Raw genomic sequence first — 53269 nt, 5'->3', positions numbered from 1 at the left:
CGGTGAACGTCGCCCTCGCGCGGGACGGCTCGGTGCAGCGCCAGCGTGGGTTCGTCCAGGTCGAGGCCGTCGGGTGCGGCTGAGCGTGTGGGTGGCTCTGGCGGATTCCTGCATGGGCGACGTCGCGGTTCCGCCGTGGCAGGGCCCTGTCGGCGGGGTCGGCCACGGCGGCCGGTCTGCGCAGCGGATCCTGTCTGAAGGCAAGTGTAGCGTCCTGCTTACATTGAGGCGCGTGGGAGGGTGCATGGGCTGGGTGGCGGCGGCGACTGACGGCTACGAGGTGGCCGTCGAGGACGCGAAGGTGGTGTGTCGCAACGTCTCCGGGAAACGGCTGCGGGCGATACCGAAGCAGCTCAAAGAGGATCCGGTGATCGCGGAGCTGCGGCAGCTCGTCGACTGGCTGGAGCGGCACACGGCGCAGTGCCTTGAGACCGCGGAGCGCTGGCTGCTGCGGGCGCTGCCGGTGCCGGCGGTGCTGATCGTGAAGGTGTGGCCGGACGAGGCTTGGCGCGAGGTGCTGCGCGACCTGGTGATCGTGCCGGTGGACGAGCACGGGGCCTGGGATCTGGCCCGGGCGGGGTTCCTGCGCGCGGCGGACGAGCGGGGGCTTGGCGTGGTCGATCTAGACGGCGAGAGCGTTCGGCTGACGGCCGCACGGGTGGCGATTCCGCACCCGGTGCTGCTCGGCGACCTGGCCGAGTTGCGCGAGTTCGGGGTGGAGTTGGAGGTGCGCCAATCGCTGGAGCAGCTGTACCGGGAGACCTGGGAGATCCCTGCGGATCTGGACCTGAAGGCGACCGTGTCCACGCGCTACTCCGATGCGTGGTACGAGCAGCTGCGGCAGCTGACGCAGCGCACGGTGAAGCTCGGCTACCAGGTGAGCGGCGGGTACGCGATCTGCCGCGTGCACGACCGGGGTGATCTGATCACGGCGCGGGTGTGGGTGGGGTCGGACGACCCGTCGTGCGAGACCGAGACGGGCGGCCTTGAGTTCGTCGACGGCGAGGGCAGGCAGCTGACGCTGGGACAGGTCGGGCCGGTGGCCTGGTCCGAGGGCAATCGCATGGCCGCCGCGCTGTACGCGGGCCGGAAGACGACGGAGGAGGAGCAGTGAGCCAGAGGTATGACTCCGACGCGCTGCCGGCCACCGGCGAGGTGGCGCTTGTGGACGGCGGGATTCCGGATCGCGCGGACACGCTCTCGGCGCGCGCCTACGCGCATCCCTTGCTGGACGGCCGCGTGGTGGTGCGGTTGACGCCCGAGGCCTTGGGCGGCGCCGAGGACCTGACGATGGACTTCCTCGGATTCGACGCCCCGTCGGCGATCGACGCGGTGGGCGTGGTGCGCCAGCAGGCGCTGGGGTTCCCGGCCTGGGCGCTGGTGAACGACCCGGCGAACGCGCAGCACGCGCTGAGCCTGGTCAAGGACATCGAGCGCTGCTCCCGGGTGGCGAAGTCCAAGCCGGGTCACGCCAAGGACGGGTTCGACGCGCTGGCCGAGCGGCTGGCCGGCTCGGTGCCGCGTTATCTGCCGCCCTTCTCCGAGCAGGTGGCGCGGATCTTCCTGGGTCTCGACAACACGTTCTGGGCGGCGCTGTACTTCGACAAGGCGCGCGGCGCCGAGCACGCCTACGGACTGCCGATCGACGAAGACGTGCAGGCCGCGTCCTTCCTCGAGTTCGCCCTGGCCGGGGCGCTGACGGCGAAGGCGCTGACCGCGTACGCGAGGGATCTCGCGCTGCGCCGCACCCCGGCCGAGGCGTACGCGCGGTACCGGCAGGTCTGCGTCGAACGGGTGAAGGGCGGCCTTCCCCCCTTCGCGGCGATGCCCGCCGACCTTCGCCGGCTCGCCAAGGCCGCCAAGCTCGACCCGTCCGCCGCGGAGCAGGACCTGCTGCGCGAACTGCTCGTCTGCCCGGCGATCACGAGGTCGAGCGGGAACTTCTGGAGCACCTACCGGGACGCGATCGGCGCCCTCGGCCGGGCGGAACCGGCGGTTCGCGGCCTGCTGCTGAACATGACGCCGGTGCTCGCCGGGACGACGGAGCTGCGCGGCGACCTTCTGTGGCTCTCGATCCTCGCGGCCGCGGGCGCGACCGAGGACCTCACCGCGCCGGCCGCGTCGGTACCGGCCGAGGCGTCGGTCCGGGACGGCGCCGCGGGCTGGCTCGGCCGGTTCGTGCGCACCTTCGAGTCCTCCTGCGGCTACTTCAGGGCGGCGCCGCCCGCCGAACTGCTCGACCTGGTCGAGCGGATGGCGGACCGGCTGCGCGACGAGGGCGTCGCGGTCGCGCTCGGCGCCAGGCCGCATCTGAGCCTGGAGCTGATCGATCTCTGCTTGGCCAGGCAGATCCCGGTCGCCGATCCCCCGCCGGAACTCGAGCTGAACGCCGGGCACCTGTCGGCTCAGTGCTCGAACTGCGGGCGCGACCTGAACGCGCTCGTGGCGGACGAGCGCTTCCGTCCCATGCTCGACGTGGCAGTGGGCTCGGTCCTGCGGGCCAGTCAGCAGTACTCGACGCAGTGGACGCAACCGGCCGGCATCCGCGCACTCCTCGCGGAGCGGCTGGACGACCTGGCCCGCTCGATCCTGGAGGGAGGGCTCCCGGACGCGGAGAGGGGGCTCGGCCTGCTCAGCAGACTGCGACCGGAGCTCGGGCCCGTACTGTGCTCGATCAACCCGCAGGCGTGGGAGCGGATCACGGCCTTCGACGCGGCCGTGCCCCTCGCGGACGTGCTGCGGCGCGGCATCTTCGACGAGCTCGGCTGGCCGGCGCTCGAAGAGGCCGCTGCCCTGTTGGCCCCGCCGATCAAGACCGGCAACTCGATGCCCAGACTCCGCGTCCTCGATCAGTGGCCTTATCTGATCGTCTCCGACGACCAACGCGTGGTCGTGGTCGGCCACGATCGGATCCTGCACACCCAGGACGTGTCGCCGCTTGCGCAGGGCCGGTTCGGCTCGTTCCAGTTCGGGTGGGCGAACGGGCAGCTGTCCATCACCGTGTCCGCCTTCGACAACCCGACCGTCACCTGGAGCGGATCGCCCCACGCACCGCTGGCTACCGATATCTCCCGGGGCGGGAGCATATCCGGCTCGATCGAGCTCGCGGACGGCGCCCGCTCCTTCGGCGCGCGCCCGTACCGGGCCGGCGATACCGCCTGCAAGTGGCGCGGACCGGTGGCGACGGACGGCGAACGCCACTGGGTACTCAAGCGGGGCACCGACGAGAACAAGTGGATCAGCGCCCTCGACGAACAGTGGCGGGAGTTCGACCCCTTCAACGGCCGCGTCGGCGCGCCCGGCACGCCGGAGTTCTTGGCCGAGGTCGACACACCTGCTGCGGCGCAGCTCAACCACGAGGCCTGCTCGCTGCTGAAGCTGCCCGAGGGCGTCGAGGACAGTCCGCTCGGATCGGCGGGCGGACTGGTCGGCTGGCGCGCGACGCTCGCCGAGGACGGCACACAGCGCGGCACGGGCATCGACGGACGCAGCGTGTCCAGTGAGCGGCGGCTGGCCACGCTCGAGGACGAGGGCCGGCCCGCGATCGTCGGTGCGATCCGCTTTCCCGGCGCGGCGCAGGATCTCGCGATCGTCTGGCACTTCGCCCGGTTCCACCAGACCAGCCACAAGATCACGCTGCTCGCGCCCGGGGACGGCTCGGTCGCCCGGTTCGCCATCGGCGAGCGCTCGCCGGTGCTGGCGCGCGGCACCGCCTGCCTGCCGCCCTGGAAGTTCTGGCACTATTTCAGGCCGCGTGACCCGGCCGGCTCGGCCGCCCTGCGCGGGATCGAGGTCTCGACCGCTCGTGCACTGATAGCCGCGGGCGCCGAGGCCGACTTGGACAAGCGGGTCGCTCTGATCGCACAGGCGATCCCGGAGATCACCTCTGACCAGCTGCTCGCCGGGATCGTCGGTTACGCGACGAACGCCCGGTACTGTGCGGGGCTCGTGGCGAAGATCAAGGAGGCCGCCACGGCCGAGCCCGCACAGAGTGCTCTGGCGACTCATGCTGCCGCGATGCGGGCCAAGGCCGATGAGACGGTGGCGATCCTGTCCTGGGTGCGGGACCCCGAGGCGAGTGCGCTCCCCGAAGGCGCGATCGCCGCGGGCTCCGTCTTCGGGCGAAGCCGCCCCAACTTCCCCTCGGCCGTCCTGAGCCGGCTCGGCGGCGACTCCGAGGAACTGAGCGGATGGGAGCACTTCGCGGACTGGACCGGCATGCGCGGCGATCTCTACCTCGCCGCGGTCGCGCCCTGGTTCGGTCGCAAGCACAGCCAGGTCTTCGACCGAGCCGAGGAACTGCGCGCGAGCGGACTGCTCGAGCTGGCCGAGCGCATCAGAGTCCTCAACATCACCCCGCCGGCGCCGCAGTCCACGGTCGAGGTGATCGCGAGCGAGGCGGGCCACGTGGTCGCCTTCAAGCGGCGCTCCTACAACGAGACAGCGGCGGCGCTGACGGACTGGGAGGCCGTCGAGATCCGCCGCGCGGACCGCGGATTCGGCGCGATCCCGGGCTGGGGCATCAAGCGGTGGTGGCGGGTGTCCGCGTGGCCCTGGTCCGAGACCCCGCCCGCCGAGGCCGCCCGGATGCTCGCGGAACGCGGCGAGATTCCCTGGGATCCGCAGTACGCCGAGCGGCTCGCCGAAGCCGCGGGGATCAGCCGGGGCGAGGCGGCCGTGTGGCTGCTCGGAGTGCCCGGCCTCTCGTATCGGGGCGTCGAAACCCTGGCGCCCGAGCTGCTCAAGCGGTTCGGCTTCGCCACGGCCACCGCGTGGCAGGTGGCCGTGCGCAGGTTCCTCAGGCTGTTCGGCCAGACCAGCGACATCCTCGGCGTGCTGGTGCCCGAACGCGCGGAGGATCTGTGGAGCACCGGTCCCGACATCCAGCGGGCCGCCGCGTACTGGGTGGCCCGGTTCGGCCACCAGGCGAGCGCGCCGCCGGCCCTGCTGGAGGCCGCCGACAAGGAGCTGCGACACGAGCGGAGCTACAACTCGGCCGAACCGGTCGTCGTGCTGCGCGACCTGCTCGATTCCGCCGGACAGGCCCGGATCCGCGACAACAAGCAGGCGTACACCAGGGACTGGGAGGTCATCGCCCGCACCCTGCTGTGGCTGGCGTACCGGCTGCCCGTCGGCGATCCCCTGCGCGCCCAGCTGCCGCAGGCCGTCACGACGGTGCGCACGGTGCTGCTGGAACCCGGACGCGACTACCCCGTCTGGTACGCGGGCGGCGCGGACGCGGCGGCAACGGTCCTGGGGCTCCCGGTCCGGCAGGAGGGTGTTCGCAAGGCCGTCGGGCCGCTGTCGTTCGGCGACAAGGGCCTGCCGGTGCTGCGGCCGAACCTGCTCTCCAGCCTGGACGATCCGGCCCTGGACCTCGTCTCCGGTGCGATCCCCTACGGGACCCAGGTGAACCCGGCCCACGTGTTGCGCCTACTCCTCGGCGAAGGTCTGCCGAGACTCTTCGCCGAGGATCCCGCGGCCGTCGAGGCGGCCGGAGCCCAGGCCTATCAGGCCCAGGACCCCACCCGTTCGGTGCCGGAGCTGGTCGCGCAGGTGGCCGCCGAACGGAACCTGTCCGCGGACGCGGCGGCGCTGTATCTCATGCTGCTGGCACTGCCGGATCCGACGGAACGGAATCAGGCCGCGTGGACCGGCTGGAAGCCCCCGCGGCTCAAGGCGGCCCGCGCGGAGCTGGCCGAGCGCGCGGACCTGCTCGTCTCGGGCACTCGGCCCCGGGCCGGCCGTTCCCTGTTCCTGCCCGGGCCCTGGATCGCGCTCAAGGTTCCGTACCTTCCGGTCGAGGCCTGGAAGGCCGCCTCACTCGGCATCGAGGCGGACGGCACGGTGCCGCTCGGCGTCGTCCTGCCGCAGGTTCCCGTCCCGGAGCTGTTCCACGCGGCCTGGCAACGCGTCAGCGCCGGTGACGCGCCCTCGTTCGAGTACCTGACGAGCGGGACGGCGCGATGACAGCTCCTTGACGAGGACGGCGGTGTGGGCGGGCGGTTCGGCGCGCACTATGCCCCGCCCACACCGTCCTCGCCCTCGCCCTCGTCCACGATCAGCGTCACGTCGCGGAAGGCGCGCTCTGACTCGTCCCTCGACTTCCAGGCGTGCAGCAGGGAGAACAGGGTCGCCTCGGGCGCGGCCAGGTAGAAGAGCTGGCCGTGGGCGGCGTGGGCTGCGGCGTGCTGCTGCTCGACGTCGCCGGTGCTGCAGCAGGCACAGATCGGCTTCATGCTGCTGGCGGGCTCGGCGCCGAGTTCGTGCTGCTCGAAGGTCTCCACCAGGTCGGCGGCGCCGGGTTCGTCGGCGTCCACGATCACGGTCCAGGTCGGGATGTCCGAAGGCTGCCAGACGTGGATCTCGTCGAAGACCGAGTAGGTGGCCTCGCCGACGATCCGCTGGCCGTTGGGGGCGCCATCGTGCAGGATGACGTCGCCGAAGTGCCGGTCGGCGCGCATCGGGACCGAGCGGACGATGGCGCGGGTCGGGCAGATGCGCTGCGCCCACACCACCTCGGCGCGCCCGTCCGGGTCCAGGCGGATCGGCGTCATCCCGAAGTCCTCGCGTACCTCCCCGGTGGTACTGGTCAGCCGGATCCCGTAGCCGAGCCAGGCATCGCGCGCCACGTCCCAGTCGTGCAGCACGGTCGCGGCGATCCCGAGGTTCCAGAACGCCGGATCCTGCGCGTCACGCTCGGCCGTGCTCGCGGCGGTGCGGCCGAGCTCCAACGCCCGCGGCCAGTCGCGCAGGAACTTGGCGGCCAACGCGGCGTCGAACCAGAGCCGCTGGGCTTCCTCACCTTCCCCGCCCGCCTCGGCAGCGCGCGCCGCCTCGATCAGCAGCGGGCTGGCGCTCGCGTAGTCCTGCGCATCCCACGCGCGGTACGCCAGCTCGAAGACCTCGGATTGAGCGACAGCCACGGAAACAGACCCCTCACCGGTCGGGAACGAAGCCCCGATCGTAACGTCCGCCCCCGACAGGCTGCCGGTATATCTGCCGACAGATCGGCCCGCGCCGCCTCAGGCCACGTCGCGCGCCGGGTCGGCGGTCCACTCCTCGAGTGAGCCGTCGTAGATGCGCACGTCGTCCCGGCCCGCCCGGACCAGGCCGAGGGCGAGCAGCGTGGCGCTGATTCCGCCGCCGCAGTAGGCGACGATCGGGCCGGGCGCGTCCAGCAGCGGGCCGACGGCGGCGCGTAGGTTCGCGTCGGCGGCGAGCAGGCCGGTGGCGGGCTCGACGATGGAGCGCGCTGGGACGTTCAGCGAGCCCGGGATGTGGCCGCGGCGGGTGTAGCGGGTCGGCGCGGTGCCGTCGAACTGGTCCGGGCCGAGCGCGCAGACCAGGGTCCCGGGCGCGTCGCCGGATCCGATCGCGGCCACCTCGCCGATGTCGGCCCACGCGTCGTCCCGCGGCCTGAGCGTAAGCGTGAGCGCGAGGGCGGGCGCGGGCGCGGCGTCAGAGTCCTCACCCAGATCGTCGCCCGAGGCCACCGGGAACCCGGCCTCGCGCCAGGCGGCCAGGCCGCCGTCGAGTACCGCCGCCGGCACGCCTACGGCGCGCAACTGCCACCACAGCCGCGTCGCCCAGACTCCGCCGCCGTTGTCGTAGAGGACGATGTCGGTCTCCGCCCCGATACCGTGCTCCCCGAGCACGTCCGCCAGTGCCTGCGGGTCGAGGTGGGTGAAGTGGCGCGGCGCCGCGTGGTCGCTGAAGGCGTGGACGAGGTCGGCGTGGCGGGAGCCGGGGATGTGCGCCTCGCGCCAGGCCTCGAAGCCTGATGCGAGGCGGTAGTCGCCGTCGAAGCCGGGCGCGGGAAGCAGTGCCGTGGCGTCGAGGACGGCCGGCGCGGGTGCGGCGTCGGCGGCGGCCTCGCGCTGTCGGGCGGCCAGCCAGTGCGCGTCGACCAGGGACTCTTGCAGCGTCATCGGGCCAGTTCCTCACGGATGGTTGCGAGCAGGGCCGAGCCGTCCGGGCCGGCGAACCACGCGGTGTGGTCCACCAGGTAGCGGTAGGCCAGTTCGGTGTTCGAGGCCGAGCCGGTGACGCCGTGGAAGTAGTCGATCTCGCTGAGCGCGTAGTCGACGTGGCACAGCGGCAGCAGTTCGGGCAGTGCGGCGCGCTCGGCCGGACTCAGTTCACGGACATGACGGTATCCCGCGATCAGCGCGCGGGCCGTGTCGAGGTGTACGGCCGCCGCGCCCTTCGCGTCGAGCTCGATCCATTCGACGGCGTTGCGCTCGATCGCGGTCGCCAGATCGTGCACGGCGTACGCGCGGTCGCACAGGCTGAAGTCGATCACGCTCGAGACCCGGCCGTCGCGCCAGAGCAGGTTGGAGGCGTGGAAGTCGCCGTGCACCCAGGAGCTCTCGAGGTCGGCCAGCCAGGGTCGCAGCCGCTGATGGAACGGCAGGTGCCATCGCGTCAGGTCCTCGCGCCAGCCGGGACGCCCGTCGAGTTCGGCGGCCACGGCCGGGCGCTCGGCCGCGTACGCCTCGACGGCGGCGAGCGGGTCGGCCGCGGCGAACACGCTGAACCCGGCGATCAGCGGGGCCGGCTCACGGTGCGGCGCGTGGAATCCGGCGGCGGCCTGGTGCAGTCGGGCGAGCGCCTCGCCGGCGGCGTAGGCGTGGTCCGGCTGCGCGAACGGAGACCAGGAGATCGCGTCCCGGTACAGGTCGTGCCCGACGCCCACGGTGTGGACCTCGTAGTTCCACACGTCACGCTGGACCACGGTGCGCCCGTCGCCGTCCGCGAGCACGTGCACGACGGGGGCGCCGCGCGATTTCAGGTGCCTGAGAAACCGGTGTTCCTCACGCAGGCTCGCGGCGGTACGCACCGATGCGTGGTGCCGCTTGACGAAGAACTCCGCCGCGCCGCCACCGCCGCCGCAGGAGACGAGGGCGGCGGCGGACAGCGGGCGCGGGGAGAGCCAGGCCAGGCGCACGTCCCGGCCGCTCGCCTCGGGGTAGGCGCGCAGTACGGCCGCGACCTCCTCGGCGGTCAGGGCGGGCCAGTCCGGCGCGACCTCCTCGGTGCCCATCCCGTGGACCAGGTGCGGTGCCGTCACGGTCACGATCGCGACTCCGCCTGCAGTTCGCGCTCCGAGGACAGCGCCGACTCAGGCTCCGACGACAAGGCCGACTCCAGATCCGCGTCGGGCTCCGGCAGCAGCGCGTTCGTCGCGGCGCCGCGCCAGGCGTCCGCGTCGCGCAGCACGCCGTGCTCGGTGAGCCAGGCGGCGTAACCGCGCATCAGTTCCTCGCTGTGCCGGCCCCAGCGGCCCACGCTGTCGAACCAGGTCGGGGCGATCAGCCGCAGCGAGTCGCGCAACGCCTCGCGTTCGAAGTACGGGATCACCGTGTCGAGCACGGACAGCGCGTACGCCTGCTCGGTGGCGGCCTGGTGGAAGCCGAGTTCGGTCGCGGCGAGGAAGGCCTGGACCACCTCGGGTTCGAAGTCGACGAGGTCGTTCGAGGTGCCGAGCAGGTAGCTGTGATAGCCCGGCGCGCCGATGGTGTCGACCGGCCAGACCACGCGGCGCTGCCGGGGGAAGCGGTCGCGCACCATCTCCCAGGCCCAGTACGAGCCGAAGCTCGCGTCCGCGATCGAGCCGTCGTCGAGGTCGGCGAAGGTCAGCTCGCGGGTCCCGGCGTCCACGATGTCGACCGCGTCCGGGTCTCCGCCGTCCGCGGCCACCAGGTGCCGGACCATGGCCAGGCCGCGCGGGGTCGGGTTCATCGCCAGGCGGCGTCCGGCCAGGTCGCGCGGCCGCTCGATGCCGCGCCCGGTGACCGAGGCGATCGTCTCCATGGCCCGGTGGTTGATCGCGGCGACGCTCAGCAGCGGCTCGCCCGCCTCGCGCCGCACCAGCAGCCGGTTCGCCGGGAACACCGCGAAGTCGGCCTCGCCGCGGGCGAGGTAGGACAGGCTGTCGCCGCGGCCCGGGTCGTAGGTGGCCAGTTCCACGTCCAGCCCGGAGCGCGCGTACCAGCCGCGTTCCCGCGCGACGTAGAACCCGGCCGAGTTGGGCCACGGGTGGAAGTACTCGAGGACGACCTTGATCTTGCGTGCGCTCTGATTCATCCGAGGGTCCCCAAAGCCACGAGTAGTTCCCGCTCCAGCCGGGCGAACTCCGGCAGCGCGAAGGTGTCGGCGGTGCGCGGCAGCGGCAGGTCGATCTCGAGCCGGTGGGTCACCCGGGCCGGGCGGGGGCTGAGCACGTGCACGCTGTCGGCCAGGATCACCGCCTCCCGGATGTCGTGCGTGACCAGCACGATCGTCCAGCCGTGGCGCTGGCGGGTCTCGGCCAGCCACAGGTGCAGCTGCGTGCGGGTCAGCGCGTCGAGCGCGCCGAAGGGTTCGTCCAGCAGCAGCACGGGCCGGTTCATCGCGACGGTGCGCAGCAGGGCCGCGCGTTGCCGCATGCCGCCGGACAGCTGCGCCGGGTAGGAGTGCTCGAAGCCGGCCAGGCCGAATTCCTCGAACAGCGGCGCCACCTGTTCGCGGGCCGCCTTCTTCTTCACTCCGGCGACCTCGAGGCCGAGGATCGCGTTGTCCTCGACGGTGCGCCAGGGGAAGAGCAGGTCCTTCTGCGGCATGTACGCCACCGACCCGCTGCCCCCGACGCGCACCGCGCCGCTGCCCGGCCGGTCGAGGCCGGCCAGGATGTTGAGCAGGGTGGACTTGCCGCTGCCGCTCGGGCCGAGCACGGCGGCGAACTCGCCCTCGCGCACCCGCAGGTCGAGGCCGTCGAGCACGTGCAGGGGCTCGCGGCCGGGCCGGGCGAAGTGCTGGACCAGCCCGTCCGCCTCCAGTGCGTATTCCAGCGTGGTGCTCGTCATGCCGCGTTCGCTCCCTGCGTCCGTGCGGACCGTTCGAACCTGCGCCACGGGGTCAGCCAGCGCTCGAGCAGATACGTCGCCGCGAACAGCGCGACGCTCAGCGCGGCGACCACGATGACCGTGGCGAAGACCAGATCGAGCCGGAAGACCTGTTGCATCTGGTTGAGGTAGAGCCCGAGCCCGCGCTCGGCCCCCGCGTACTCGGCGAAGATCGCGCCGCCGATCGCGTAGGTGATGGACACGCGCAGGCCGGTGAAGAAGAACGGCAGGGCGCCGGGCACCCGCACCGTCCAGAACTCGCGCCACCGGCCCGCGCCCATCGAGCGCAGCAGCCGGGAGGCCTCGCCGTCCGCGGTGGCGAAGCCCTCGGCCAGCGACGCGGTCAGCGGGAAGAACGTGGCCAGCGCGACCAGCAGCACCTTCGGCAGCAGCGTGAAGCCGAAGACGACCACGAACATCGGGGCCAGCGCCACCACCGGCACCGTCTGCGAGGTGACCAGCAGCGGGTAGACCGCACGGCGCACCGTGGCGGAGAAGTCCATCGCCCCGGCGATCAGCCAGGACAGCGCGAAGGAGAGGGCGAATCCGAGTTCGGTCTCGCGCAGGGTCGGCAGCGCCTCGCTCCAGATCGTCGAGCGCTGATCCCAGCCCGCCGACACCACCCGGGTCGGGGACGGGAGCACCTGCGGGTTCTTGATCCCGTCCTGGGCCAGCAGCTGCCAGCCGACCACGAGGACGGCCGCGAGCAGCAGCGGCGGCCAGGCCGCGCGCAGCACCTTCCCGGCCCTCGGGGATATGGAGGTCGACCTCGATCCGCTCATGAGACGCTCACCGCGGCCGGAAGGTAGGCGTTGGTGTAGAGCCCGGAGATCGACGGCGCGGTCTTGAGCGGCTGGCCGGCCGAGTCGGTCAGGATCGCGTTGGTGTACATGAAGTCGGTCAGTGCCTTCCAGTTCTGATACGTCTGGACGCCGACCTGGTTGTCCGCGTTCAGGTAGTACTGCGCGGCCTCCAGCTGCGCGCTCTGCAGCACCAGCGCGCGGGAACCGCCGAGGGCCGACTCGTTGGCCTGGATCAGCAGGTTCGCCGCGTCCACCGGGCGCTGCACCGCGTAGACGTAGCCGCGGGTGACGGCCTCGAGGAAGCGCTTGGCCAGCGGGCCGTTGGCCTTCAGGAAGCGCTGCGAGGAGGAGATGATCGCCGAGTAGATGTTCGGGAAGCCGTAGTCGCCGAAGGAGAACACCCGCAGCGGCTCGCCCACCTGCTGGGCCTGGAGCACCTCCCAGGTCGGCTCGGGCATCGCGAAGTCGGCCTGCCCGCTGTAGACGGCCTGGTAGGCGCTGGTGTTGAGGGTGACGTCCTTGAACTGCCCGGTGCCGCCCGCCGCCTTGATGACGTACTGCAGCATCGGCACCTCGAGCGGCGAGCCGTAGCCCGCGTAGGTCTTCCCGTCGAGCTGCGCGGGCGAGGTGATGCCGGACTTCGCGCTCACACCGATCGCCACGTCGGTCTTCTGCAGGATCGCGTAGACCGAGACGATGTCGCTGCCCGCGGCGTACGCCTCGGTGGTGCCGTCCTGGTAGGAGATGCCGAAGTCCGTCTTGTAGCTCGAGATCAGCGTCTCGGGCGCGGTCGAGCCGTACGGCAGGATCTTCAGGTCGATGCCCAGCTCGCGGAAGTAGCCGAGCTGTTGGGCGACGAAGATGCCGGTGTGGTTCGTGTTGGGCGTCCAGTCCAGCGCGAGCGTGACCGGGGTGAGCGACGCGGCCGCGGCCGAGGCACGGGAGGAGGTCCCGGAGGTCCACGGGACGGCGGCCGCGGTCACTCCGGCGCCGAGGGCCAGGGCCACCAGGGATCTGCGGCTGAGATTGGGCGGCTGCTTCGTCTTCCGGGACGGCTCGGGCGCCACGGTGTCAGGGGTCGACATCGTCAGGGTATTCCTTCGGGTGATTCAGACGCGTCACGACATGCGCGCCGGGATGCGCGACAAGGAGGGTGTGTACTGCGTGAACGCGGGCTGTGCGCCGAGGACCCCGACGGGGCGGGGGTCAGCGGATCAGCGGGCCGCGGGAAGGGCGGCCGGACACAGCGAGGCGGCGACCCGCATCAGATCGATGCTGGGCCGCGTGGTGAGCCTGCTCCACTGGTCCATGGCGCGAGATCATACAGGCGCATTATTTGAACGCCAACGGCCGTCCATGAATCTCACCATGTGGTCAGCCCGGCCGGGCCGCCGGGCGCACGTGCGGCGCGGCGGGTGCGGCGCGGGCGGCGTCCACGCCGCGGAACACAGACGTAACAGACGCCGGGCCCGAGCGGGGTTGACACGGGAGCGCGGGCGAACTCAGACTCAGATCATGTTCCGGGTTCCGCTGACCAGCCGCGACCACATCGACTTCGGTCGCGTGTGGTCCTGTTCCTGTCGCTGACCAGACCCGTCCGCGCCTGACCGCACCCCGTGCGGTGCCTTCAGACGCCACCTTCTTCGCCCGCGGCCCGGCCTCCCGCGCCCCGGCATCCGGCTTCCGCGCGGCCGGGGTCCACGGCGCCCGTGCCGCCCGCCCGACCCAGACCGATCCGTACCGCCCCGCCTCACGCCGGGGCGCCGAGGCGTCCCCGGAGTCCGCCATGAGCGCCAAGCGACCCAGAACCCTGCGAACCGTGACCGGAGCCGGCGGCCGCCCCGGCGTCTACGAACTCGCCCTCGACCCGGGCCGCTCCACCCTGGACACCGCGATCCGGGTGGCGGCGCTGGCCGAGGACGCCGGGTTCGACGCGCTGTTCGTGCCCGACCTGCTGCGCTTCGGCGCCCAGGGCACGATCGGGGCACAGGAGCCGCTGCTCTACGTCGCCGCGCTGAGCCAGGTCACCCGGGACATCGGGCTGATCGCCACCGTCTCCACCACCTTCCACCATCCGTTCAACCTGGCCCGGATGTTCGGCACGCTGGACCACATCAGCAACGGCCGGGCCGCCTGGAACCTGGTCACCTCCTCGATCGGCGAGGAGAACTTCTCGGCCGAGCCGCTGCCCAGCCCGGAGGAGCGCTACGCCCGGGCCGCCGAGACCCTCGAGGTCGTGCACGCGCTCTGGGACAGCTGGCAGCCCGGCGCGCTCACCCTCGACCCGGACGGCCGGGCCGTGCTCGACCGCACCCGCGTCACCCCGATCGACCACGCCGGCCGGTACTTCTCGGTGGCCGGGCCGCTCAACATCCCGCCGCTGCCGCAGCGTCGTCCGGTGCTGATCCAGGCCGGGCAGTCCGCGGCCGGGATCGAACTCGGCGCCCGGTACGCCGAGATCGTCTTCACCTCGCTGCCGACGCTGCAGATCGCCCGGGAGCACACGACGCGCATCCAGGCCCGCGCCGCCGCACTCGGCCGCCCCGGTGGCGTACCACTGATATTCAGTTCCTTCCACGCGACGTACGGCGCGACGGAGGAGGAGGCTCGCCGGCTGGTGCACGAGCGGATCGAGGCGATCGACTACGAGCAGGGCCGCGCGCTGGTCGCCGACATGCTGGGCGGCGCGCTCGACCTGTCGGACGCGCCCTTGGACAAGCCGCTGCCGGAGAGCGCGCTGCCCGAGATCGCCGCGATCAACGCGCGCCGCGGCCGGGCGGAGATCTTCTCCCGGTACGCCCGCCAGGGCCTGACGCTGCGTGAGCTGATCATCGAGGCGCAGGACACCGGGCACTGGAGCGAGGTGGGCACCCCCGAGCAGCTGGCGGACGCCATCGAGGAGCGGTTCCGGGCGGGCGTGCTGGACGTGATCGCCCTCAACGGGCTCGACGATCCGCGCCTGCACGACCTGATCGTCAACGGTCTGCTGCACGAGCTGCGCAAGCGCGGCATCGTCGCCCCGGCCGACTTCCAGGGCGGCACGCTGCGGGCCAACCTGGGCCTCGAGCTCGAGCCGTGACCCCCGCCGCCGTGACGCCCGTTCCGACCGGTACCTCCCACGACTTGGAGCACTGAGCAGATGAACGATCCCTCCGTAGCCGCGCTGCATCTCGCGCTCGACGTGCACGGCCGCGACGTGCACTCCCTGCGCGCGGCGATCTCGGCGGCCGAGCAGGCCGGATTCGCCCTGGCCACCTTCTCCGACGGGCCGCTGGCCCAAGGAGTGCCGGAGGCCGGCACCCGCGCCGCCTTCGTCTCGCGCCTGACCGACCGGATCGGCCTGGCCCCCACGCTGCACGCGACCGTGACAGAGCCCTTCCACCTGGCCACCCAGCTGGCCGCGCTGGACCACGCCAGCCACGGCCGCGCGGGCTGGATCGTCGGCGCGGCCAACGGCGTGGACGAGCGCGCCACGATCGGCGCCGCCCCGCTCACGCCCGAGCAGCTGCGCGAGGAGCTGGCCGACGTCACCGCGGTCGCCCGTGCGCTGTGGGACTCGTGGGAGGACGACGCGGTGATCAAGGACGCCGCCACCGGCCGCTACCTGGACCCGGACAAGGTCCATCACATCGACTTCGTCGGCGAGTCGTTCACCGTCAAGGGCCCGCTGATCACGCCGCGGCCGTTGCAGGGCCAGATCGTCGTGCTCGCCCCGGACGCGTTGGAGCTGGACGAGCTGGCCGACGTGGTGCTGATCGAGCGCGCCGACGCGGCCGCGATCGGCGAACGCGCGCGGGCGGCCAAGGAGGCCGGGGCCCCGCTGGCCTTCGCAGAGGTCTCTTTCGGATTCGCAGAGCCGGACGCCGTCGCAAAGCTCGTCGATCTGCTTCGCTCGCTGGCCGCGGTGGTCGACGGCGTGCGGCTGCGCCCGGCCGACCCCGCCACCGACGTGCCGGTCCTGATCGAGCAGGTGCTTCCCGTGCTCGCCGCCGAAGGGCTGCTGCGCCCGGCCCCGCGCCCCGGAGACACCCTGCGCGCCACGCTGGGCCTGCCCCGCCCGGCCAACCGTTTCGCCCGCGAAGGAGCAGTTCAGCGATGACCGAGCCGGACACCGGACTCTACGATCCACACGCCCGGATCCACCTGGGGGTCTTCCTCACCGGCGTCGGCCCGCAGCTGATCTGGACCGACCCCTCCGCCGCGCCGCACACGGCGATCGAGAGCTTCGTCGAGGTCGCGCAGCTGCTCGAACGCGGCCTTTTCGACGCGTTCTTCCTCGGCGAGGGGCTGCGGGTGCGGGAGAACCGGGGGCGCGTGTTCGACCTCGACGTCGCCGGGCGGCCCGACGCGATCACCCAGCTGTCCGCGCTCGCCGCGGTCACCTCCCACATCGGCCTGGTGGCCACCCAGAACACCACCTACAACTATCCGGCCGACCTGGCCCGGCGCCTGGCCAGCCTCGACCTGCTCTCCGACGGCCGGGCCGGCTGGAACATCGTGACCACCGACAACGCCTGGACCGGGGAGAACTTCCGGCACGGCGGCTGGCTCGCGCACGAGCGCCGGTACGAGCGGGCCGGGCAGTTCGTCCAGGCCGCGAAGCAGCTGTGGGCGGCCGGCGACTCCGGCACGGCGGTGGAGTACCGGACCGACCTCGTCCGGCTGCGCACCGAGCCGGGCGTGGCGCCGAGCCGACAGGGCCGGCCGGTGCTGTTCCAGGCCGGCGACTCGGAGGGCGGGCGCGACCTCGCCGCCCGGCACGCCGACGTGGTCTTCTCCGCGAACACGCAGTACCCGAAGGCCGTCGCGTACAAGCTCGACCTGGTCTCCCGGCTGGCCCGCTACGGCCGCTCACCCGACTCGCTGCGCATCCTGCCGGGCGCGTCGGTCGTGCTCGGCGACACGCCCGAGCAGGCGCGGGAACGCGCCGCCTGGGTGCGCCGGGAGCAGGTGACCGGGCCGCGCGCGATCGCGTTCTTCGAGCAGTACTGGGGCACCGACCTGTCCGCGTACGACCCGGACGGCCCGCTGCCGGACATCGAGCCGAGCGAGGGCGAGCTCGACCCGTCCCGCGGCACCATCTCGATCGAGCAGCGCACCGGAAAGGCGGCGCAGATCCAGAAGTGGCGCGCACTGGCCGACGAACGCGGCCTGTCGATCCGCGAACTCGCGCTGGAGGTCTCCCCCGGCCACCCGGCCTTCGTCGGCACCCCCGCCCAGATCGCCGACGAGTGGACCCGCTACGTGCGCACCCGCGCGGTGGACGGGTTCAACATCACCCCGTACCTCGTCCCGTCCTCGCTGGCCGACATCGTGGACAAGCTGGTGCCGGAACTCCAGGACCGCGGCGTGTACCGGACCGAATATCAGGGCACCACATTGCGCGAACACCTGGAGCTGCCGCCGGTCTCCGAGCAGGAGGGCATCGGCTAGTCAGGCCGGATGGATTTCAATCTCCTGGGAGGCTCGACCAGGCGATGCCGTCCCAGGGGTCGGTCATGGGTGTGATCGTTGCACGCGGCGATCGGGCCCACCAGGCCCGAGCTACTGGCATCGATCAGTAGGGCCACTCCGGCTCCACCACCGTGGCCCGGAGCGCGTCGAGGAGCATCTGAGCGGGCTGAGACGCCGGTGGGCGGCCGTAGACGGCGGCCACCACCTGGCGGCGCAGCCCGGCGATCCGGTCCAGCCGCACGCCCGGGTTCCGGCTCGCCACGAGCGTGAGCCCGGGCAGCAGGCTGACTCCGAGGCCGGCCGCGACCAGTGCCTGCACCGCGACGTAGTCGTCGGTCTCGAACTCGATGTGCGGCGCGAAGCCGGCCTGGTCGCAGGCGGCGACCAGGTGCTCCCGGCAGCGCTGGCAGCCGGCGATCCAGCGCGCCCCGGCGTAGGTGGACAGCTGCGAGGCGGGATCGTCCCAGGAGCCGTCGGGCGGGGTGACCATGTAGAGCGGCTCATCCAGCAGCGGGGTCATCGTGGTGTCGCGCCGGTCGGCTTGCGGCGGTTCTCCGTGCTCGAACACGAGGGCGACGTCGACCTCGTTGTTGCGCAGGGCGCTGAGCGCCTCCGGGGGCTCGGCCTCGATCAGCGCGAGCTCGACGGCGGGATGCCGGGCGGCGACGTGCGCGGCCACCCGCGGTACGAGCGTGGCCAGCGCCGAGGGGAACGCGGCCAGCCGGGCCCGGCCGGTCCGCAGCCCGGCCAGCTCCTCCATCTCCGCGTGCACGGACTCGACCTGGGCCAGGATCGCCTCGGCCCGCTGCACGAGCAGCCGTCCGGCGTCGGTGAGCCGGATGCCGCGGCCCATCCGCTGCAGCAGCGGAACGCCGACCTCTGCTTCGAGCTTGGCCAACTGGTGGCTGATCGAGGGCTGGGCATAGTGCAGGGCCTCCGCGGCGGCGGTGATCGAACCCTCGCGGGAGACCGCGACCAGGACCCGCAGGCGGCTCAGATCGAGCATGCCCGAATCATAGTCCGCATCGATGACGGCCTCGAAATCGTGCATTAGACCCCTGCGACGTCGGCTGACAGTCTGGGAAACGGCACCCGGCCCGGCCGTACGGCGTGAATGATCTCTGATACTCACCGCCGAATGATCATGCGACGATCCGGTCGAGCCCCCCTACGGACATGGAGGTATGTCACGTGGCCACGGCTGCGCATCAGTCCTCACACTCGATGTCGGTCAGCGACGACGCGGCACGGACGCTGGCGACCGTCACCAAGAGCGTCCCGCAGATGGACACGCTCACCCCGCGCTGGCTGGTACACCTGCTGGCCTGGGTGCCGGTGGAGGCCGGTATCTATCGGGTGAACCAGGTCGTGCACCCGGAGTCGGTGCAGATCAAGTGCGACAACTACGACGAGTCCCCGCTGGCCGACACGTTCATCGACTACGAGCGCGACCCGCGCGAGTACCGGCTCAAGGCGGTCCAGACCGTCCTGGACGTGCACACCCGCGTCTCCGACCTCTACTCCAGCCCGCACGACCAGGTCGCCCAGCAGTTGCGGCTGACCATCGAGGCGGTCAAGGAGCACCAGGAGGGCGAGCTGATCAACAGCCCGGAGTACGGGCTGCTCGCCAGCGCGGCGCCGCGCCAGCGGATCGCCACCATGACCGGGCCGCCCACCCCGGACGATCTCGACGCGCTGATCGCCAAGGTGTGGAAGCAGCCCGCGTTCTTCCTGACCCACCCCGAGGCCATCGCCGCGTTCGGCCGCGAATGTACCCGGCGCGGCGTGCCGCCGGCGACGGTCAGCCTGTTCGGCTCGCAGTTCCTGACCTGGCGCGGCCTGCCGATCATCCCCTCGGACAAGGTGCCGCTGGAGCACGGCAAGACCAAGATCCTGCTGATGCGCACCGGCGAGTCGCGCCAGGGCGTGATCGGCCTGTTCCAGCCGGCGCTGGAAGGCGAGCAGGGCCTCGGCCTCTCGGTGCGGTTCATGCAGATCGACCGCAGCGCCATCGCCTCGTACCTGGTCTCGCTCTACTGCTCGCTCGCGGTGCTCACGCCGGACGCGCTCGCCGTACTCGACGACGTCGAAGTGGACAAGTTCCATGACTACTCCCCCACCTACCGCTGACCGCGCGGCCCCGTCCTGGCTCCCGGACGAGGCCACGCTCAGCCGCCTGGCCGGAGAGTTCTTCCGCGCCGTCCCGGGACAGCCGATGACGCCGCCGGTGGCCGCGGCTCCGGTCGCGCCGCCGGTCGCGCCCCCGGCCGCCGCTCCGGTCGCAGCCCCCTTCCTACCTCCGGCCACGCCTCCGTCGCCGCCGCGGACCACGCTTCCGTTCGCGCCGGTCCGCCCCACCGCGGCCCGGCTTCCGCTCGCGCCGATCCCGGCGGCCGCGCCCCCCGCGGCCCCCGGCACCGGTACCTACTACTTCCTCACCGAGTCCGGCCCGCCCGCCGGATCTCCGGTTCCGCCCGCGGCGCCGAGCAGCCCGTACTACTTCGTGCACGAGCCGCCGCGACAGCAGTCCGTCGCACCCGACCCGCATCCGCCGTTCGACGTGCTCGCGGTCCGGCGGGACTTCCCGATCCTGACCGAGCGGGTCAACGGCAGACCCCTGATCTGGCTCGACAACGCCGCCACCACGCAGAAGCCGCACGCGGTGATCGACCGGCTGGTGGAGTTCTACTCGCACGAGAACTCCAACATCCACCGCGCCGCGCACGAACTGGCGGCGCGGGCCACCGACGCCTACGAGCACGCGCGGCGCACGGTCGCCCGGTTCCTCGGAGCCGGCGGCGCCGAGGAGATCGTGTTCGTGCGCGGCACCACCGAGGCGATCAACCTGGTGGCCAACGCCTGGGGCAACGGGCACGTCCGGGCCGGCGACGAGATCGTCATCTCCCACCTCGAACACCACGCCAACATCGTGCCCTGGCAGCTGCTGGCCGAGCGGACCGGCGCCGTGATCAAGGTGATCCCGGTGGACGAGAGCGGCCAGATCCTGCTCGAGGAGTACGCCGCGCTGCTCTCCGAGCGCACCAGGCTGGTCTCCGTCACGCAGGTGTCCAACGCCCTCGGCACCGTGGTGCCGGTCAAGCAGGTGATCGAGCTCGGACACCGGGCCGGTGCCAGGGTCCTGATCGACGCGGCCCAGTCGGCGCCGCACATGCCCACGAACGTGACGGCGCTGGACGCGGACTTCCTGGCGTTCTCCGGCCACAAGCTGTTCGGGCCGACCGGCATCGGGGTGCTCTACGGCAAGCGGGAGGCGCTCGAGGAGATGGCTCCGTGGGAGGGCGGCGGCAACATGATCGTCGACGTCACCCTGGAGCGTTCCGTCTTCCAGCCGCCGCCCGGGCGGTTCGAGGCGGGCACCGGGAACATCGCCGACGCGGTGGGCCTGGCCGCGGCCATCGAGTACGTCGAGCGGATCGGCCTGCCGGGCATCGCAGCCTACGAGCACACGCTGGTCGAGCACGCGACCGAGGGGCTGCGCCGCATCCCGGGCCTGCGGCTGATCGGCACGGCGCCGGAGAAGGCGGGCATCGTCTCCTTCGTCCTCGACGGCCACCAGCCCGCGGAGGTCGGCACCGAGCTCAACCGGCACGGGATCGCGGTGCGGGCGGGCCATCACTGCGCGCAGCCGATCCTGCGCCGCTTCGGCCTCGAGGCCACGGTCAGGCCGTCGTTCGCCTTCTACAACACGCACGACGAGGTGGACGCCCTGATCGCCGCCGTCCGACAGCTCTCGGCCGGCGGACGCAGGTCCTGACCTGCCCGGCGGGAAGCAGCAGGGGCGCCCGGTTGTTCCACCCGGAGTGAACGCACAGATGAGGGCGACCGACGTCGTAGTGATCGGCGCCGGTCAGGCCGGGCTCTCGAGTGCCTACTTCCTGCGGCGCGCCGGCTTCGAGCCCGAGGACGGCTACGTGGTCCTCGACGGCGACCGGGCGCCCGGCGGCGCGTAGCAGCACCGCTGGCCGACGCTGCGCATGGACACCGTGAACGGCATCTTCGACCTGCCCGGAATGGCCTTCGACCCGCCGTCCGGGCAGGAGCGGGCCGCGGTCGCGATCCCGCGCTACTTCGCCCGGTTCGAGCGGGAGTTCCAGCTCGCGGTGCACCGGCCGGTCGCGGTGCGGGCGGTGCGCCCCGGGCCGGCGGACCAGCTGCTGGTCGAGAGCGACGCGGGGACCTGGGCCGCACGCGCCGTGATCAACGCCACCGGCGCCTGGACGCGGCCCTTCTGGCCGTACTACCCCGGCCGCGAGCTCTTCCGCGGACACCAGCTGCACGCCGTGGACTATCCCGGCCCGCAGCCGTTCGTGGGAAAGCGCGTGGTCGTGGTCGGCGGCGGCATCACCGCGCTCCAACTGCTCACCGAACTCGCCAAGGCCGGCGCCGCGACGACCTGGGTGACGCGCAGGCCGCCGGCGTTCCGCGAGGAGCCGTTCACCCGTGAGTACGGACGCGAGGTGGTCGCGATGGTCGAGCGCCGAGTGCGCGCGGGGCTCACGCCGCAGAGCGTCGTGAGCGTCACCGGCCTGCCTGTCACCGACGCCGTGCGCGAAGCCCGGCGGGACGGGGTACTCGACCGGCTCCCGATGTTCGACCGGATCACCCCGGACGGCGTGGCCTGGGACGACGCCGGCGCACACAAGGGATCGCAGTCGTCCACGCCCCGCTTCGTCAAGGCGGACGTGATCCTCTGGTGCACCGGCTGGCGCGCCGCCCTGGACCACCTCGCCCCGCTCCACCTGCGCGCCCCCGGCGGCGGCATCGCCGTGGACGGCACCCGCGCCGTGCTCGAACCGCGCCTGCACCTGGTCGGCTACGGCCCCTCGGCCAGCACCGTCGGCGCCAACCGCGCCGGTCGCGAGGCCGTCCGCGAGATCCGCGAGCTGCTCTCGGCCCCGGCCGCGACGCGTACCGCGACGACCACTCCGACGATCGTCGCCCCGCTCGCCGCGTGACGGCCCACGGCGCCAGCACCGCAGCGCGGACCGTGCTGAAATGGCTGCATGTGCACGGTCGTCCTGAGCCTCGATCCGAACTCGCCGGTGCCCGTCCTGCTGATCGGAGTGCGGGACGAGTTTCTCGACCGGGCCTGGCTCGGCCCCCGGCGGCACTGGCCGCAGTGGCCCGACCTGGTCGGCGGCCGGGATCTGCTGGCCGGAGGCACCTGGCTCGCGGTGGACTCCGCCGCGCCCCGCGCCGCGTGCGTCCTCAACGGCCACGGCAAGCCGGCAGCCGCTGAGACCAGGCTGTCCCGCGGCGAGCTGCCCCTGACCCTCGCCGCCCGCGGCGCCGAGCCGGATCTCGACCTGGACCGCGTCGTGGACGTGGAGCGCCACGATCCGTTCCACCTCGTATACGCGACGTCTGATTCGGCCCGCCTGTGGAGCTGGGACGGCGTCGAACTCGTGGACCGCGCCCTCGACCCGGGGCTGCACCTCGTGGTGAACAGCGGCCTCGAAGGCGCGGACGACGGCCTCGAGGGACCGGGCGTGCAGCGGATGCGCGCACGGATCGACCACTTCCGCCCGCTGCTGGCCGCGGCCGACCGCCCGCGGCCGCGGTCCGGCCCGGCTCCGGCCGCCTGGGCCGGATGGCTGCCCCTCGCCGACGGCGACGGCCTCGACCCCGACGACTCCCGCGCCCTGCTGGTGCGCGCCGACTTCGAGGGCCGCGCCTGGGGCAGCTCGTCGATCAGCCTCGTCGCGCTGAGCCGCGGTCACGTCCGCTACGACTTCCGCGCCGTCCAGGGCGACGCCGGCGAATGGACCACCGTGCTGGACTCGACACCGTCGGCCGGCCGCTAGGAGCACGGCCGGCCGACGTCATTCATACCTGCGATCTGGACGCGTATGCAGACCACGTGGCAGACCGCGTATCAGTGAGCTGCGCAGACCGCGTAGATCCTGATGTGGTGCTCGCCGTTGTCGCCACCCCACTGACCGCCACCGGCGGTCTCGGTGCCCGACTGGTTCATACCGGCGGTCTCGGTGTTCGACTGGTTCATACCGGCGGTGTCGCTGCCCCACTCGTGGCCACCGGAGTTGTCGTCGCCGTGCTCCTGGTGCGCACTGACCACCCAGCCGGTGTGGCCGTCGGGCCGGGACTCGGTGACGTGGTCATCGTCCGACCCCTTCAGCAGTTCGTACCCGCCGCCGGTCAGCTCCCACCGGGTGGGGCAGTCCACCGTGTGGGTGCTGTCGTGGTCGCGGTCGATCACGAAGTCCTTGGAGAAGGATTCCGTCCGGGCGAAGCCGGCGGGACCCTGGGGTCCCTGGGGACCGCGCGGGCCCTCGGGTCCCCGCGGGCCCCGGGGACCGCGCGGGCCCCGGGGTCCGGGAGGCCCGGGCGGACCGGGGCGGCCCTGGCACACCACGATGGTGTGGCCGTGGCGGTAGTAGTGCATGCAATCGCCTCCACCGCCTCCACCGCCGGCGAACGCCAGCGGGATCCCCAGCACCAGCGGCGCCGGGATCGTGATGGCGACGATCGCGGCGCGCTTGAGCGCTCGAACCGACACTCTGTTCCTCGCTTCCCTTGGGTCGACGCACGGGACCCGCCCCGTGCATTGATCCATCATTCGCGCCGATGGGAAGCATAGTTAAGATAAACACGCTGACGAGACACTGATATCACCGGTTCGGCCTATCAGAACATCGTCTATCAGAGCATCGTCGAGGGCGGTGTCAGGTGCCGTGCCGGCGACCCGAGACGTACACCGGGTCGCCGACGCGCAGCAGACCCCAGAGCCGCCGGGCGTCGTCGAACGGGACGTTCACGCAGCCGTAGGAGCCCGACCCCTCGTGCACGTCGTCGTAGACCCCGTGGATCGCGTCGCCGCCGTAGAAGAACTGGCTGAACGGCATCGGCGAGTCGTACGAGGCCGACCAGTGGGCGTAGTCGCGCCACTGGATCGAGAACCAACCGTCCGGCGTGGCGTGGCCCGCGCGCCCGCTGCGGATCGGTACCGGCCCGAAGATCGTCCTGCCGTCCTGCCGCACCCACAGCCGCTGGTGCGAGAGGTCGACACAGACCTCCCGCGCCCTGCTCTCCGGGCAACGCGCGCGGGCGGAAGCGGCATGCGCCACGGCGGCCTGCGCCGGGACCGCGCCGATTCCACAGGTCGTCACCACCGACGCCACGAGCAGACTCACCCAGCTCTTCGTTCTCATGGACCGTGGTTACCCGCGACGAGTTCGGCGATCACGGGATTTCGACCCATGACACCCGTTTGTCCCGCCGAAACGCGACTGCCCGGCCGAGCGGGCTCGGCCGGGCAGTGGGGCTGGTGCGGGTCAGCTGCTACTGCAGGTGGCGGTCGGCCAGGTCCATGTGCCGTTCGCCGTGATGGTGACGGTGAAGTTGTTGCCCGAGCCGTTCGGTGTGGCCGTCATGACGTATTGACTGGGCCAGGTCGCGTTGACGTTCGTGGTGGACGCGACGACCGCGGGGGCCACCATGTTCATCGTGACGGTCCAGGTGCTCGAACCGGTGACCGCGACGTTGAGGGTGTAGGTGGTGCTCGTCTGCGACCCCGCGGACAACGTCGCGGTGCAGCTCCCGCTGCTGCCGCCGCCGCTGCTACCACCCGACGAGCTGCCGACGGTGATGTTGGAGTTGCCGCTGCCGCCGTTGAACGCCTCGGTGGCGAGGATCTGGTAGTTGAACGTGCCGAGCGGCATGCCGTCGTTGGCCCACGCGTTGAAGATGTTGCTGGTGGTGATGGTGCCGCCGACGCGCCCCGAGGTCCGGACCGCCCAGTACTGGTTGAAGGTCGCGGTGCCCTGGATCGAGGGCTCGTTGGTGCGCTGGTCCTCGTAGATGTCGTAGGTGCCGCCGTCGCTGTTCACGGTGCCCTTGTACGTCGCCCCGGACGAGGGGTTGTACCCGCTCCAGTCGTCGGTGATGTAGTACTCGACGAGCGGGCTGGTGGTCCACCCGTAGAGCGAGAGGTACGCGTCACCGGACGGGTTGAAGCTGCCGGAGTAGGTGACCGTGCGGGCGGCTCCGGTGCTCCAGCCCTCGCCGGCCACGAAGTCCCCGACGCCGCTCCAGGACGTGCTGTAGTTGGCGCCGGATCCCAGGGTCATGCAGGAGGATCCGGTGCCCGAGGTGTAGAACGAGTAGAAGTTGCCGTTGCTGGTGCCGGTCTGGTTCGAGCAGACCGAGGTGGCCGCCTCGGCGCTCGTCGGCATGATGGCCGAGACCGCGGCCAGCGCGACGGCGCAGACGATGCCCATCAGCCGCTTGATGGAGCGGCCGCGCCGCGTACGCGGTGGTGTGGGGGCAGGGTGCATGGTGGTGGTCCTCTTCGTTGAGGTGATCTGCACATGCGGGCAGCACGACAGGACGCGACGAAGCCGTGGGGCGAGGCCTGAGCGCCGGTGCCGGGCAGCCTGGCGAAACTTTCCGTACGTCAGCGAACTGACGGACGAATACCCAGGTCGCAGTGGGTGCGCTGGGTGGTCAGCGGTGATCTGACGTTGGTGTAAGTATTCTTGGAGCAACTCTGGAGTGTCAAGAGTTTCGAAGTCATTTCGAAAGCTGCCCGGCCCTCGGCGCCCGGGAGAGCACCACATCAGCGCCGCGCGGAAGGCGCCGCGGGGGCCGCACCTGGAAAACCGTCGTCCGAAAGTTTCGACGGCTCGTCATCCAGGCGGTACGCCTGCTCCTGCATCCGGTACAGGCGGGCGTAGCGGCCGTCCGACTCCATCAGCGCACTGTGGTCGCCCTGCTCGACGATGCGTCCGTCCTCCATCACGAGGATCAGGTCGGCCATCCGGACCGTGGAGAAGCGGTGCGAGACGACGATCGTGACGGTGCCGTGGGCCGCGCCGAGTTCGCGGGCGAGGGCGGCGTGGCGTTGGAAGACGGCGTGTTCGCTGGGCGGGTCGAGCGAGGCGGTCGGCTCGTCGAGCACCACGAGCAGCGGGTCGGTGCGCATGCAGGCGCGGGCGAGCGCCACCTTCTGCCATTGGCCCTCGGACAGTTCGCGTCCGGCCTCGAAGAGCGTGCCCAGCTGGGTGTCGAGCCCGTTCGACAGCATCCGGTAGACGCCCGTGCCGTCGGCCTGCTCGATCGCCGTGAGCAGCCGGGCGTCGTCGTCGCAGGCCTCGAGGTCGCCGAAGCCCACGGCGTGGCGCAGCGTGACCTGGTAGCGGTGGAAGTCCTGGAACGCGGCGGTGCTGCGCGCGTGCCAGGCCCGCAGGTCCAGGTCCCGCAGCGGCACGCCGTCGACCCGGATCTCCCCGGCGCTCGGCGGATAGAACCCGTGCAGGAGCTTGACCAGCGTCGTCTTGCCGCAGCCGTGCGTGCCGACGAGGGCGACCATGGCGCCGGCCGGCAACTCGACGCTGATCGGGCCGAGCACCCCGGCCCCGGAGCCGTATCCGAACTCGACGTCGGTCAGGGTGAGGCCGTGCACGAGGCGCTCGGGCAGCTGTGCGGCGGCGGCCGTGCGCGTCTGGCCGGCGCAGTATTCCCGCAGCCAGGCCAGCGGCTCGGCCAGGGCCAGACCGGCCTGCGTCTGCCGGTAGTCCCGGCCCGACTGCGCGATGCTGGCCTGGAGCTGCCCGGCCAGCGAGGCGACCAGGACGAAGTCGGCGACGGTGCGCCGACCGGTGGCCACCAGATGCGCGGTGAACACGAGGGCGGCGCCGAAGCCGACCAGGAAGACCAGGGATCCGGGGGCCGAGCGGACGGCCGCGGCCCAGCGGGCGCGCAACTGCACGGCGGTGGCGCGCTGCCACGCGCTGTCCGCCTTCGCCAGCAGGGACTCCTGCGCGCCGGTCACGCGTATCTCGCGGCCGCTGGAGGCGCGGGTGGTCACCGCGTGCAGGTGGCGCTCGAGGCGGTTGTCGCCGGCGGCGGCCATGGCCGCCCCGCTGATCCGGCCGGGGCTTCCGCGCCGCACGGCGGGCAGCGCGAACAGTCCCAGGAGCAGCAGCCACGGGCTGACCAGGGCGAGCAGGACGAGCGAGAGCACGGCCTGGCCCGTGATCGCGACGGTGGAGTTCACGCCCCAACAGGCGTCGGCCAGGACCTGCCCCTTGCCCACCACGAGGCTCAGCCGGTCGAGGTACTCCGGCCGTTCCAGGTGCTCGACGCCGCCCAGGCCGGCCGCGGCGGACTGGATCTCCGGGTCGAACTGCTGGTAGCCGATCCGGTCGGCCAGATCGCCGCGCAGCATCACCGTGGCGTACATGCCGATCCAGCGCATGGCCACGGCCGCGGCCACCACCGCGACCGATACCAGCAGCATGGTGCGCGAGTGCTCCACGACGCTCGAGATCACCTGGCGCAGCGCGAGGCTGATGGCCGCGGCCGCGATCATCTGGCCGAGCACGAGCAGCGCGACGCCCACCGTCATCCGGCGGTCCACCTGCCACGAACGGATCATCACCTCGCGCCACAGCGCGCGTGCCACACTCGTCACCGTCGTGCTCCCGCCTCGTCGAACACGTCTTCTCCCCTGTTCCCGGCCTCACCGGCGGTGTCCTCGAACTGCTCGGCCTGCAGCCGGAAAAGGCGCGCGTACTCGCCGTCGGCCGCGATCAGCTCCTGGTGCGAGCCGGCCTCGAGGACCTTGCCGCCCTCGATCAACACGATGCGGTCGGCCTCGCGCACGGTGGAGAGCCGATGCGAGATCAGCACCACCGACACCCCGCGCGCCGCCTCGATCAGCTGATGGAAGACCTCGAACTCGGTGTGCACGTCCAGGTGCGCGGTGGGCTCGTCCAGCACCAGCACCCGGGCGCCGGTGCGCACCGCGAGCAGCGCCCGGGCCAGGGCGATGCGCTGCCACTGCCCGCCGGACAGATCCACCCCGTCGCGCACTCCCGCCGACAGGGGCGTCTCCCAGCCGGCCGGCAGCGCCTTGATCAGCTCGTGCACGCCGGCCTGCTGCGCCGCGAGCGCCACGTCCTGCGGGCTCGCGTGCCGCGCGTTCCCGGCGGCGATGTTGTCGTGCGCGGAGAGCTCGTAGCGGATGAAGTCCTGGAACACCACGGACAGCTGCGCGCGCCAGCCGTCCACGCCGAGCTCGTACAGGTCCGTGCCGTCGATGGTGACCCGGCCCCCGTCCGGCGGGTACATGGCCGAGAGGACCTTGATCAACGTGCTCTTACCCGCGCCGTTGAGCCCGACCACGGCCAGCACCTCACCGGGCCTGATCTCCAGGTCGATCCCGTCGAGGACCTGCCGGGTGCTGCCCGGATAGGCGAAGGACACGCCTTCGAACCGCACCACCGGCGGTGCCGCGCGGACGAGGCCGGGCCCGGCCGCTCCCCACGGCTTCGCGCTCGCGGGGACGGCGCGGCGCAGCCGGTCCAGTGCCAGCAGCCGGGGCAGGCCGCCCTCCACCGCGACCATCATGTCGCTGACCGCGAAGAGCGGGAAGAGCAGCACGACGGCGGTCAGATCGGCGCTGAGCCGGCCGATCGGCATCCGGCCGTCCAGCGCGCGCAGGCCGACCGCGTAGCCGACGGCCGTCAGGACGGCGGTGCCGATCGCCCACCAGATCACCTGGCGGCGCATGTCGGCCATCTTCGCGCGGCGGGACGGGCCCAGATGCGCCTCGGCCTCCTCGGCGTGCCGCTCACCCACCCAGCCGCCCAGCCCGAAGATCCGGACCTCCTTGGCCGGCTGAGGCGTCGTCAGCAGGGAGGTCCAGTAATCCGCGCGCCGCCGGTGCACCATCTGCGCCGCCCAGACGCGCAGGACGCCCAGGAAGCCGCCGCGCTGGCCCTTGCGGAAGACCAGCAGCCCGGCCAGCAGCAGCACGCACACCAGCGGATCGTCCCGCCCGATCACCGCGAGGCCGGAGAGCCCGCCGACCCACCGGGTCAGCAGGACCGACTGGGCCCACGTCGCCTGGCCCACCGTGCCCTCGGTCCAGTTGTCCGGATCGGAGGCCGCCAGCAGCAGATCGTCCTGGCGCGCCGCGTCCTCCAGGTGCGCCACGCCGTCCGGCGCCCCGGCCCAGCGCGAGACCGCGCGGCGGTGGGCCCCGTCGACCGCGCGCACCACCAGATACCGCAGCGGCTCGTCGGCCAGGTTCAGCACCTGACCGAGCACCAGCACCGTCACATACACGGTCACCGCCCCGGTCACGTCGGCCGGCCGTTTCATCGCCGCCTGCACGACCTGGCCCACCAGGGCTCCGGTGACCAGTGCCGTGCCCGCGGTCATCGCGCTGCGCAGGACGAGCATCGCGGCGCACACCCACCGCGCCCACACCGGCACCGCCTGCCAACGCGAGGCCAGCAGCGCCTGCTCCCGCCATTTCGCCATGAAGCATCTCCGAACTCTCACGAACCCCGGGTGGGGAGGTCTCGGCCGGTCACCGCTCGGTCCGGGCCGCGGCCGCGACGGCGCCGCTGACCCTGCCGAACGCCTCCGGGTCGGCGAAATGCGGGACCAGCCGGTCCGGCCGCGCCGGAGCCGAGGCCCGGACGAGGGCGTCGACGGCGGCGAGCAGCATGGCCTGGGTGATGCGGCTCGCCCGAGCCTGCAGCGCTCCGTGGAAGATCCCGGGGACGGCGAGGAGGTTGCTGACGCAGTTGGGCGCGGTGGCGAGCCCCGAGCCGTAGAGCGCGCCGAGTGAGCGCGCCGCCTCGGAGTCGACCTCGGGCACGGGGTTGGCGAGCGCGAGGATGATCGGGTGGCGGCGCATCCGGGCGAGCGCGGCCGGCTCGATCGTGCCCGCGGACAGGCCCACCAGCGCGTCCGCGCCGTCCAACGCTTCCGGCAGGCCTCCGACGAGGCCGCACGGGTTGGTCGAGGTACTGATCGCGCGCTTGGCGTCGTTCAGGTCCGCGCGTTCCGCCGACAGGATGCCGCCCCGGTCGACCAGGACGAGCTCGCGCACGCCGCACGCGAGGAGCAGTCGCGCGGTGGCGATCCCCGCGGCGCCCGCTCCCACGACGGCGATGCGCATCTCGGCGAAGTGTCGGCCGGTCAGGGCCGCCGCGTTGCGCAGCGCCGCCGCCACGGCGACCGCCGTGCCGTGCTGGTCGTTGTGCATCACCGGACAGTCGAGGGATTCGGCAAGGCGGCGTTCGAGCTCGAAGCATCCGGGAGCCGCGACGTCCTCCAGGCTCACGGCGGCGAAGGACGGGGCCAGGCTGGAGAGGGTCTGGACGACGGTCTCCACGCCGCGGTCCGCGAGGACCAGCGGAATCGCGTCGAGGCCTGATATGCGACGGATGAAGGCGCACTTGGTCTCGAGCACGGGCAGTACGGCGCGCGGCCCGAGATCGCCGAGTCCGAGCACGGCGGAGCCGTCGCTCACGACGGCCACCAGCCGGCCCGTCCAGGTGTAGCGCGCGGCCAGGCCCGGATCCGCCGCGATGGCCCGGCTCACCATGGCGGTCGCGGTCGTCGAGGTCAGGCTCGGGGCGTCGTCTCCGAACACGTCCTTGGCCGTGGTGCCGAGCAGGCCCCGCCGATACATGTCGAACACCCGCTGTTCCAGCGACCGCGGGAGTGACGGGTTCACCTGAGTGCGCACAAGATGCCTCTCGTGTCTCGCCGCTGGAACGGATCACCGCCGGTCGGCGCGCTCGCGGGTCGGCGGTGCCGGCTGTCGTCGAGGGCGACGATGCGTCGCGGGCGGGCCGCTTCGGACGGATCCGCCGCAGGGGGGGGTGAGGGCGCGCCGAGGGGATGTCCACCTCGAAGATGCCCTGGGGCACGCACGCGACAGGTGCGGCCGATCGAGGGCAGAGCTCTGCCGTCTGATTAGTGTGACACGGATGATCCACACCGCGCAAGGAGCCGGCGCCGACGGCGCCACCGTGCCCTGATTTCGTCCGGGCGGCGATCTGCCGCGAGTCCATCCCCGACCTTGCCCGGGATTACACTCCCTGCTTTACTCTAGCGAAAGAACGAGACACGACGCGGAGGAATCCTGTGTTCGAACCCATATTCACATCGGAGACGGCCGGACCCGTGGACGTCGCTGACGGCGTGCCTCCGCTCGTGGCGCACGCGGTGGAGAAAACACTCAGGATTCCGGATTCCCACCGCGATTTCACCGTACCGGCGGCCGACGCCGCCCGGGTGCACCGCTTCGACTCAGGGCTCATGGAGCAGTTGCTCGATCTGGGCCTGGCGCATCGCGGCAGCGGCGCCGAGCGCCGGTTCGACCAGCTCGACCTGGAGAACATCGGGATCGACCTGCGGCTTCCCTGTCCGCGTTGGACGGCGATGCGGTGGTGGTCCAACGCCCTGCCGTCCCGGGTGGAGCCGAGCGCGATGGACTGGACCCTCACCCTCAAGGTGGCCTGCCCCACGCGGGAGTCCGCGCACGAATGCGATCTGCGCTACCATCCGGCCGCGGTTTCGGCCGGAGAACCGGAATTCGCCCTGCCCGACTCGGCAGGCGAATTCCGGATTGAATTGACGACACGGTGGACCGACCACCGATTCGGTGAAGCGTTCACAGGGCTCTTCGCATCGATTCTGCCGTTCGAATTCCATCTGATGCCGCAAGTCCTCGGCCACGACGCGCGCTTCGCCGCGGACACCGGCCTGGCGGACTGCCGTCAGGCCTCGATCCTGCTCGCCGAGACCGCGTCGCGGACGGGCATCACGGCACGCCGCGTTTCCGGGCTCTTCCTCGCCCGGCCCTTCGCGATCTGGCACTACTGGATCGAGGTCCTGGACGGCGGACGCTGGATCGCCGCGGACCCCTTCCTGCTCAACGCCTTCATCCGCTGGGACGTGGTGGACGCGGGCGCGTGGCCGGTGGACCGCTCGCCCTCCGGGGTGCTCTGGCGCCTCCCGGAGCCCCGGGGTCCCTTCGCCACCCACGGCGGCGCCGCGCTCAAGGCCGTCAGGGCCCTGTCGGCCCCGCGACCGCGGCCGGGCGCCTGAGCGGCGGCGTGGTCGGCAGCCGCACGGTGACCGCCTTGCTGCACTCGTACAGCAGGTCGTAGCCGTCCCAGACCCGTTCGAAGGCCAGCGCCTCGCCCACCGGGACCAGCCGGTCCACGCCCCGGCCGGCCAGCCGCCGGGCGAAGGCGAGCAGCGTGTCCCGCTCGAATCCGAAATGGCCGATCGTCTGGTGTCTGCGGGTGATCAGGGGTGCCAGCGCGTCCAGGTCGGGGAAGCAGGCCAGCCCGAAGGTGCCGGTGCCGCACCAGCTCTCCAGCAGCCGGCCGGGGCTGAGCGAGACGACGGCGAGCGCGTTCCCGCGGAAGCCGACGGACCTGGCGCTCGCCGTCACGGCCAGCCCGTACGTCGCCACCCGCTTCTCCACCGCCATCTCGACGTCGATCTGCGGGCGCCGCTGCGCGACGAGCGCCTCGAGCCGGTCGACGAAGTCGGCGCCGGCCCGCGCGGCCTGCCCGTCCGGGCCGATCCAGCAGATTGTCAGCGGCGAGGCGCAGGCGGCCTGCCCGTACCAGTACGCGTCGTTGTAGAAGCCCTCGACGACGGCCGTGCGACCGGCTTCATCCGTGCCCTGCCACGTCGCGGCCGAGACCACGCACAGCGAGCTGCGTTCCGGCATGGGCAGGTCGCGGGCGCCGGGCGCGAGCGCGAAGCGGCGCAATCGGTCGATGGTCTGATCGCCGCCCCACATCAGGCGCAGGTGGCAGGCGGCGCTGAGAGCCGCCGTCACCTCGTCGTCATGGCCGTAGGAGACGACGAGCTGCGACGCGCGGACGGCGGGATCGGCCTGCCGCACCGTCTCCCGCAGCACGCCGAGCAGCTCGTCCGTGGCGGCCGAGCCACGCGTGGACAACCTGATCACGTTGGCGTTGCCGGCCAGCATCGACAACGCCCACGGATACGCCAGCAGGGTGGAGACGTTCGCCGGCGGAATGTGGAACACGATGCCGCGCGGCACGCGCAGGTCCGCGGCCCCGTCCGTCGCCCGGGTCCACTGCGCCAGTCGCGAGCGCCGCAGGAAGAAGCCGAGCGGCGCCAGCTCGGGATGCCGGCGGACGAGCCGGGGGCGCAGGAGTTCGTGCGAGAGGGCGTCGAGGAAATCCAGCACGCGCTCGTCGCCGTAGCCGAGGCGGTCCGGCGCCCGGTCCGCCGCGCGCAGGCCGGCCAGCACCTGCTCGAGCGGGAGTTCGCGCTCTTCCGGGAAGTGTTGCAGGAGCATCGTCTCAGCCGCCCACCGCGTCGCTGCAGCCGCGGGCCTCGGCCCGGGGCAGCCGGCCCAGGATCGAGAAGCGCTTGCCCGGCCAGTCGCCGTCGTCCACGCCGTGCACGACGCCGAGGTCCTCGGTCAGCAGCGAGTGCCCGGGATAGGACCGTGGCAGGGTGCTGACCACCTGGATCAGGCCCGGCGTGCCGACCGCGGCCTCGCGCCAGGTGTCCGGATCCCGGATGACCACATCCGCGAAGTCGGGGCAGTACAGTCCGGGCATGCGCGTCCCTTCGAGGAAGACCGTGCCGATCTGCTCGGCCATGCCGTAGAAGTTGTGGATCCGCCGCAGCCCGAACCGGGCGAAGTGCCGGCGGAACTCGTCGTTGTCCACGGCCAGGTCGGCGAGCTTCTTCCAGCCGCCGGTGTGCACCAGGACGCCCTGGGACAGATCCAGGTCCTCCTCGGCGGCGAAGGCGGCGAGCGCGCTCCAGACCAGGAAGGTGAAGCCGAAGACGAGGAAGGGGGCCCGCCCGTGCGCGGCCAGGAAGGCCCGCGCGGCCGGGCGGTCGAGTTCGCCGTCCGCGTCGAGCAGGAAGGTGTAGTCCCGGCCGTAGGCCATCATCCCGAGGACTCCGGCCCGCCGAGCCGAGACCGTCGCCGCGCGTGCGACGGTCGCGCCGCTGTCCACGATCAGCATGGGCAGGCGCCGCGGCCCGATGGCGGTGCGCAGGACCGAGGCGAGCGCGGCCTGCTGGGCGGCGGCCGCCTGCCGGTCCAGGTGGACCCGGCTGGGCTGACCCGTGGTGCCCGAGGAGGTGACCACCGTGAACACCTCCTCGTCCGGGATGGACTTCAGCACGTGGTTCTTGAACAGCCGTACCGGCAGCCAGGGCAGGTCGCCGAGATTCCGGTGGCCGCGGCCGGAATCGCTCCACCCGCCGGTGGCGTCGAGGATCCGGGCGTACCCGGCGCAGTGGCGATAGTGGTGCGCCGTCAGTTCGCGCAGCGCGGGGAACAAGACCGCTTCGCGGTCCGCCTGGGCGAGGGTGAAGCAGCCGGAGCGGGGATCAGGGGTCACGTGCGGCTCTCCAGGGCGCGGTAGTCGATCTTGCCGTTCGGGAGCGTCGGCAGCCCGCTGCTCGCACGCACCTCGACTCCGGTCGGGTGCACCCGGAAGCGGTCCGCCAGGCTCTGGACGAGTTCGCGCGGGTCGGCCTCGAGGCCCTCGATCCACACCCGGATCCGGTCCTCGGCCGCGACGGCGGCGACCGGGCCGTGCTCGCCGAGCATCTGTTCCACCGCCGCCAGGTTCACCCGGACCCCGAAGACCTTCCCGATGCGGCTGATCCTTCCGGTCAGCCACAGGTGGCCTTCGCCGTCCAGGCGCCCGAGGTCGCCGGTACGCAGCACGCCGTGGCGCAGGTCGGGCAGGGCGAGATGCGCGGCCTCGTCCGCGTATCCCATCATCACGCCGGGACCGCGGCAGATCACCTCGCCGGTCACGCCGGGTTCGGCCGTCTGCGCGCCGTCCTCGGTGGCGATACTCAGCCGCACGCCGGGGATCGGCGGCCCGACGCTGCCGAGCTTGTCCGTCAAGCGGTCGGGCGGCAGGACACAGATCCGCGGCCCCGCCTCGGTCTGGCCGTACATCACATACAGATCGGCGCCTCGGCCGTGGAAGTCCAGCGCCGTGCGTTCGCGCAGCCGCCCGCCCGAGGCCGTCAGCGTCCTGACCCCGCCGAGGCGGCCGGACAGCCGGCGCAGGATCTCGAACTGGCTCGGCACGAGCGAGAGCGAGCTCACCCCGTGCGCGCCGACGGTGTCCCAGAATGCTCGAGCCGTGAGATCCCCGTCGGCGAGCACGACGGTCGCGCCGGCGTTCAGATGGGAGTTGAGGACGCTCAGCCCGTACGTGTAGAAGAGCGGCAACGCGGTCACCGCGACGTCGTCCGGGGCGATGCGGGTGGCGGCCGCGATCGCCGCCGCGTTCGCGGTCACGGCGGAACGGGACAGACGCACGAGTCTGGGTCGGCCGGTCGAGCCCGAGGTGCTGAGCAGCAGGCCGAGATCCGGGTGTACGGGTATTGCCGTGGCGCCCTCGTCGCGCACGAGGCCGGGCCCGAACTCGGGCACGATCGCACAGCGGTATCCGGTGAGCGAGGGCGCGAGAGCCTTCGCCCGCTCGTAGTCGAGCCCTGTCACGAGCGCGGGCCGGAAGCGCTCGGCCAACTCGGCCAGCGTCGTGTCGGGCGCGCGCGGGTCCAGGGGCAGCACCGCCCGGCCGGCCTCCCACGCGCCGAGGTAGCGCAACACCGAGCCGAGTTGCGGCTCGATGAGCGTGAAGACCACGCCGGCCGGCAGTGCGCTGAGCGCGGCCGCCGCCTCCCCGGCCCGGCCGGTGATCTGCGCGCCGTCGACGCCGCCGCCCGTCGCCGCGTCGACCAGGCGGGCGCCGGGGGCGATCAGCCGGGTCACAGGACCAGCCCGCCGTCGATGCCGAGCACCTGGCCGGTGATGAATCCGGCGTCCTCGCTCACCAGGAATCGCACGGCCTTCGCCACGTCGGCCGGGGTGCCGAGCCGGCCGAGCGGCGTGGACTGCGCGTAGCGCTCCCTGGCCTGCTCCGGAATGCCGGAGATCAGATCCGTCTCGATGATGCCCGGCGCGACCGCGTTGACCCGGATGCCCCAGCGGCCGAGCTCCTTCGCGGCGGAACGGGCCGCCGCGGCTATCGCCGCCTTCGACGCGCTGTAGCCGACCTGCCCGGCGCTCCCGTCGCGCCCGACGATGGAGGCCAGCACCACCATCGACCCGGAGCCGCGGCGCACCATGATCCGGCTCGCCGCCTGCAGACAGGCGATCGTGCCGGCCACGTTCGTGTCGTACATCGCCCGCAGGCTCGGCTCGGTGATCGCGCCCAGCGGAGCCGAATCCATGATGCCGGCGTTCGCCACGAGGATGTCGAGCCGCCCGTACGGCGCCACCGCGGCGCGCACGGCCGCGGCGACCGACCCGAATTCGCTCACGTCGACGACGCAGCCGCTCACCTCCGTGCCCGTCTGCTCCGACAGAGTCCGCGCGCACCGCGCCGCCGTGTCCTCGTCGCGGCCGGCCGCGATCACCCGGGCGCCGTGCGACGCCAGCTCCGCGGCCACCGCGTATCCGATGCCGCGGGTCGCTCCGGTGACCAGCGCGACCTGATCGGCCAGTTCGTTCATCACAGTCCGTCTCCGCGCTCAGCCCTCGACGCCGAGCTCACGCAGCACGACGAGGGCGGTGTCGAAGCTCTCGATCCGGATGAGCTGGTCCGGGTCGACTTCGACCTCGAATTCCCGCTCCACGGCGACGATCAGGGTCATGTGGCCGAGGGAGTCCCAACGGGGGTGGTCGCGATACTGCAGACTCGCCGGCTCGGCCTCCGGGCCGAGGTTGAACACCTCGGTGAACACGGCTTGCAGCCGCGCGTCGAGGGTGCTCTGAGCGCTTTCCATCCGGACGTCCTTACTGAGCTGGAGCGGGTGACGGTGGCCGAGCCGGGCGGCCGTTTTCGCGCGCACGGATGCCGCGCATGCGGACGGCGGCCTTCGGGGCCCACCGGCGGCTTCGGGCCGGCGAGACGCGGGGATCGCGCTCCGGCGCCGACGTGGTGGGGCGCTGGAGAGCGGGGAGTGCGGCGCCGGCAGATGGCGGAAACCGGGATATCCGGCTGCGCGAGTTCACATATTTGAACGCATCGTGGTGTACGCGTGGTCTTAGTTCAATGGGCTTGCGCGATATTCCGGCGGGCCGCGATCACTGTGACATCAGGGCTATGAAGTGTCAAGAGTTCATTCGGCGTCTGTTGACAGCCGGGCGGGCGGGCCGGCGACCGCCCCGTCGCCGCAACACCCGCCCCACCTGCGCCGCCGTGCGCGTTCGAGGGCTGCGAACCTGCCCCAGCCCGCCGCTACCTGGCCGAAACATTCGGCAACCTTCCGCCCATCCGCCCGCAAGTCGCGTCCCGATGCGTCACTATGTCAATGCCAGTATACAATGGTCAACTCTCGTCCATAGGCCCCTGAAGGGCATTGACGCCATTCGACAGAGCGCGTACCGTCCTGGAGGCGCGAGTCTTCTGTTCCCGAAACTTTCGGAAACAGAGCCTTCGCCGAACCCACAGTCAGGTCCGCCCGCTTCCGCCCTCAGGAGGATCGAACGTTGCGGCGTCCACCCCGGCACCCGGCTCCCGGCCGGCGCGGCCCGACCCATCCCGCCGCCGCGGCGCGCGGGGGCGCGCCGTACCGAGGGCCTCGACGCCGGTCGGCTCCGCACGGTTGAACGACGGCCGCGGGCCGAGTTCGACCCGTCAGGGATCGAATATGAATCAAATGGGGCTGAATACCTTGTTGAACGCCAGCGATCTCCACCGCGGTGCCGACCACCACCGGCACGAGGGCCAGGGAGCCCAGCAGCGCGGCCTGACCGCCCCCCAGATGCAGCGGCTGCGCAGAGCCCTGGCCGAGATACCCGGCTTGTACGACCACTGCGAGACCGTGCGGATCGGATCCACGCACTTCCTGCGGGACCGGGTCACCGGCACCCGCCGCGCGGAGATCCCGCTGGACGAGACCGCCCTGGCCCTGCGCACCGACATCGTCCGGGTACTGAGCCTGTGGTCGGACCTGGTCCTCGCCGAGCGGCCGGGGGCCGCTGCCCCCCGGCGCGAGCCCGCGGCCCTGGCCGGCTTCCTGGCCTCCCAGCTGGACTGGCTCGCCGCGCATCCCGCCGCGGAGGACTTCGCCACCGAGGTCGGCCTACTGGCCGAGGCAGCGCGCGAGCACGTGGAGTCCAAGTCCGCCCCGCGCCAGGAGATCGGCACCTGCGTGCACCCGGGCTGCCAGGCCGCCGTGTTCGCCTACCTGGTCGCCGCGGGAGGCTCGTCCGCGGGGGTGCGCTGTGCGGCCGGGCACACCTGGGCCGTCGCGCAGTGGCTCATGCTGTCCCAACGCCTGCAGGCGAACCGGAAGGCCGAGGCGTGAACGGGCAGGCGGCGTCGGTCAGCCCGCGCACGGTGACCACGGAACTGGCCGCGCTCGCCACCGGCGTCACCGAGGCCACGATCCGCAAATGGGCCAGCCGGGGAGCGCTGACCCGCTACGGCAGCGCCCGCAAGGCCGAGTACGACATCGACGAGCTGCGCGAGATCCTCGCGCGCCGCTCGCGCTCGGCCGCGACGCGGTCCGGCGCGCGCGATCGCGGACCGGGCGACCGCGTATGAGGCCCCTACGGAACACGGACGCCCCGTGCGTTCACTCGGACAACACTTGCGCGTTTCAGAGTATTCATGTCACACTGAACACATGGCAGAGCTCTGTCCACAGCTCTCCCGCGCCGCGTCTCTCGCGTCGTCTGCCCACTCCGCGCGATCCCGCCGATGCGCCATGCCCCGGTGCGGATGCGCCGCGGACGCCGCGGATTTCCCACCCTGACGGGGCTGCCGTCGTCGTGTTCTGCCACCCGCCTGGGAACGGATGTCGCAGTGTACGATCCCAAGGCCGTGGTCACCCCGAGGCTCGCCGACGGGTGGACGCAGGGCCGAGCGAAGATGCCGATCGGCGGCGCGGTGCCGGATGGACCTGCCGCGTCCCGGGCCGGCCGCGAGCGACGGCTCACCTGACAGCGCGGCCTCGGGGCGGGTGGCGCCCGCGCCGAGGCGGATCTCGAACCGGAAGCGGAGCATCAAGCAAGCATGGCGATTAAGATCAGTGTCATCGGGACGAACTACCTCGGTGCCACCACTGCGGCCGGGCTGGCCGAATTCGGCTTCGACGTCGTGGGCGTCGACATCGACGAGGCCAGGGTCAAGGTGCTCGGCAGCGGCCGCGCCCCGCTCTACGAGCCCGGACTGGACGAGTTGCTCAGGAAGCACACGGACTCCGGCCGGCTGCGCTTCACCACCGACTACCGCGAGGTGGCGGACTGGGCCCAGGTGTTCTTCATCTGCGTGGGCACGCCGCAGGGCGCGCACGGAGCCGCCGACCTGTCCCAGGTCCAGGCGGTGGTGGACACGCTCGCGCCGCTGCTGACCGGCCCGGCGCTGGTGGTGGGGCGCTCGACCGTTCCGGTCGGCACGGCGGCCTGGATCGGGCGGCGCTTCGCCGAGCGGACCGGGGACCTGCCGGGCCTCGAGGTGGCGTGGCAGCCGGAGTTCCTGCGCGAGGCTCACGCCGTCGAGGACACCCTGCACCCGGACCGCCTGGTCTTCGGGGTCTGCTCCGAATCGGCCGAGCGGACCCTGCGCGAGATCTTCGCCAGGCCGATCGACGAGGGCTCGCCGGTGATCGTCACCGACCGGGAGACCGCGGAGCTGGTCAAGGCGGCCGCGAACTCGTTCCTGGCCATGAAGATCTCCTACATCAATGCCCTGGCCGGGCTGTGCGAGACGGTCGGCGCCGACGTCTCCACCCTCGCCGACGCCCTCGGGCACGACAAGCGGATCGGGCGCGGCTCGCTCTCCGCGGGCCCCGGATACGGCGGCGGCTGCCTGCCCAAGGACCTGCACGCCTTCACCGCACGGGCCGAGGAGCTGGGCTCGACCGAACTCGGCGGGCTGCTGCGGCAGGTGGACCTGATCAACTCCGCCCGCCAGGCCCGGATCGTGGGGGTGCTCGCCGAAGCGCTCGAGGGCGGCCTCGAGGGCAAGGCGATCGCGGTTCTGGGCGCGGCCTTCAAGGCGGAGACCGACGACATCCGGGAGTCGCCCGCGCTCAGCGTGGCCGAGCTGATCCGGGCCCGGGGAGCCGCGGTCACCCTGTTCGATCCGCAGGCCATGGAGAACGCCCGTCGCGCGTTCCCGCTGATCACCTATGCCGACTCCGCCGTCGACGCCTGCGTCGGCGCCCACGCCGTGGTGCACCTGACCGACTGGCCGCAGTTCCGCGAGCTCGATCCGCGCGCCCTGCGCGAGGTGGTCGCGAACCCCGTGCTCATCGACGCGCGGCTCAGCCTGGACCTGGACGCCTGGAGCGAAGCCGGCTGGGCGTGCCACCCCCGGACGGCGAAGGCCTGATCGCCGCCTTGATCCACCCGCGAACCTGACCACCCTTTCCCGCTGAGAACACTGTTTCCCGTCGGCGGCGCTTTCCCGCGCCCGTCCGACGCGAGGCAGTGTTCTTTGCTTTTCCCACCTGCGAGGGCGAGCAACGTGGCCGAAGTCTTCACCGCGCGAGAGCGCCTCTCCACCGGGCATCCTGTCGTCAGCCTCCTGACCTCCGCGGCGCGGCTGCGTCCGCACGGGTGGGCGGTGCGGGACGGCCTGCGCGAGTGGACCTATCCCGAACTGGTGGCACACGTCGCGCAGCAGGCCGAGGTGCTCGCCGACGCGGGCGTGTTCGCCGGCGCGTACGTCTCGGTCACGGCCGTCCACGATCTGCGCTACCTCAAGGCCTACTTCGCCCTGCTCTCGCTCGGCGCCAACGTCCTCCCGCAGGACCCGCTGGCCGGAGAGGTCGAGTGCGCGCGCGAGGACGAGCGGTGCGCGGTGGACTTCCACCTCGACCCCTCCTCCGGCCTGCTGCAAGCCCTGCGCGCGCAGCCGGACCGCGGCGGAGCGCCGGCCGTGTGTGAGGCCGAGCGTGCGGTCGACGGCCGGCCGATGCGGCTGCGCGGCCATCTGCTGCTTCCCACAAGCGGCACCGGAGGCCTGCCCAAGCGGGCCGTGCACCGCCCGAGCCGGCTCGTGGCCAACGCCGCCGCACACGGTGCTTCGGTCGGGTTGACCTCGGCGGACACCACGTTGCTGCTGCTCTGCCCGGCGTTCGGCTATTGCCACACCAGCCAGATCCTCGCGCACGTGCTGGCGACCGGGCGCCTGGTGTTCGGCCCGCGTCCGGCGATGCCGAGCGACGTGCTGCGGGTGATGCACGAAGCCGAGGTGACGAATACGACGGTGGTCCCCCACCAGCTCAACCGCACCATGGTGAATCTGCTCGGCCGCGCGCGGAGCCTGCGTCAGATCTCGCTGGGCGGCTCGCCGTTCGGCGCTCAGGCCATGGCCGACGTACGCGCGCGCCTGCCCGGTGTCGAGGTGATGCAGACCTGGGGCATGACCGAGTGCGGGCCGCGGCTGACCACCTGGCGCCCCGCGCGCGATCCGGACGCCGACGGCTGCGTCGGCCGGCCGATCGCCGGGGTGGAGGTGTTCGCCGCGCCGCTCGGGCAGTCGCCGGACCTGACGCGGCGTGCGTGTGCCGCCGAGGAGCGGCCGGGGGCACAGGACCAGGAGCTGTGGGTGCGCACGCCGTACGCGATGCTGGGATACCTGGGCGATGCGGCTTCTGACGTGCTGAGCGAAGGCGACCTGATCAGGACCGGCGATGTGGGCTCCGTGGACGCGGACGGATCCGTGTACGTCCAGGGCAGGATCAAGAACCTCATCGACGTCGGCGGCAAGAAGGTCGCCGCCGAGGAGTTGGAGCTGTTCCTGCGCGAGCTGCCCGGCGTGGCCCAGGTGAAGGTGATCGGCCGGCCCTCGGACCTGCGCGGCGAGGAACCGGTCGCCGAGATCGTCCTGGCCGACGGCGCGATCGTGGACGCCACGGAGATCCTGCAGGCGGTGCACGCCCAGTTCGCCGCGCACAAGCATCTGCGCGAGGTGCGTTTCGTGACCTCCATCGAGTCCACCCCGAACGGCAAGGTACTGCGGCGATGAGCGCCGGATCCGCAACTTCGAGCCCTGGAGGCGATCGCGTCATGACAGTGCAGTCCCCTCTCGCGGACGTCGGCCCCGAGTCCGTCGGCGCATCCGGCATCCGCTTCCGGCAACTCGACTTCACCACGCAGGCCGACTGCGCCGACGCGCCGCTGACGTGGGCGCAGGAGCACATGCTCGGTCTCATCCGCGCCCTGGAACCGCTGACCCAGCCGGTGAATCTCGGATATCACATCGCCTTGCGCGAGGGCGTGTCCCCGGACGAGGTCATCGCAGGCCTCGATGACCTGATGCGGAGCCACGAGGCGCTGCGGACGACGTACCTGGACACCGAGGCCGGCCCGCAGCAGCGCATCGCGAACTCCGGCAGCCTCACGGTGGCCATCGTGGAGTGCGATGAGCAGGTCGGCGAAAAGACCGCGTCCGCCGTCCACGCCGCGCTGGCCGACCGAGCCTTCGACCTCGCCGCCGAATGGCCGATCCGCGTCGGGGTGGTCACCGGCGGCGGCGAGCCCCGCTATCTCGCCTTCGCGCTCTGCCATCTCTTTCTCGACACCACCGGTGCACGCTGGATCAATTACCATCTCCGATCGCTCCTGAGCCATGTGTTCGCCGAGGAGCGCGCGCCGCGGATTCCGAACCCGATGCGGGTGCAGGCGCAGTGGGAGTCCTCGCCGACCGGCACGCGCCACGGTTCACGAGGCGTCGCACAGCACCTGCGGACCTTCGGCGCGATGCCCCAGACCATGCTCCCCCGGCCTCTCCAAGAGGTTCCGGCACCCCGATACCGGTACCTCGAGTTCACCTCGCCCGCGCTGGCCGTCGCCGTGCCGTTCCTCGCCGCGCACCACGACACCTCTCCGGCGACGGTGTTGTTCGGCGCCATCGCCGGCGTCTCCGGGTTCGTCAGCACCCTGCCTCGGGCCTACTTGCAGCTGACGGTGGGCAACCGGATCGAACCCCGCGTGCGCAACGCCGTCGGCATGTACACGCAGGACGTCCCGGTGGAGGTCGACCTCACCGACGCCAGCGTCGCGGACGTCATCGACCGCGCGACTCCGGTGGTCCTGCAGGCCGCGCGCTTCGGCATGCACCCTCCGCTCGAGCTCGAAGCGGCGCGCAGGCGGATCGAAGCCCGACGCGGCATCCACTTCGACCTGTCCTGCTGGCTCAACTTCGTGCCGATGGCGCGGCTTGCCCGCACTGCCGAGCGGCCGAACGCGTCCGTGCTCGCCCAGGCGCGCGCGGACACCCGCTGGCGATGGGTCGAGGGCACGGACAACAGTACGAGTACGTATTTCGTCTTCGCCGACGGCAACGCCCAGGCCATGGTGTTGACGCTCATCGTGGACTGCGCCGTCCTGGCTCCGCAGGAGGCGGTCGCGTGGGTGCACGCGATCGAAGCCGTGCTCTGCGAATCCACCGCGCGCGACGTCGCCGTGGCCGAGTTCGGCGCGTACACGGACCTCAGCAGGGACCCTCGCGGCGACGGCTGGTGCCTCACCGACGCCAACTGGGTCAGGCTGCCGGACGTGGCCGACCTGGTACGCGGCGTCTCCGGCAGCCCGCGCGCCGAGGTCTTCGCGGTGCCGTCGGCCGAGGGAGAGCGGCTCAGGGCCTTCATCCCGGCCGGCTCCGCCGTCCCCGATCTCGCCGAGCTGCACGCGGCCTGCGTCGCGCGTCTCGCCGAGAGCCCCTTGCGCACCGCCATGGCCCCGCACGAGTACGTCGTCTGCTCGGGTCCGGCGCGCGGGAGTGACGCGGCCGGCTGGGAGCGCTTGCCGGTGCTGGCCGCCGGCACGGGCCGGACCGACGGAGATGCGACGATCCCCGAGGCCTGAGTCACTTGCGTATCATCGATTACTTATGTCACACTAGTTCCACGGCGGAGCCATGCCCGCGCACAGCGTGAGCGCGTGGCCGTCCCGCATCCTCACCGAATCCCGTCTGCGCGCAGCGCCCGCAGCCGTCGTGGTGACACACCCACCGGCTCCGCGACGGACCTTCCCGCACCCTGCGATCGGCAAATCTGGAATGGATTCCCTGATGCCCGACAACGACGCGTCGTCCGTCGCCACGATGATCACCAGGTTCATCCTCGAGACCAAGGGACCGGCCGCGCTGGTCGAGTTCTCCGACGACACCGAGCTCATCGACGGTCTCGGATTCGACTCGGTGGACCTCGTCTCGTTCATGGCGTGGATCGAGAACTGGACCGGGAGCTCCATTCCGGACTCCGACTACAGCATCGGCAACTTCTCGACCGTGGGCGCCGTGCGCCGGTACATCGCGGGCGGGCGCTGAATGGAGATCGACGAACTCGTCGAGCGGGCGAGGACGCGCGTCCCGTACTACCGCGAACGCTACGCCGGGCGGGGCCGACTGCGGCTCGAGGACCTCGAGATCCTGGACAAGCCCACGGTCATGGTGCACGCCGAAGCCCTGCGCGAGGACGACGCCGACCCGGAGCAGCTGATCGCGTTCCTCACCAGCGGCACGACGGGCAACCCCCTGCCGCTCTTCCACTACCGGGCCCAGCGGGCGCGATGCTCGATGGCGCTGTGGGGGGCGAGGCGGTGGTACGGGGTGTCCGCCGCGCGAGCCCCGTGGTGCCGGTTCCGCGGGCTCTACAACCTCACCGACCCGAGGACCGTGATCGAGAAGGGCGACTGCCTCGAGTTCTACGCCCTCGACCTGTCCGACGACGCCCTGGCCGAGTACTTCGACCGGATCACCCGCCATCGACCGGTGTGGCTGCAGGGCCGCCCGTGCGCGACCGGGCAACTGGCGACCTGGATGGTCGAGCGCGGACTGGTCGGACCGGACAGCCTGCGCCTGGTCGAGCTGACCGGGGAGCTGACGATCACCGCGGACCGCGAGGCCATCGCACGGGCCTTTCCCGGCGCGGCCGTCGCCGACCAGTACGGCTCGCAGGAGACCTGGCCCATCGCCTATCAGTGTCCTGAAGGCAACCGGCACGTGTTCGAGGACAACGTCCTGCTCGAGATCGAGGGCGACACGGGCGAGGAGAAAGTGCTGACGGGCCACGCGATCGTGACGAACCGCCACTTCACCGCCATGCCGCTGCTGCGCTACCGCACCGGCGACATCGTCACCCTGGACCGGCGCGGATGCCGCTGCCCGCGCGGCGGCCCGGTCATCACGACCGTCCACGGCCGGGCCGCCGACCACGCCGTCGACCGATCCGGCGGGATCGAGTACACCAGCTTCTTCCAGACCCTGATCGACCACGTCGAGCAGGACCTGCCCGGCTCGATCAGGCGGTTCCAGTTCGTCCAGCAGGGCCTTGACTTCGCGGTGACCCTCGAACCCGGAGCCCGGTGGGCGCCCGAATGCGTGGAGCGGGTCGGATCCGCCCTCGACCGCCGGTTCCCCGGCCGGCGCGTCGCCTTCGAGGTGCGCCCGACCCGGGCCCAGACCGCGGCGAAATACCGGCCCTTCATCAAGGTCGCCGACCCGTCGACCGAGGACGGCATCCGGTGAACGGAGCCCGGTACGGGGGGCTCGCGGTACTGCGGTCGAGACCGACGTTCCCGAGCGCCACCGAATCCGCGCATCTGCGCCGCCTCGTCCGCGACACCGAGGGGCTGCGCTCGCTGCTCCTCGACGGACCGCTCGCACGCGGCTGGCGCCACGTGCACAGCGACGTGGACATCGTCATGATCGGGCCGAGCGCGCCGCGCCTCGAGGAACCGCTCGAGCCCACCGGCGAAGCGAACGCCTTCGCCTTCTACCAAGAGGGCAAGCGCTGGTGCGTGCGCCTGCGTACCGAAGAGCAGGTCGACCGGCTCATCGAGCAGATCCGGGACCTCGCCGCCGTGACCAGCACGGCCGGTCCGCCCGCGCACCCGCCCTTGGCGCAAGAGGCCTGGGACGACGTGATCTCGCTCTACGACGGCGAATCCCCGGCCTGGGCAGCCGGCGACCGGGACTGGCGCGAGGCCTTGCGCGAAGCCGGCCTCCCCCGCGTGGCGGCGCAACGGGCCGCGCGACGAGCCGGCGGCCTGATCGGGCAGGCGTGCACCCAGCTGGGCAACGGCGACCACCGCTCGGCCGTGCTGGCCATGTCGCAGGCCGCCGAGGCGTCGATCGACGCGTGGCTGGCCCACAACGGCCGGCTCAGCCCCGGCGAGTGGCGGATGAAGCACTGCGCGATGCTCGAGCACGAGTCCGCCCCCGGCCGCGCTCCGTTCGAGGTCCGCATCTGCTGGCGTTGGCTCACCCACGCCGACCTGCCGCCGCTCGGCCCCGAGGACTGGGTGCGCGACTGCATCTCCTTCTGCCAGGGCCTGCTGGCCGACTGCGCGATCTAGGTTCGTGTCTTCAAAGGTCCGCCGGGTCCGCGGCGCCTGCCACGCACGCTCGCTGCGTTGCCGGATCGCCCACAGACGACCGAGCATGAGGCCGACCCGGCGCCTTGCGAGCGCACGCGTCAGACACCGCGGCCTGATCCGACGCCCCTTTGAAGTCACTCCCTACGGCCGTGGAGGCAATGACGTGTGCGGCATCGCGGGAATCGCGGCACGCTCGCCCGTGGCGGCGGACCGGCTCGCAGACATGGCACGGCGGCAGGCACACCGCGGACCGGACGGCTTCGACCTGCGCCTGACCGCCGACGGCCGGGCCGGGCTGGCCATGAACCTGCTGGCCGTCCTGGACCCGACCGCGCGGCCCGGGCCGTATGAGGACCCGTCGACGGGCATGGTGCTGACGTTCAACGGCGAGATCTACAACTACCGGGAGCTGGCCGACCGGTGGGGCATCGCGCTGCGGGCCGGCGAGACCGACGCCCATCTGATGCTGCGCGCCTATGCGAGATTCGGCTCGGACTGTCTCGCACACTTCGACGGCATGTTCGCCCTCGCACTGCTCGACCCGCGCAACCGGCGCCTGTTCCTGGCCCGAGACAGGTTCGGCGAGAAGCCGCTCTACTACACCGCGACCCGCGACACCTTCGCGTTCGCCTCGGAGGTCAAGGCTCTGCGAGCGGCCGTGCCACTGCGCCCCCGCTTCGTCGCCGAATGGCTGGCCGTGGAGAACCCGCTCGGCTCCATGACGCCCTACGAAGACGTCGAACTCCTCGAGCCCGGTCACCACGTCACCGTCGATCTGGACTCGTTGAGCGTGACGAAGCAGGCCTGGTGGACGCTCGAACCCCGCTCCGAGTTCGACGAGGCCGACGACTACGCGCAGTCGTACAAGGCCTTCGCGCATCAGCTGACCGCCGCGGTGGAGCTCAGGAGAACCGACGCCCCCTCGGCCCTGATGGCCAGCGGCGGCCTCGACTCCGCGGTCCTCGCCTATCTGCTGCGTCCCTCGGTGATGCTGACCGCGCGCTATCCGGGCTACCAACGCTATGACGAATTCGACCTCGCCAAGCAGGTCGCCGACGAGATCGGTGCCGAACTGATCGCCGTCGAGCCGACGCCCGAGGACTTCCGCCGGCACGCCGCGGACATCGTGGAGACGCTCGACTACCCCCTGGGCAACGCGAGCCTGCTCTCGGAGCGGATGCTGTGCGCGGCGGCGGCCGAGCGCGGGGTCAAGGTCGTCTACGGCGGCACCGGCCCCGACGAACTCCTGCTCGGCTACGTACGCAATCTGCTCGCGCTCGACGGCGGCCGGGCGGTCGACGATCCGAACCTCGACACCTACGGACCGCTGAAAGAGAAGTTCCTCGGCTCGGTCGGTCCGAGCTCCAGCGCCGCAGACCGCTACTACCGGCTGATCCTGCGCGGGCCCGACACCACCGGGCGGACCAGACAGTACGTCCACGGCTGCTTCGATCGCACCCCCGACCTCGGCCAAGCCATCTCGCTGGTGGAGATCGGGGTGGCGCTTCCGTCGATGCTGCTCGCCTCCGACAAGCTGGCGAGCGCATACGGACTCGAACGGCGCTCGCCCTATCTGGCTCACGAATGGGCCCAGCTGTGCTACGCGCTGCCTCTCGCCCACAAACGGGCCGGCCTGCAGAGCAAGCGCCCGCTGCGCGACTTCGCACGGGAACTGGGTGTGCCGGCGGCCATCTGGTCCCGCGTGGACAAACGCGGATTCGCCTCGCCCGTGCCGTCCTGGCTCTCCGGCTCCCTCGCCCCCTGGTACGAGGAGCAGCTCAGAGTGCTGCGGCGACCCGACGCCCCCAGGACCGCCTCGATGATCGCGGACCTCGGGGCCAGGCGTGCCGGACAGTACGACAGGTCGCGCCTGCACGCGCTGCAGGTGGCCCTGTGGTGGTCCAGGGAAACCGGAAAGGGATGACATCCACGTGCCCGTAGACAGATCCTCGATCGTCCCGGTCTCCTACATCAGCGGATCGATCGGGCGAGGACCGAGAGAGTCGGGAGCGGACCTGCGGCCTCCGCTGTCGGCCGCGGCGCTCACCTCGTGCTCGCTGCAGACGCCGAGCTCGCGCCTGCAGGTCCACGGCGTGGTGCGACAGGCTCAGTCCCTCGCCTCCCATCAGTGGAGCGACGGCGTGGACTCGCTGGTCTTCAGCGGCGATCTCTACAATCTTCGTTCCCTGACGGCCATGGCCCGCGCCGCGGTGGGATCGCGGGTGGAGATCGCGTCCGCGGCCCAGGTTCTCGAGATCCTGCTGCGCCACCGCAGGGACCAGTTCTTCGCCGAGGTCGACGGCAAGTTCGCGATCGTGCGCACCGGCCCGTGGGGCGCCGAGCTGATCCGCGACAAGATGGGCGAGGAACAGCTCTACTTCGGGCGCTGCGCGGACCGCGGACTCGTCTTCTCCTCCACCATCCGACCGCTGGTCGCGCACGTCGAGGGCGCCGAGTTCTACGTCCCGGACAGCGTGCGCGTCTTCGAGACGCCCGTCGGCGCCGAGACCATGTTCCGCGACATCGCCAAGGTGGAGCCGGGCTCGCTCGTCCGGGTCGCCGCCGCGCGCCAGGCCGCCGCGAGCAGGTACTGGGAGATCCGGCCGTCCGCCGAGACGATCACCGATGAAGCGGAGGCGGCCGAAGCCCTGCGCGGCGTGCTCACCGACAGCCTCCGTTCCCGCATGCCGCCGACCGGAGAGGTTTCGGCCTATCTCAGCGGCGGCCAGGACAGCAGCTGGGTCAACTGCGCACTGGCCGCGCTCGGCACGCCGGCGCGGACCGCGTACACGACCGCGTTCCGCGAGCTGGACTCGGTCTACAACGAGGTTCCGCACGCCGCGAAAGTCGCCGCGCACCTGGGTATCGAGCACCTGGTCCTGGAGCCGGACGCCGAGGACTTCGCCGAACACTTCCCCACCACTATGGCGATCTTCGACGAGGTGAAGGCCAACGCCGCGCACTTCACCGAGTACTGGATCGCCCGGGCGGCCGCCGCCCGCGGTGATCGAACCCTGTTGAGCGGCTACGGCGCCGACGAGGCTCTCGGCGGGGAGGTCCGCTACCTGGTGATGTACCTCGACCGCGACAGAACCCGGAACCGGGGCCTGTTCGAGTCGAACCCCATGGTCGCGAACTACGCGCCCCTGTCCCGCCTGCTCTCGGCACACGCCCAGGACGCGCCCGAATGGGAGAAGTACTACGCGCTGATGCGCCGCGGCGCGCCCACGGACGGCGACGAGGAGCCCTTCCGCGAGTCGGTGTACTCGACGTTCCGTCGAGCCGACCGGCTGATCGATCAGATGGGCCTGACCGACATCGTCATCTCCGGCCAACCGCTCCTCGACACCGCCAAGGTGAACAAGTACTGGGGGATCGACAAGGTCTGCCCCTTCCTCGATCCGCGCGTCGTCGACCTCGCGTTCTCGTTGAACGAGCGCAGCAAGATCCGCGGCCTGAGCACGAAGTCGATCCTGCGCGGCATCTCCCGCGGCCTGGTCCCGGACGAGATCACGGACCGCACCGACAAGGTGGGATTCGCCTTCCCCCACAACGAAGCAGGCTACGCCGACCGCATCCGGCACTGGGCCGACGCCCTCGCCCGGCGCACCGGGCGCGAAGTGCGCCCCGACGCCGGCCGCGGCCGCTACGACCGGGCCGTGCTGATGGCCGCCAGCGAGGAGCTGGTGCGGCGCTCGCATGAGGACGGCGGGCGGGCGTCGCGGCAGGAAAACCCGCAACCCCTCATCCCACGGGAGTGTTGAATGCTCGTACTCGGTGTCAGCGGCGGTCTCTCCCACGATCCCGCAGCCGCTCTGGTCCTCGACGGCGTGCTGGTCGCGGCCGCGGAGGAGGAGCGCTTCATCCGGCAGAAGCACGCGCGCTTCGCCCCTCCAGTCAACGCCATGCTCTACTGCCTCGCCGAAGCGGGCGTGCGCATCGAAGACGTCGACTACATCGCGGCCGGCTGGGACCCGGGACTTGCGCCGGACTCCATCCACATGCGCGAGTTCCTGAACTCGATCGTGCATCACGAGTACTTCCGCGACTGCCGGCTGCCCGAGGTCGTGCCGGTCGACCACCACGTCGCCCACGCGTACGCGTCCTGGATCGGTTCGGGCTTCGCCGACGCGGCGGTCCTCGTGGCCGACGGACGCGGGGAGACGAAGTCCACCTCGATCTACCGGGCCCGAGGCGACTCTCTCGAGCTGACCGGGTCCTTCGGCGTCCGGGACTCGCTGGGCTACTTCTACGGTTCGGTCACCCGGCACCTGGGCTTCGGCCGCGGATCCGAGGGCAAGGCCATGGGCCTGGCCGCCTATGGCAGGCCCCTGTTCGATTTCCCGATCCGCCTGGACCAGGACGGCTACCGCATCGACCTCGAGGTCCCCGAGGTGCCCTGGGACCAGTACGGCAAGGAGCTGACCCGGGCCTGGGCCGACTGGCTGGGCCGGGAGATCGGCTCGGGGCCCGGTGTGCGGATGGGCTACAGCGCACTGCGCGGACGGGCCGGCTCCTCTCTCGGCGACGAAGTCCTCAAGTACGCCGACGTGGCCGCGAGCGCGCAGGCCGCGCTCGAGCGCACCATGGCGCATCTCAGCCGTCTGGCGTTGTCGAGGGCGGGCTCGCGCAATCTGGTCCTGGGCGGCGGTGTCGCCCTCAACTGCTCCTGCAACGGAAAGCTGGCCGCGCTGCCGGAAGTGGACCAGATGTACGTCTTCCCCGGCGCCGGGGACAGCGGCAGCGCGGTCGGTGCGGCGTTCAAGGTCTCGATGGACGCCGGCAGCCCCCGCCCCGGGCCCGTCACCCACGCGTATTTCGGCCCCTCGTTCAGCTCGGAGCAGATCGGGCAGGCCCTGTCCGCGACCGGCGTCACGGCGCGGCGCCTGGCCGACCCGGCCGAGACCGCGGCCGAACTCGTCCTGGCCGGCAAGACCCTGGGCTGGTTCCAGGGCGCGGCCGAGTTCGGCCCGCGAGCCCTGGGCCACCGCTCCATCATCGCCGACCCGCACGACGCCGCGGCGCTCGAGCGGGTCAACCGCATCAAGGGCCGGGAACTGTGGCGGCCGCTGGCGCCCAGCGCGCTTCCGGAGACCGCGGCGCGCATGCTGGGCACCGACAAGGGCTCCCGCTTCATGCTCCGCGCCTTCGAGGTCCGCGAACAGATGCGCGACGTCGTGCCGGCGGTGGTGCACGTGGACGCGACCACGCGCGCCCAGGTCGTGGACGCCGCGACCAATCCCGAGTACGCGGCGCTGCTCGCGCACGTGGGCGAGGCGACCGGAGACGCGGTCGTGCTGAACACGAGTTTCAACGACGAGTCGGAGCCGATCGTCCAGACCCCGCGCGACGCCCTGCGCACCTTCCACTCCACAGGTCTGGACGCTCTCGTCATGGGCGACTGGGTCGTGCTCAAGCACTGACCGGGCCCGTAGCCAACGGAAAAGGCTGGAAAGGCGACGTACATGCGTGCCCATGGGAAAGACGCCGAAGACGCGAACCAGGACGCGACCGAGGTCCGGGACGGCTGGGCGCGGCGCGCCGGCGACCCGTCGAGTCTCGCCGCTCCGGATCCGCGCGAGCACTTGCGCCTGTTCGACGCCGCGGCGCAGCGGCCGAACCTCTCCTCCGAGCAGACCGCGGCCGTGAATCGGGCGCGGGCGGAGATCACCGAATGCGCCGAGCGCACGGCCAAAGAGCTCCAGTCGCTCGAGGGAGTCGCGCTCACGGACGAGGAGTGCGCGATCCTGCGTCCCGCGCACCAGCGCAAGACCCACCTGCCCAGTCCGCAGCGGCCCTACGGACACCTCGCCGTCCGCACCCGACTGGGCGGGCTGAGCGTGACGCCGCTGTGGGTCGCGCAGGACGACCGCTGCGTCGTGCTGAGCACGGTGGAGAACCGGATCAAGACGAGGGCGAGCGCACTGGATCCGCTGGTCGCCATGTCCGTTCCCGCGGGCATCGGGAGCCAGGTCGGATTCGAGGTCTGCGGGCTCGCCGTGCAGTACCCGGATCCGGGCCGCCACCTGATCCGCGAGATCGCCGAGATCTACGGCACTCCCGAGCTGCGGCTGCACAAGGACGGCAACTACACCAGCTGGGAGCAGCGCGAGGGCGGCCGTCGGATCAGGATGGAGATCAAAGCCGCGCTCGTTCGCGACGAGATCGGCGACGCCCCGTCCACCCGCACCGCGCCGTGGAGCGCACGCATAGCGCCCAGACGAGCCGATCCCCGCCTGGGCGCGCTGTGGTCGCGGCATGCCCACCAGAACTTCTGGGGCCCCACGGACCAGGATTCAGACGACGAGCTGTTCCTCCACGGGTCCCGCGACGAACTGGCGATCCTCGGCATGGAACCCAGATCAGGCCGCTACCGCTCCCTGAACTCCACCTACGGGCACGTGGCCTGCTACGACGCCAGAGGCCTGGTCCGCTGCATCCGCGTCGGCTTCGACGTCATCCACGTAGGCGCCGAATCACGCATCGCATTCCTCGTCCGGCGCGGCGCAGACCTCGACACACTGCTCGAGAACCCGGCCGTCGCCATATCCGTGGCCAAGTACCGGATCGGCGGTGCCTGGCTGCAAAGCCAAGGACTGATCGAAATACACGACGACCCGCAGCAGACCACGAGCGTGATCAAGCGCCTGGAGAGCAGATACGCCGAGGTCCACCACGGCCTCGCGCTGGGACTCGATCTGTCCGAACGGCCCGCGGGAGGCGAGTACGTCCTGGCCTCGATCTCTCACCAACGGCTGAGCAGCCGGTACCGCGAGGCCGAACGTTCCCAGCGCTCGCAGCACTCGCTCGCGTCGTCAGTGTCCTGATCTCGGGCGCGTGAAGCCGTCCAGTTCGGCAAGCTGCGAAGCGTCGATGTGCACGCCGTCTGCCGCGGCTGCTTCGCGTGCTGTTTCCGGCCGGGTCGCTCCGACGACGGGGATGATGACGGGCGATCGCGCCCG

42 protein-coding genes and 1 pseudogene (1 of these 43 running past the window's edge) are annotated in these 53269 nt (G+C 71.7%); 23 read left to right on the top strand and 20 right to left on the bottom strand.

What is annotated here, in order from left to right; genetic code table 11:
* Positions 1–244 precede the first annotated feature (244 nt).
* Together KDL01_RS00980 and KDL01_RS00975 are read left to right on the top strand one after the other, a co-directional pair.
* Positions 245–1114, top strand: a complete 870-nt coding sequence (locus tag KDL01_RS00980; protein ID WP_212526340.1) for a DUF4132 domain-containing protein — start codon at positions 245–247, stop codon at positions 1112–1114.
* Entirely contained in the window at positions 1111–5970 is a 4860-nt protein-coding gene (locus KDL01_RS00975; RefSeq protein WP_212526339.1) for a hypothetical protein, read from the top strand. Before KDL01_RS00980 ends, KDL01_RS00975 begins: the two co-directional genes overlap by 4 nt.
* A 47-nt stretch (positions 5971–6017) precedes the next feature.
* On the opposite strand, the gene KDL01_RS00970 is transcribed toward KDL01_RS00975, so the two are convergent.
* The 7 genes from KDL01_RS00970 to KDL01_RS00940 form a co-directional block, all read right to left on the bottom strand.
* Positions 6018–6926, bottom strand: coding sequence for a hypothetical protein (locus KDL01_RS00970; RefSeq protein WP_212526338.1), 909 nt, complete (start codon positions 6924–6926; stop codon positions 6018–6020).
* A gap of 99 nt (positions 6927–7025) precedes the next feature.
* Positions 7026–7931 (bottom strand): sulfurtransferase, encoded by a 906-nt coding sequence (locus tag KDL01_RS00965; RefSeq protein WP_212526337.1) that lies wholly within the window; start codon positions 7929–7931, stop codon positions 7026–7028.
* Entirely contained in the window at positions 7928–9079 is a 1152-nt protein-coding gene (locus KDL01_RS00960) for a phosphotransferase enzyme family protein (RefSeq protein WP_212526336.1), read from the bottom strand. The genes KDL01_RS00965 and KDL01_RS00960 overlap by 4 nt, the downstream gene beginning before the upstream one ends.
* On the bottom strand, positions 9076–10089 hold the full coding sequence (locus tag KDL01_RS00955; protein ID WP_212526335.1) for an ABC transporter substrate-binding protein: 1014 nt from the start codon (positions 10087–10089) through the stop codon (positions 9076–9078). The genes KDL01_RS00960 and KDL01_RS00955 overlap by 4 nt, the downstream gene beginning before the upstream one ends.
* Positions 10086–10847 (bottom strand): ABC transporter ATP-binding protein, encoded by a 762-nt coding sequence (locus KDL01_RS00950; protein ID WP_212526334.1) that lies wholly within the window; start codon positions 10845–10847, stop codon positions 10086–10088. The genes KDL01_RS00955 and KDL01_RS00950 overlap by 4 nt, the downstream gene beginning before the upstream one ends.
* Positions 10844–11668, bottom strand: a complete 825-nt coding sequence (locus tag KDL01_RS00945) for an ABC transporter permease (protein ID WP_212526333.1) — start codon at positions 11666–11668, stop codon at positions 10844–10846. The genes KDL01_RS00950 and KDL01_RS00945 overlap by 4 nt, the downstream gene beginning before the upstream one ends.
* Positions 11665–12774: an ABC transporter substrate-binding protein gene (locus KDL01_RS00940; RefSeq protein WP_212526332.1), complete on the bottom strand. Its 1110-nt coding sequence runs from the start codon at positions 12772–12774 to the stop codon at positions 11665–11667. Before KDL01_RS00940 ends, KDL01_RS00945 begins: the two co-directional genes overlap by 4 nt.
* Before the next feature lie 701 nt (positions 12775–13475).
* On the opposite strand from KDL01_RS00940, the gene KDL01_RS00935 reads away from it, so the two are divergent.
* Genes KDL01_RS00935 through KDL01_RS00925 form a run of 3 tightly spaced genes read left to right on the top strand, consistent with a single transcriptional unit; the run spans position 13476 to position 17122 of the window.
* Positions 13476–14768 carry an NtaA/DmoA family FMN-dependent monooxygenase gene (locus KDL01_RS00935; RefSeq protein WP_212526331.1) on the top strand — a complete coding sequence of 431 codons (1293 nt, stop codon included), beginning with the start codon at positions 13476–13478 and terminating at the stop codon, positions 14766–14768.
* Between the two features lie 60 nt (positions 14769–14828).
* Complete coding sequence (locus KDL01_RS00930; protein WP_212526330.1) at positions 14829–15788, top strand: LLM class flavin-dependent oxidoreductase; 960 nt, start codon at positions 14829–14831, stop codon at positions 15786–15788.
* On the top strand, positions 15785–17122 hold the full coding sequence (locus tag KDL01_RS00925; protein WP_212526329.1) for an LLM class flavin-dependent oxidoreductase: 1338 nt from the start codon (positions 15785–15787) through the stop codon (positions 17120–17122). Before KDL01_RS00930 ends, KDL01_RS00925 begins: the two co-directional genes overlap by 4 nt.
* Before the next feature lie 124 nt (positions 17123–17246).
* Here the strand turns inward: KDL01_RS00925 and KDL01_RS00920 are convergent, their stop codons facing one another.
* Positions 17247–18149, bottom strand: a complete 903-nt coding sequence (locus KDL01_RS00920; RefSeq protein WP_212526328.1) for a LysR family transcriptional regulator — start codon at positions 18147–18149, stop codon at positions 17247–17249.
* A 218-nt stretch (positions 18150–18367) separates the two neighbouring features.
* On the opposite strand from KDL01_RS00920, the gene KDL01_RS00915 reads away from it, so the two are divergent.
* From KDL01_RS00915 to KDL01_RS00895, 4 genes and pseudogenes are all read left to right on the top strand, one after another.
* On the top strand, positions 18368–19273 hold the full coding sequence (locus KDL01_RS00915; RefSeq protein ID WP_368861489.1) for a family 2A encapsulin nanocompartment shell protein: 906 nt from the start codon (positions 18368–18370) through the stop codon (positions 19271–19273).
* Complete coding sequence (locus tag KDL01_RS00910; protein ID WP_246575741.1) at positions 19248–20918, top strand: family 2A encapsulin nanocompartment cargo protein cysteine desulfurase; 1671 nt, start codon at positions 19248–19250, stop codon at positions 20916–20918. The genes KDL01_RS00915 and KDL01_RS00910 overlap by 26 nt, the downstream gene beginning before the upstream one ends.
* Positions 20919–20976: 58 nt before the next feature.
* A pseudogene (locus KDL01_RS00900) lies at positions 20977–22119 on the top strand (flavin-containing monooxygenase).
* A 48-nt stretch (positions 22120–22167) separates the two neighbouring features.
* The gene (locus KDL01_RS00895) at positions 22168–22968 is read left to right on the top strand and encodes an NRDE family protein (RefSeq protein ID WP_246575739.1); all 801 of its coding nucleotides are present in this window, start codon (positions 22168–22170) and stop codon (positions 22966–22968) included.
* A gap of 71 nt (positions 22969–23039) precedes the next feature.
* On the opposite strand, the gene KDL01_RS00890 is transcribed toward KDL01_RS00895, so the two are convergent.
* The 6 genes from KDL01_RS00890 to KDL01_RS00865 form a co-directional block, all read right to left on the bottom strand.
* Positions 23040–23681 carry a hypothetical protein gene (locus tag KDL01_RS00890; RefSeq protein ID WP_212526324.1) on the bottom strand — a complete coding sequence of 214 codons (642 nt, stop codon included), beginning with the start codon at positions 23679–23681 and terminating at the stop codon, positions 23040–23042.
* Between the two features lie 166 nt (positions 23682–23847).
* Complete coding sequence (locus KDL01_RS00885; RefSeq protein WP_212526323.1) at positions 23848–24333, bottom strand: L,D-transpeptidase; 486 nt, start codon at positions 24331–24333, stop codon at positions 23848–23850.
* Between the two features lie 123 nt (positions 24334–24456).
* Entirely contained in the window at positions 24457–25458 is a 1002-nt protein-coding gene (locus KDL01_RS00880) for a glycoside hydrolase family 11 protein (RefSeq protein WP_246575738.1), read from the bottom strand.
* Between the two features lie 281 nt (positions 25459–25739).
* Positions 25740–27596, bottom strand: coding sequence for an ABC transporter ATP-binding protein (locus tag KDL01_RS44355; RefSeq protein WP_212526322.1), 1857 nt, complete (start codon positions 27594–27596; stop codon positions 25740–25742).
* On the bottom strand, positions 27593–29452 hold the full coding sequence (locus tag KDL01_RS00870; RefSeq protein WP_212526321.1) for an ABC transporter ATP-binding protein: 1860 nt from the start codon (positions 29450–29452) through the stop codon (positions 27593–27595). The genes KDL01_RS44355 and KDL01_RS00870 overlap by 4 nt, the downstream gene beginning before the upstream one ends.
* Before the next feature lie 49 nt (positions 29453–29501).
* The gene (locus KDL01_RS00865; protein ID WP_212526320.1) at positions 29502–30671 is read right to left on the bottom strand and encodes an NAD(P)-dependent malic enzyme; all 1170 of its coding nucleotides are present in this window, start codon (positions 30669–30671) and stop codon (positions 29502–29504) included.
* Positions 30672–31111: 440 nt separating this feature from the next.
* Here KDL01_RS00865 and KDL01_RS45025 point away from each other — a divergent pair, with 440 nt between their 5' ends.
* On the top strand, positions 31112–32038 hold the full coding sequence (locus KDL01_RS45025) for a transglutaminase-like domain-containing protein (RefSeq protein ID WP_212526319.1): 927 nt from the start codon (positions 31112–31114) through the stop codon (positions 32036–32038).
* On the opposite strand, the gene KDL01_RS00855 is transcribed toward KDL01_RS45025, so the two are convergent.
* Genes KDL01_RS00855 through KDL01_RS00835 form a run of 5 tightly spaced genes read right to left on the bottom strand, consistent with a single transcriptional unit; the run spans position 31998 to position 36754 of the window.
* Positions 31998–33275, bottom strand: a complete 1278-nt coding sequence (locus KDL01_RS00855; protein WP_212526318.1) for an acyl-CoA reductase — start codon at positions 33273–33275, stop codon at positions 31998–32000. The genes KDL01_RS45025 and KDL01_RS00855 overlap by 41 nt on opposite strands.
* Positions 33276–33279: 4 nt before the next feature.
* Entirely contained in the window at positions 33280–34341 is a 1062-nt protein-coding gene (locus KDL01_RS00850) for a LuxE/PaaK family acyltransferase (RefSeq protein WP_212526317.1), read from the bottom strand.
* Positions 34338–35738, bottom strand: coding sequence for an AMP-binding protein (locus KDL01_RS00845; RefSeq protein WP_212526316.1), 1401 nt, complete (start codon positions 35736–35738; stop codon positions 34338–34340). The genes KDL01_RS00850 and KDL01_RS00845 overlap by 4 nt, the downstream gene beginning before the upstream one ends.
* Positions 35735–36481: an SDR family NAD(P)-dependent oxidoreductase gene (locus tag KDL01_RS00840; RefSeq protein ID WP_212526315.1), complete on the bottom strand. Its 747-nt coding sequence runs from the start codon at positions 36479–36481 to the stop codon at positions 35735–35737. The genes KDL01_RS00845 and KDL01_RS00840 overlap by 4 nt, the downstream gene beginning before the upstream one ends.
* A gap of 18 nt (positions 36482–36499) precedes the next feature.
* Positions 36500–36754, bottom strand: coding sequence for an acyl carrier protein (locus tag KDL01_RS00835; protein ID WP_212526314.1), 255 nt, complete (start codon positions 36752–36754; stop codon positions 36500–36502).
* Between the two features lie 894 nt (positions 36755–37648).
* On the opposite strand from KDL01_RS00835, the gene KDL01_RS00830 reads away from it, so the two are divergent.
* From KDL01_RS00830 to KDL01_RS00770, 13 genes are all read left to right on the top strand, one after another.
* Positions 37649–38281 (top strand): hypothetical protein, encoded by a 633-nt coding sequence (locus KDL01_RS00830; protein ID WP_212526313.1) that lies wholly within the window; start codon positions 37649–37651, stop codon positions 38279–38281.
* Positions 38278–38520 (top strand): hypothetical protein, encoded by a 243-nt coding sequence (locus KDL01_RS00825; RefSeq protein WP_212526312.1) that lies wholly within the window; start codon positions 38278–38280, stop codon positions 38518–38520. Before KDL01_RS00830 ends, KDL01_RS00825 begins: the two co-directional genes overlap by 4 nt.
* 261 nt (positions 38521–38781) lie before the next feature.
* Entirely contained in the window at positions 38782–38919 is a 138-nt protein-coding gene (locus KDL01_RS00820) for a hypothetical protein (protein ID WP_212526311.1), read from the top strand.
* A 72-nt stretch (positions 38920–38991) separates the two neighbouring features.
* Entirely contained in the window at positions 38992–40311 is a 1320-nt protein-coding gene (locus tag KDL01_RS00815; protein WP_246575736.1) for a UDP-glucose dehydrogenase family protein, read from the top strand.
* Between the two features lie 135 nt (positions 40312–40446).
* Positions 40447–41952 carry a class I adenylate-forming enzyme family protein gene (locus KDL01_RS00810; protein WP_212526310.1) on the top strand — a complete coding sequence of 502 codons (1506 nt, stop codon included), beginning with the start codon at positions 40447–40449 and terminating at the stop codon, positions 41950–41952.
* 41 nt (positions 41953–41993) lie between these two features.
* Positions 41994–43793: a condensation domain-containing protein gene (locus tag KDL01_RS00805; protein ID WP_212526309.1), complete on the top strand. Its 1800-nt coding sequence runs from the start codon at positions 41994–41996 to the stop codon at positions 43791–43793.
* A 205-nt stretch (positions 43794–43998) separates the two neighbouring features.
* A complete protein-coding gene (locus tag KDL01_RS00800) occupies positions 43999–44256 on the top strand; it encodes an acyl carrier protein (protein ID WP_212526308.1) in 258 nt (85 codons plus the stop codon).
* Positions 44257–45456 carry a phenylacetate--CoA ligase family protein gene (locus KDL01_RS00795; RefSeq protein WP_212526307.1) on the top strand — a complete coding sequence of 400 codons (1200 nt, stop codon included), beginning with the start codon at positions 44257–44259 and terminating at the stop codon, positions 45454–45456. It abuts the gene before it with no gap.
* Positions 45453–46286, top strand: coding sequence for a hypothetical protein (locus tag KDL01_RS00790; RefSeq protein WP_212526306.1), 834 nt, complete (start codon positions 45453–45455; stop codon positions 46284–46286). The genes KDL01_RS00795 and KDL01_RS00790 overlap by 4 nt, the downstream gene beginning before the upstream one ends.
* Positions 46287–46371: 85 nt before the next feature.
* Positions 46372–48231, top strand: coding sequence for an asparagine synthase (glutamine-hydrolyzing) (gene asnB / locus KDL01_RS00785; RefSeq protein ID WP_281415161.1), 1860 nt, complete (start codon positions 46372–46374; stop codon positions 48229–48231).
* A 7-nt stretch (positions 48232–48238) separates the two neighbouring features.
* On the top strand, positions 48239–50071 hold the full coding sequence (locus KDL01_RS00780; RefSeq protein ID WP_212526304.1) for an asparagine synthase-related protein: 1833 nt from the start codon (positions 48239–48241) through the stop codon (positions 50069–50071).
* On the top strand, positions 50072–51730 hold the full coding sequence (locus tag KDL01_RS00775) for a carbamoyltransferase family protein (protein WP_212526303.1): 1659 nt from the start codon (positions 50072–50074) through the stop codon (positions 51728–51730).
* Between the two features lie 42 nt (positions 51731–51772).
* On the top strand, positions 51773–53134 hold the full coding sequence (locus KDL01_RS00770) for a pyridoxamine 5'-phosphate oxidase family protein (RefSeq protein ID WP_212526302.1): 1362 nt from the start codon (positions 51773–51775) through the stop codon (positions 53132–53134).
* Here KDL01_RS00770 and KDL01_RS00765 read toward each other — a convergent pair.
* Positions 53123–53269, bottom strand: the 3' portion of a protein-coding gene (locus KDL01_RS00765; protein WP_212526301.1) for an aldo/keto reductase. 789 nt of this gene lie beyond the right edge of the window; the window shows 147 of its 936 coding nt (coding positions 790–936); its start codon lies beyond the right edge, outside the window; its stop codon occupies positions 53123–53125. The two genes, KDL01_RS00770 and KDL01_RS00765, sit on opposite strands and share 12 nt — an antisense overlap.

The sequence above is a fragment of the Actinospica durhamensis genome (genome assembly GCF_018139695.1).
In the GTDB taxonomy this organism is placed as follows: domain Bacteria; phylum Actinomycetota; class Actinomycetes; order Streptomycetales; family Catenulisporaceae; genus Actinospica; species Actinospica durhamensis.
The sequence above is the reverse complement of the archived record's forward strand: the minus strand, read 5'-3'. Positions and strand labels throughout refer to the sequence as shown.

Excerpts from the sequence above, each read along its gene's own strand:
- KDL01_RS00895 (WP_246575739.1), top strand. The coding sequence starts at position 22,168 with ATGTGCACGGTCGTCCTGAGCCTCGATCCGAACTCGCCGGTGCCCGTC.
- KDL01_RS00945 (WP_212526333.1), bottom strand. The coding sequence starts at position 11,668 with ATGAGCGGATCGAGGTCGACCTCCATATCCCCGAGGGCCGGGAAGGTG.
- KDL01_RS00885 (WP_212526323.1), bottom strand. The coding sequence starts at position 24,333 with ATGAGAACGAAGAGCTGGGTGAGTCTGCTCGTGGCGTCGGTGGTGACG.
- KDL01_RS00980 (WP_212526340.1), top strand. The coding sequence starts at position 245 with ATGGGCTGGGTGGCGGCGGCGACTGACGGCTACGAGGTGGCCGTCGAG.
- KDL01_RS00805 (WP_212526309.1), top strand. The coding sequence starts at position 41,994 with ATGACAGTGCAGTCCCCTCTCGCGGACGTCGGCCCCGAGTCCGTCGGC.
- KDL01_RS00935 (WP_212526331.1), top strand. The coding sequence starts at position 13,476 with ATGAGCGCCAAGCGACCCAGAACCCTGCGAACCGTGACCGGAGCCGGC.
- KDL01_RS00955 (WP_212526335.1), bottom strand. The coding sequence starts at position 10,089 with ATGAATCAGAGCGCACGCAAGATCAAGGTCGTCCTCGAGTACTTCCAC.
- KDL01_RS00940 (WP_212526332.1), bottom strand. The coding sequence starts at position 12,774 with ATGTCGACCCCTGACACCGTGGCGCCCGAGCCGTCCCGGAAGACGAAG.
- KDL01_RS00965 (WP_212526337.1), bottom strand. The coding sequence starts at position 7,931 with ATGACGCTGCAAGAGTCCCTGGTCGACGCGCACTGGCTGGCCGCCCGA.
- KDL01_RS00855 (WP_212526318.1), bottom strand. The coding sequence starts at position 33,275 with ATGCTCCTGCAACACTTCCCGGAAGAGCGCGAACTCCCGCTCGAGCAG.
- KDL01_RS00770 (WP_212526302.1), top strand. The coding sequence starts at position 51,773 with ATGCGTGCCCATGGGAAAGACGCCGAAGACGCGAACCAGGACGCGACC.
- KDL01_RS00920 (WP_212526328.1), bottom strand. The coding sequence starts at position 18,149 with ATGCTCGATCTGAGCCGCCTGCGGGTCCTGGTCGCGGTCTCCCGCGAG.
- KDL01_RS00870 (WP_212526321.1), bottom strand. The coding sequence starts at position 29,452 with ATGGCGAAATGGCGGGAGCAGGCGCTGCTGGCCTCGCGTTGGCAGGCG.
- KDL01_RS00815 (WP_246575736.1), top strand. The coding sequence starts at position 38,992 with ATGGCGATTAAGATCAGTGTCATCGGGACGAACTACCTCGGTGCCACC.
- KDL01_RS00950 (WP_212526334.1), bottom strand. The coding sequence starts at position 10,847 with ATGACGAGCACCACGCTGGAATACGCACTGGAGGCGGACGGGCTGGTC.
- KDL01_RS00835 (WP_212526314.1), bottom strand. The coding sequence starts at position 36,754 with ATGGAAAGCGCTCAGAGCACCCTCGACGCGCGGCTGCAAGCCGTGTTC.
- KDL01_RS00775 (WP_212526303.1), top strand. The coding sequence starts at position 50,072 with ATGCTCGTACTCGGTGTCAGCGGCGGTCTCTCCCACGATCCCGCAGCC.
- KDL01_RS00915 (WP_368861489.1), top strand. The coding sequence starts at position 18,368 with ATGTCGGTCAGCGACGACGCGGCACGGACGCTGGCGACCGTCACCAAG.
- KDL01_RS00930 (WP_212526330.1), top strand. The coding sequence starts at position 14,829 with ATGAACGATCCCTCCGTAGCCGCGCTGCATCTCGCGCTCGACGTGCAC.
- KDL01_RS00795 (WP_212526307.1), top strand. The coding sequence starts at position 44,257 with ATGGAGATCGACGAACTCGTCGAGCGGGCGAGGACGCGCGTCCCGTAC.
- KDL01_RS00800 (WP_212526308.1), top strand. The coding sequence starts at position 43,999 with ATGCCCGACAACGACGCGTCGTCCGTCGCCACGATGATCACCAGGTTC.
- KDL01_RS00925 (WP_212526329.1), top strand. The coding sequence starts at position 15,785 with ATGACCGAGCCGGACACCGGACTCTACGATCCACACGCCCGGATCCAC.
- KDL01_RS00880 (WP_246575738.1), bottom strand. The coding sequence starts at position 25,458 with ATGCACCCTGCCCCCACACCACCGCGTACGCGGCGCGGCCGCTCCATC.
- KDL01_RS00910 (WP_246575741.1), top strand. The coding sequence starts at position 19,248 with ATGACTACTCCCCCACCTACCGCTGACCGCGCGGCCCCGTCCTGGCTC.
- asnB (WP_281415161.1), top strand. The coding sequence starts at position 46,372 with ATGAGGCCGACCCGGCGCCTTGCGAGCGCACGCGTCAGACACCGCGGC.
- KDL01_RS00840 (WP_212526315.1), bottom strand. The coding sequence starts at position 36,481 with ATGAACGAACTGGCCGATCAGGTCGCGCTGGTCACCGGAGCGACCCGC.